We start from the raw sequence: 57,671 nt of genomic DNA, 5'->3' as shown, positions 1-57,671 counted from the left end.
TCAAACGCCTTATCACACAGTAGGTACTTGGCCACTGTATATCTGGGCGATGCTCAGCTTGGTGATTGGTTGGGTAATTAGAAAGCCAAAAAGCTAGATTCGAGATTCGAGATTCGAGATTCGAGATTCGAGATTCGACGAAAAATGATTTGAGGGTTGACTGATTGGGTCAACCCTTTTTCATTGCTGTGGTTTTACGTTGATACGCTATGGTTCAGAAGCTTACGGTTTGAGGGCTTTACGACTAAACCCTTTAGAACCACATTTAATGCATGGAATGATATTGGTTGGGTGGTTATATTCGGTTTGGTGACCACACTCGTCACATACTAAGGTGCCTAAGCCAATAACTTCACCCGCTTGATACAAGCCTTGGTGTTCTAAGTCTTGGAACAGTTCAACCCACTCCACCTTAGTACGATCAGTAATATCCAACAGCCCTTGCCAAATAGAGTCCGCAATCATCAAATAGAATGGACCGCTTTTACTCTCTTCATAGCTTTCGGAAAACTCTTTTAAGTCCGACTTCACGTAGGCAGAGATCAATGAAAGCTCATCTTTAGTCATATCATTAGCTGCTTTCGCAAACTTGCCCGACGTTTCGATTTTATTGTTGAGCTCTTCAGGGCTATGCTTCAGCGTTTCAATCACCTCTTCGACGACTTCTTCATAGAGCGCTTTTTTCTTCGGCATAACAACCTCCTTAAGATAACCAACCTTTTAGTGAGCAAACGGATGCGCTGTAATGCACTCCCGCTTACAAACAAATGCAATTCATACTCTTAAGTATAGTTGCCCTGCGAAATTCAGTGAAAATTACACAATCTACTAGGCTGCAACTGCAAGTATGAAGGGTATAACTATTGTTGTACTCAGCTCCTTTAGGTATTCTATGACGATCTGTAAGATTCTGTTCTAACCGAACTCACAAATTCCAAGATAACCGGATACCATCGATGCAAGAACAATATAACCCGCAAGAGATTGAACAAAAGGTTCAACAACACTGGGATAACAGCGAGACTTTCGTTGTAAGTGAAGACCCAAACAAAGAAAAATTCTACTGTCTTTCTATGTTCCCTTACCCAAGTGGCCGACTGCACATGGGTCACGTGCGTAACTACACCATCGGTGATGTGGTATCTCGTTTCCAACGTCTACAAGGCAAAAACGTAATGCAGCCAATTGGTTGGGATGCATTCGGCCTACCTGCAGAAAACGCAGCTGTTAAAAACAACACAGCGCCTGCACCATGGACTTACGAAAACATTGAGTACATGAAGAACCAACTGAAGCTTCTAGGCTTTGGTTACGACTGGAACCGTGAATTCGCAACCTGTACTCCAGAGTACTACCGTTGGGAACAAGAGTTCTTCACTAAGCTTTACGAAAAAGGCCTGGTTTACAAGAAGACTTCTTCAGTGAACTGGTGTCCAAACGACCAAACAGTACTGGCAAACGAGCAAGTAGAAGACGGTTGTTGCTGGCGTTGTGACACTCCAGTAGAGCAAAAGAAAATTCCACAGTGGTTTATTAAAATCACTGAGTACGCTCAAGAGCTACTAGACGATCTAGACAACCTTGAAGGTTGGCCTGAAATGGTTAAGACCATGCAGCGTAACTGGATCGGCCGCTCTGAAGGTGTTGAGCTATCTTTCGCTGTTAACGGCGAAGAAGCACCATTAGAAGTGTACACAACACGTCCAGATACACTAATGGGTGTTTCTTACGTTGGTATCGCTGCAGGTCACCCTCTTGCAGAGAAAGCATCGAAGAACAACCCAGAGCTTGCTGCATTCGTTGAAGAGTGTCGTAACACTAAAGTTGCTGAAGCTGAACTGGCAACGATGGAAAAGAAAGGTATGGATACTGGCCTAACGGCTATCCACCCTCTTAACGGTCGTGTTGTTCCTGTATACGTAGCAAACTTCGTACTTATGGATTACGGCACGGGTGCGGTAATGGCGGTTCCTGCTCACGATCAACGTGACTACGAGTTCGCAACTAAGTATGGCATCGATATCATCCCAGTAATCAAACCTGAAGATGGTTCTGAACTAGACGTTTCTGAAGCGGCTTACACTGAAAAAGGTGTCCTGTTCGACTCTGGTGAATTCGATGGCCTTGCGTTCCAAGAAGCATTCGATGCAATTGCTGCGAAGCTTGAAGCTGAAGGCAAAGGTAAGAAGACAGTAAACTTCCGTCTACGTGACTGGGGTGTATCTCGTCAGCGTTACTGGGGTGCTCCAATCCCAATGGTAACCACTGAAGACGGTGAAGTTCACCCAGTCCCAGCAGACCAACTGCCCGTAATTCTTCCTGAAGATGTAGTAATGGATGGCGTAACTAGCCCAATCAAGGCAGACAAGTCTTGGGCTGAAACAACATTCAACGGCGAACCAGCTCTACGTGAGACTGACACGTTCGATACATTTATGGAGTCTTCTTGGTACTACGCACGTTACTGTTCTCCACAAGCAGACGACATTCTAGATCCAGAGAAAGCAAATTACTGGCTACCAGTTGACCAATACGTTGGTGGTATCGAGCACGCTTGTATGCACCTGCTTTACTCTCGTTTCTTCCATAAGCTTCTACGTGATGCTGGTTACGTGACGTCTGACGAACCGTTCAAGCAACTACTATGTCAAGGCATGGTTCTGGCTGACGCGTTCTATCACGAAAACGAAAAAGGCACCAAAGAGTGGATTGCACCGACTGACGTAACGGTTGAACGTGACGGTAAAGGTCGCATTGAAAAAGCAGTAGACGATCAAGGCCGTGAAGTTGAACACTCAGGCATGATCAAAATGTCTAAGTCTAAGAACAACGGTATCGACCCACAAGAGATGGTAGACAAGTACGGCGCTGATACAGTACGTCTATTCATGATGTTTGCATCACCTGCAGATATGACGCTTGAGTGGCAAGAGTCTGGCGTTGAAGGTGCTAACCGCTTCCTTAAACGTGTTTGGAAATTGGTTCACGCTCACTCTTCTAAGGGTGCTGCTGAATCTGTTGATGCTTCTGCGCTATCTGGCGACCAGAAAGCACTTCGTCGTGATATCCACAAGACTATCGCCAAAGTAACGGACGATATCGGCCGTCGCCAAACGTTCAACACGGCAATCGCTGCAATCATGGAACTGATGAACAAGCTGGCGAAAGCACCTCAAGAATCAGCACAAGATCGTGCAATTCTTGATGAAGCGTTAAAAGCGGTAGTACGCATGCTTTACCCAATGACCCCACACATCTCTTACGAAATGTGGATTGCACTTGGTGAATCAAACGTAGACTCAGCAACATGGCCAACTTTCGATGAGAAAGCGCTAGTTGAAGACGAGAAAACTATCGTTGTCATGATCAACGGTAAACTACGTGCGAAACTAACCGTTGCTGCTGATGCAACAGAAGAGCAAGTTCGTGAGCTTGGTCTAAACGATGAGAACGCTAAGAAGTTCCTAGATGGCTTAACTATCCGTAAAGTTATCTTCGTACCAGGTAAGCTTCTAAACATCGTTGCTAACTAATTTCGTTAGCACAATGCAATTGCTAAAGAATTAACGAACTTAATTCATCAAAAGCAGTCTGTAGACAGGGTAGCTAATTGCCCTGTCTACTTATTTAAGCGCTTTAGATTTAAGCCTAACAACTCAATCTAGCTAAAGCCTTTAAATAAGTATTCTACCTTCATGAGAGCCATCAAATAATGCGCCTGATTTCACTATCTTCATTGAAAGTTACTATTGTTGTTTTAACCGTCAGCCTGTTAAGTGCGTGTGGTTTCCACCTGCGTGGTGATTACTCCGTACCAGAAGAACTCAACAAGATCTCCGTAACCAGTTACGACCAATACAGTACGTTTACACGTATGATGAAAGGTCAGCTACGTATGAATGATGTAGAAATTGTGCCACCGGCTGAGAATACCCCTAACCTGCACATTATTAGTGAGAGCGTTGGTGAGCGTACCCTTTCTCTATACCAAAACACTCGTGCAGCAGAAAAAGAGCTGACATTCCGCTCTTCTTATCGTGTCACTATCCCTGAAATTGGCTCAAAGACATTCTCTACTAGCGTAACCCGTAGCTATCTAGATAACCCGCTAACAGCACTTGCGAAATCGGTTGAGCGCGACATGATCGAAGACGAAATGCGTAAGCTGGCAACAAGCCAAATTCTTCGCCAAATGGCTCGCCTCAAAGCGACTATTGCCGCTGGAAACATGAACCTAGAAGAACTAGAGCACGTTCAAGTAAAAGAACTTGAAAAGCAATACAACATTAAAAACATCGAAGTTGAAGACGTTGAGATCGTGCCGGCTTCAGAAGAACAGCCAACAGAAAACGAATCGACTAAGTAATAGGTTTATTTGATGCGTATTTTTGCTGACCGCTTATCGGAACAACTAGCTAAACAGCTAAGCAGTGTTTACCTCATTTTTGGTAACGAACCTCTGCTGTTACAAGAAAGCCGAGAAGCAATTCAAAACGCTGCAAAACAGCAAGGTTTCGAAGAGCGTCACCGCTTTGCTATTGATAGCAGCCTCGACTGGAATCAAGTCTACGACTGCACTCAAGCACTGAGCCTATTCTCTAGCCGTCAAGTCATCGAACTTGAATTGCCAGAGTCAGGCGTCAATGCCGCGATAGCAAAAGAGTTACTCGCGATCTCCGAGCATATCCATAGCGATATCTTGTTGATCTTAGTGGGCACTAAATTAACTAAAGCTCAAGAAAGCGCGAAGTGGTTTAAGGCGCTCTCGAATCAGGGGCATTGGGTAAGTTGCTTAACACCAGATGTCAGTCGATTACCTCAGTTTGTCCAAGCACGCTGCCGTAAAATCGGTTTAACGCCAGATCCTGAGGCGATACAAATGCTGGCGCAATGGCACGAGGGTAATCTATTTGCACTAACCCAAAGCCTAGAAAAACTGGCTCTCCAATACCCAGATGGAAAGCTCACATTAGTACGCTTAGAAGAATCGCTGAGTCGACACAACCACTTTACTCCATTCCATTGGAGTGATGCGTTATTAGCAGGCAAAGGAAACCGAGCACAACGAATCCTAAGACAATTGGAAGCCGAGGGTATAGAGCCCGTCATTTTACTGCGTAGTATCCAGCGTGAACTTGCCTTGTTGTTGCAAATGCAGCAACAAATGAAACAGATGCCGATTGGTCAAGTCTTCGACAAACACCGTATCTGGCAATCTAAAAAGCCGCTTTATAACGCCGCGCTAACAAGAGTTTCGATTTCTCAATTACACTCTTTGTTCGCGTTGCTCACTCAAGCTGAATTGATGACAAAAACTCAATATGGGCAGTCGCCTTGGCCACTAATTCATCAGTTAAGCGTAGAGTTTTGTATCCCTTCAGCTTCAATACCATTTCACGCATAAAAGCGTGGTATATTCTAGGGTCAACAGCCCCTAAAAAGCTAAATTCAGATTAAAGGAACACCCCGTGTTACGTGAAGAACTAAAAGATTTTCTTGCAGACAAAGCCGACGACATGAAAGCAGAATCGATTGTGACTATCGATGTAGAAGGCAAATCAAGTGTTACTGATTACATGATTGTTTGTACTGGCACCTCTAAGCGCCATGTTGCCTCTATTGCACAGCATGTTGCTGATGAAGTACGTAAAGCAGGCATGCAACCACTAGGCATGGACGGCCAGCAAGAAGGTGAATGGGTTGTTCTAGATATGGGCACAAGCATGCTTCACGTTATGCAAGAAGAACACCGTGAACTGTACCAACTAGAAAAACTTTGGGGCTAAGCTTTGAAGATCCAGTTAATCGCAGTTGGTACAAAAATGCCAAAGTGGGTTGAAGAAGGCTTTAAAGAATATAAACGCCGCTTCCCTCATGACATGCCATTAGAACTCATTGAAATCACTGCGGGCAAGCGCGGTAAAAATGCGGATATTGCGCGAATCCTTCAAAAAGAAGGCGAAGCAATGTTGGCAGCCGTTCCAAAAGGTAACCGTATTGTCACGCTTGATATCCCAGGTAAAAAATGGGATACCCCACAGCTGGCAGAGCAATTGGAAAGTTGGAAATTGGATGGACGCGACGTTTCTATCCTTATTGGCGGGCCTGAAGGATTAGCACCTGCATGTAAAGCGGCAGCAGACCAAAGTTGGTCTCTGTCTGCGCTTACTCTCCCTCACCCATTAGTACGCGTTATCATGGCTGAAAGCTTGTATCGAGCTTGGAGCATCACTGCTAACCACCCTTATCATCGAGAATAAGCGTTAATGTTACGTAAACGTAGCCAAATCCGTGATTACAAAGCAGAAGCACGACTATTTACTAATCGTGCTTTTGTTGCGTTTGCGGGGATCATAGTCCTGATATCGATGTTGGTTGTTAACCTGTACAACATTCAGGTCAATCAATATCAAGACTATAAAACCCGCTCTAACGATAACCGCATCAAGGTCGTTCCAATCGCCCCTAACCGTGGTTTGATTTACGATCGCAACGGTGTACTTCTTGCCGAAAATCGCCCGGTTTTCAACCTAGAAATCACACCAGAAAAAATCAAAGATATGGATGACACGCTCGTCCGTCTACAAGAATTAATCGAGATCCCGCCAGAGCGTATTGAACGATTTGATCGTGATCGTCGCAATTCACGACGCTTCAAGTCAGTACCTATTCTGAATCAACTTACCGAAGAACAGGTTGCGATCTTCTCTGTAAATCAGCATAAGTTCCCAGGTGTTGAAGTTACAGGTACGCTAAAACGTTTCTACCCTTATGGTGATGTGTTAACTCACGTGATTGGCTACGTGTCGCGCATCAATGACCGTGATATGCAGCGCTTGGTTCGCGAAGAAAAAGACGCCAATTACCAAGCCACTCGCGACATCGGTAAACTTGGTATTGAGCGCTACTACGAAGACATGCTTCACGGTACCGCTGGCTATCAAGAAGTCGAAGTTAACAGCCGTGGACGAGTGATCCGTACTCTAAAATTTGTACCGTCGGTTCCTGGTAAAGATATCGTGCTCAACTTGGATATCAAGCTACAACTATACGTACATAAGTTACTTGATGGCCGCCGCGGTTCAGCTATCGTTCTCGACCCGAAAGACAATGGCGTGTTAGCTATGGTATCTAGCCCAAGTTACGACCCAAATGCATTCGTACATGGTATTTCGTCTAAAGGTTATAACGCCCTACTTCAAGACAAAGACCGCCCTTTGGTTAACCGTGCAACGCTAGGTATTTATCCACCAGCATCGACGATCAAGCCATTCATTGCTGTTGCTGCTCTGCAAGAAGGTGTGATTACACCCAATACAACGCGTAATGACCCAGGTTATTGGAAGATCCCTAATTCAAAAACCAGACCATTCCGTGACTGGTTGCGTTGGGGACACGGGGTCGTTGATATAGAGAAAGCGATTGAAGAGTCAGTGGATACTTTCTTTTACCAAATTGCTTATGATCTGGGCATTGATCGCATATCCAAATGGATGATGATGTTCGGCTTTGGTGATTATACTGGCATCGATATTTATGAAGAAAGCAAAGCCAATATGCCAACTCGTGATTGGAAGATGGCAAGACACCGTGTGCCTTGGTACCAAGGTGACACCATCCCAGTTGGTATTGGACAGGGCTACTGGACTGCAACACCAATGCAGATTGCAAAAGCCACATCAGTTTTGGTCAATGAAGGTGAAGTAACCGCACCTCACCTACTTCGTTCAACCATTGATAACGGTCGTCCATTCGATGAACAAATCATGTCGGACATTGAAACTTACCCACCGCTAACCGGGGTTAAGAAAAAGTATTGGGATATCGCTCAGGAAGGTATGAGGCTGGCTAACCACGGTAAGAAAGGTACGGCAAGACGTTCATTCCAGAAGATGTCTTACCAAACCGCGGGTAAATCGGGTACTGCGCAGGTATTCGGCTTAAAAGAAGATGAAGAGTACAACGCGGATGAAATCGCAGAACACTTACGCGATCACGCCCTCTTTACGGGTTACGCGCCTTTTGAAGATCCTGAAGCCGTCGTAACTATCGTTCTAGAGAACGCAGGTGGCGGCTCTTCTAACGGCGGCCCAGTAGTAAGAAGGATTTTAGACCATATTATCCTTGCAGAAGATTATCAAAGTGAGCCAATTAAATAATGAAACTTGATCCTTCAACTGGACGAAATAGAGCCCTATTCGAAAGGCTGCATATCGACCTGCCGCTATTGCTTGGCATTCTGGTTTTAATGGGCTTTGCCCTACTGATCATGTACAGCGCAAGCGGACAAAGCCTTGCGATGATGGATCGCCAGGCGATGCGTATGGCTCTGTCTTTAGGTGTGATGATCTTCCTAGCGCAAATCTCACCTCGCACTTATGAGACCTTGGCACCACTACTATTTGCAGGTGGTGTCATCTTGCTATTAGGCGTGTTGTTCTTTGGTGAAGCCTCTAAAGGTGCACAGCGTTGGTTAAACTTCGGCTTTGTTCGCTTCCAACCGTCAGAGCTGTTAAAGCTGGCGGTGCCTTTGATGCTGGCACGATTTATCGGTAAGCGCTCACTTCCGCCCACCTTCCAAACATTAGCGATCTCGCTAGTGATGGTGTTTGTACCGACGATTCTAATCGCAAAGCAACCTGACCTAGGTACATCTATCCTTATCGCCGCATCTGGTATCTTCGTGATATTCCTGGCAGGTATCAGTTGGAAAATCATAGCTAGCGCTGCAATCGCGTTAGGGGCATTTATCCCAATCTTATGGTTCTTCTTGATGCGTGAATATCAAAAGGTACGTGTAAGAACCCTCTTTGATCCTGAATCAGATCCATTAGGTGCGGGTTACCACATCATTCAAAGTAAGATTGCGATAGGTTCGGGTGGTATATCTGGAAAAGGTTGGTTGCAAGGCACTCAATCTCAACTGGAGTTCATCCCAGAGCGTCATACCGACTTCATTTTTGCGGTCATTGCCGAAGAATGGGGGATGATTGGTATATTGTTCTTGCTTGCTATCTACCTGTTTATTATTGGACGTGGCTTAGTGCTTGCGAGCCAAGCTCAAACCGCATTCGGTCGAATGATGGGTGGCAGTATTGTACTGAGCTTCTTCGTTTATATTTTTGTAAACATTGGCATGGTAAGTGGCATTCTACCTGTGGTTGGTGTTCCTCTTCCTCTAGTCAGTTATGGCGGTACTTCAATGGTTACCCTTATGGCTGGTTTTGGTATTTTAATGTCGATACATACACACAGAAAAGCATTCTCAAAGGCGACCTAATCGATGTCTATTACAACGTTTCAAAAAAAAGCATCTTTGGTTGAAGAGCTGCCAATCAAAAAAATAGTCTCTATCTTGGGGCTAGCGATTTTAATCAATGGTTGTTCTTCAAAACAGCCAACAGGGCGCTACGATATTGATTCAGATATTGCACCAGATGCACCGATCTCAGTAGAGCACCTCGAGGATGCTCACCCTCAGTATGAACCTTATAGTTTAGGTGGTAACACGGATTACACTTTACGTGGCGAAGACTACAAGATCGTAAAGAAGACCGAAGGGTTTACTGAGAAAGGCAAAGCCTCTTGGTACGGTAAGAAATTTCATGGTCACTTAACGTCTAACGGCGAGATCTACGACATGTATTCGATGTCTGCGGCGCACAAAACATTACCAATTCCAAGCTATGTAAAAGTGACGAATACCGACAATAACAAAACGACGATTGTTCGTATCAATGACCGAGGCCCATTCCATGAAGGCCGAATCATTGACCTTAGTTATGCGGCAGCTTACAAGCTCGATGTGTTAAGAACCGGCACGGCAAATGTTGAGATTGAAGTCATTACTGTAGCTATGCCAACCGACGCAAATAAAAAGGCTGCTTTACCACAATTTATTATTCAAGTCGCGACATCTCCGCATGAAGATAGAACAGAGAAGTTAGCGAAAGATCTAGCCGAAAAGCTAGAAGTAGCAACGTTCTTGCAGCCAAATGATGACAACTACCGTCTGATGATTGGGCCATTTCATGACTATGCTCTGACTCAAGAGAAATTAGAACAAGTTAAACTAATGGGTTACCCGTCAGCTTATATAAAAAAACACACCCTAACTCGCTAATTAATCTAACAGTTACTTCTGGTAATCAGCGCTCTGGTGTGACAGAGTGATTCTGTTAATATATGAATAGTTCACCAAATAATTGCATTCAAAATGATTAAATCTAATAAACTTGTTAAATCGATTTTTGCTACTTCTGTTGCTCTTTCTGCAACGATAGCTACATCGTCATTCGCCGCTCCTATTGTTGTTCCTGATGCACCTCAAATCGCCGCTAAAGGTTTTGTTCTGATGGATTACCATTCAGGCAAAGTACTAGCAGAGAAAGAGATGAATACTCAGCTTTCTCCAGCAAGTTTAACCAAGATGATGACGAGCTACGTGATCGGCCAAGAGCTCGATCGTGGCAACATCAACCTAAACGACGATGTTGTAATCAGTGAAAATGCTTGGGCTAAAAACTTCCCAGATTCATCTAAGATGTTCGTTGAAGTTGGCACTACGGTTAAAGTTGAAGAACTGAACCGCGGTATCATCATTCAATCGGGTAACGATGCATGTGTTGCTATGGCTGAACACATCGCTGGTTCTGAAGATGCATTCGTTGACCTAATGAACGCTTGGGCAAGCTCTATCGGCATGAAAGACACGCACTTTGCTAACGTGCACGGTCTAGACAACCCGAACCTATACTCAACGCCTTACGATATGGCGCTACTTGGTCAGGCGCTGATTCGCGACGTGCCAGACGAGTACCGTATCTACTCAGAGAAGAAATTCACATACAACGGCATCACCCAATACAACCGTAATGGTCTGTTATGGGATAAGAGCATGAACGTTGATGGCATTAAAACAGGCCACACAAGCAACGCAGGTTACAGCCTAGTAAGCTCGGCGACAGAAGGCAAAATGCGCCTGGTTGCTGTAGTTATGGGCACCAAGAATGCGAATGCTCGTAAAACAGAAAGCAAAAAACTGCTTAGCTACGGCTTCCGCTTCTTTGAAACAGTGGCACCACACACAGCCGGTGAAACCTTCGTAGAAGAGAAGATCTGGATGGGTAGCAAGGACACAGTTGCACTGGGTGTCGACGAAGATACTTTCGTAACGCTACCTCGTGGTCAAGCTAAGAACCTGAAGGCAAGCTTCGTTCTTGAGAAAGAACTAGAAGCGCCAATCAGCAAAGGCGATGTGGTTGGTAAACTATTCTACCAAGTAGACGGTGAAGACGTTGCTGAATACCCACTACTAGCACTTGAAGATGTAGACCAAGGCAGCCTATTCAGCCGTCTATGGGACTACCTAGTTCTTCTGTTCAAGGGTTTATTCTAAACAAGCCAAAGGTTTGTTCTAGGTAAAACCTAAGCTTGTTGTATAGCTAACCTAATGAGTAAGTTCATGATTTACTCATTAGCGAACCAAAAGCCGCCATGTGCGGCTTTTGTTGATCTTGAGTTCGGTGATATTTACACGTAATATTCCGCCTTATTACTCGTGTCTGTTGACCGAACACGCTTTTTATCGACATTTCGCCAATTTGCGAGAGTCTAGCCTTTTGGAGCTAATCATGAACATCAATTCTGATGCAAAACTAAAAGACCTCTTAGAGTTCCCTTGTTCATTCACTTACAAAGTAATGGGCCACGCTAAGCCAGAACTGACTGAGCTAGTACTAGAAGTGATCCAGCGTCATGCTCCTGGTGACTACAGCCCAACGCTAAAACCGAGTGCAAAAGGTAACTACCACTCTGTTTCTATCAATATTACTGCGACTTCAATTGAGCAAGTAGAAACTCTTTATAAAGAACTGGGCGAGATCGAAATCGTTCGTATGGTTCTGTAATCTCCGATTACACATGAAAAACAGCGGCTTATTGCCGCTGTTTTTGTTTAAAGCCCCCTATCTAGCTCAAATTCATTCAACTTAATTTTCAATAAATACAAAGAAAGTTGAAAAACCTTGCAGTCCGTCTGTAGTTAGAATCATGTTTCGCGTTTATAATGCGTTCACTTTATTAATCCTTGAGGGAGTGCAGCTTTGCAAAATAAGCTAATCGTAAAAAAATTAGGCCGTCAGGATTACGAACCTGTATGGAAAGCCATGCATAAGTTCACAGACGAACGCACGGAAGAAGACGTAGACCAAGTTTGGTTGGTTGAACACAACCCTGTCTTCACTCAAGGACAAGCAGGTAAAGCCGAGCATGTATTAAATGCCGGTGATATCCCTGTGATACAAAGCGATCGCGGTGGCCAAGTGACTTATCACGGCCCAGGCCAATTAGTCGCTTACTTTCTGATTAACATCCGTCGCAAGAAATTCGGAGTGCGTGATTTGGTTACTCATATCGAGAGCCTCGTAATCAATACTCTGAAAGCTTACAATATAGATTCAGCTGCCCGACCTGACGCTCCTGGTGTTTATGTCGATGGCAAGAAAATCTGTTCACTTGGATTACGTATTCGACGTGGCTGCTCGTTCCACGGGTTAGCACTCAACGTCGATATGGATCTTTCTCCATTCCTACGTATTAACCCATGTGGTTACCAAGGTATGGAAATGGCGCAAGTAAGCCAACTCGGCGGACCAAGTGAACTAGAAAACGTTGAGCAACAGTTAATACAAGAGCTCGTAGAGCTACTCGGCTATGACCAAGTAGACATTCAAGCCACCAGTAACATTACAGCAGAAGCATAAAATCATGAGCAAACCAATCCAAATGGAAAAAGGCGTTAAATATCGTGACGCTGACAAAATGGCATTAATTCCCGTAAAGAATATGCCTGCTGAACAGAAAGAAGTTCTACGTAAGCCTGAATGGATGAAGATTAAACTTCCTTCAGACAGCCATCGTATTCAAGAAATCAAATCAGCAATGCGCAAAAACAACCTGCACTCAGTTTGTGAAGAAGCGTCTTGTCCTAACCTAGCCGAGTGTTTCAACCACGGTACGGCAACGTTTATGATTCTTGGCGCTATCTGTACTCGTCGCTGCCCGTTCTGTGATGTTGCCCATGGTCGTCCTGTTGCTCCTGAAGCTGAAGAGCCGAAGAAACTGGCTAAAACAATTCAAGACATGAAACTGAAGTACGTTGTAATCACTTCAGTTGACCGTGATGACTTGCGTGACGGCGGTGCTCAGCACTTTGCTGACTGTAACCGTGAGATTCGCGAACTAAACCCAAATATTCGTATCGAAACACTGGTTCCAGACTTCCGCGGTCGTATGGACGTTGCACTTGATCTAATGAAAGACAACCCGCCAGATGTTTTCAACCACAACCTAGAGACAGCGCCACGTCTATACCGTAAAGCGCGTCCAGGTGCGAACTACAAGTGGTCTCTTGATCTACTGAAGAAATTCAAAGAGCAGCACCCTGATATCCCAACAAAATCAGGCGTGATGATGGGTCTTGGTGAGACAAAAGAAGAGATCGTTCAAGTACTGAAAGACCTTCGTGAACATGGTGTGACTATGCTGACACTAGGCCAATACCTAGCACCAAGTCGTCACCACTTACCAGTAGAACGCTACGTGCCGCCTTCTGAGTTCGATGAGCTGAAAGAGATTGCTCTAGAGCTAGGCTTCACTCACGCAGCGTGTGGTCCGTTTGTACGTTCTTCTTACCATGCAGACTTACAAGCTCAAGGTATGGAAATTAAGTAATCACGATTGCTTAACGAACAATGCAAAGGCGCTGAATATTATGTTCAGCGCTTTTTTCTATCTTGTTCGCGCCGCTAAAGCTTTATATTTCGTGCCACTAAGCTTTATATAAAAACAACAAAGCCACTCCTTATGAGTGGCTTTGTGCTTAATATTTCAAGTTCTTCTGAGGGTTTGGATTCAAAAAGTCCTGATAAGGATCAGCATTAACCGAAAGAAGCCCAGATAACCGTTGCGACCAAGATTGGGCACACAAACTTCACATACATTGGCCAAACCTTACCAAACCAACCAAGCTGAAAATCAGGACAACCTTGTTCAAGCTCTTTCACTTTTGAAGCTCGGCTCCATACCCAACCACCAAACACACAGAACATCAGTGCAGCGACTGGTTGAAGGTACTGAGTTGCAATCATCGCTACCATTCCAAACATCGCAGCAAAGTTGTAAACAATTACCACACTAAACAGCGCGATAGCACCACCAATTACCCAGCTTGTTGGCGTTCGTCTGGTATTGAAACGCTCACTCACTAGCGCAACCGGGCCTTCAAGCATCGAAATCGACGAAGTCAGTGCAGCAATCGTTAGTAGTAAGAAGAACACAATCGCAAAGATCTGACCAAGCACACCTAAACTATCAAACATCAACGGCAGAACCGTGAATACTAGAGTGTCAGAGCTTAATAGTGAGCCGTCTTCAGCGTAGATTTGAACGCCTTTTTGCATCGCAACAAACATTGCTGGCATCACCACTAAGCCAGCAATAAAAGCGACAGCAGTATCCACCAGAGTCACGTTCATCGCCATTTTTGGCAGGTTCTCTTTCTTGCTTAGGTAAGAGCCATAAACCAACATCGAGCAACCACCAATGGTGAGTGAGAAGAAGCCCTGTCCCATTGCCGCCAGAATCAGTTTTCTATCCCACACTTTCTCAAAGTCCGGAACTAGGTAATGTTTTAGGCCTTCCATCGCGCCAGATTGCGTCATGATGTAAACAAACAATAAGCCAAATAAAACAAACAGCGCAGGCATCAAACGAGTCGACCACTTCTCAATGCCTTGCTTAACACCGCCCTGCACAATCAAGATAGTCAGTACATAGAACGCGACGGTACCAAATACGTTGCGCTCAACACTGAAGCCTTTAAACCAATCAGCAATCGCTTCTAGGCCGATAAGATCAGCGACGGCACCAATTAGGAAACAGATCAACCAGCCACCAACAATACTGTAAAACGCCAACACAGCGCTTGGTACACTCAGTCCAATCCAACCGACAAACTCACCGACTTTCTTACCCAAAGGATTTGTCGTCAAAGATCGCATGCTATCAACTGGGTTTGCTTGGCCGTGACGGCCGATAGCCATCTCTACCACCAGCATAGGGAAAGCAACCACGAAGATCATGATCAAATAGACTAAAAGGAAAGCGCCACCACCATTGCTGGCAACTTGAGTCGGGAAACCCCAAATATTACCCAAGCCAACCGCTGCACCAGCCGCTGCTAAAATAAAGCCTAAACGAGAGCTAAAGTGCTCTCTTGAAGAGGAAGATTGTTGGTCCATATCGCCCGCATTAAAAATCAGTGAACTAGTTGAGAAGTACAGTAATAAAAAGCAATGATAGGCACAACCAATAAATGAACAATTCTCTGTTTTTTACAATCAATGCGCTATTTGGAACCACAAAATTAACAAAAAACCAGTCTTATCGTTCAATTGCAAGCAACAAAGCGAAGCAGTAGGCTTAAGAAGGAAATGGATTGAATTGAGATAAATACTCGCCGTGTAGTTCCATTTATACAAACAAAAAGAGCACCAACCGGTGCTCTTGCTATTCATCACTAGACTCGAATTAAATTGTGAATACTTGGTAATCTTTTAAGTTCGGAATGATTTCATGCAACTCTTGTTCTTGTTCCGCCATCTCATCCAGAGAATCACAGAACTCATTCGCTTCTTCTTGTACTTGTTGAGAGTGTTCTTTCATTCGCTCTTCAACTTTCAGCTTTAATTCAGCCATGCTGTCAGCCAATTCAGTCAGGTTTAGGCCACCGTCTTGTTTCATTTTTTCTGACATCGCATTAAAAGCGCTAGAGATAAATTCTTGGTTAAATATTTCTTTCGCCTTCTCAAAATCTTCAGACCAGCCATTGGCCATCGAATCAAAGCTTTCTGCAGGTAACACTAATTCGCCATCTTTGTAATAACGCGCTTCCAGTTCTGAAAAGTAGGTTTTCATTGATTCTTTTACATTATCAAATGACTCAGGTGAATCCAGGCTAGCCGCGATATCATCAATCACGTCATTGGCTAACGCTAAGCTATCGTTCGCCATTTGTTTCGCTCGAGGTAAGTACTCACTCATGTTTTCGCGGTATTTCTCAATCGCCGCTTGTTGGTCGGCATCAAGCTCAACCTTCTCACCATGGATATAGAGGTCGTTGTTATCATCAAAAACGGCCGTATCACCATTCACTTGATGGATTTCGACTTTTTGGTCATCGATTCGTAGCTCATTTTTCAAATCAACTCGACACTGAGCAGCAAACGTTGGCAGGCTCACAACAGCGATAACTGCTGTTAGTGATGCAATTAATACATTGTTTTTCATAACATCCTCTCATCAATCTGACAGATTACTATACCCTTGGATTATGCCTATTTGTCAGAGAAACGTTTTATATCTATTAGTCAGTTAGTTAGTCGATAGAGATAACTTCATAGCAAAACTGCTTATCAGCGACTTTAAACTCAATCTCATCACCAACTTCTTTACCCATTAGAGCCTGACCAAAAGGTGCATTTGCCGTCACGATGGCTATCTCATTCTCATTCCACGTGACAGAAAGTCCGCCGACTCTCGGCCCCATAAAGAAGTGTTTATATTGATCACGCTCGTCTATGACCACAACATAACTGCTCACTGCAATCTTCTCACTATCACGCAGCACTAAGTTGCGATAACACTGAATGTCGTCCTCACACTCTTGCACCCTCACCGCTTGACCATGGGCGAGATACGAAGCTTCTAGTGCCAATGTATCGTACTTATGCTCAGGCACTGTCTCTTCATCTGTCGCAGCGTCAATCGCGCGTTGAGTAGCAGATTGTGCGATACGTAATCGGGATTCGAGTTGCTCTATGATTATTTGGCGAAGCTCAGACTTATTCATACTATTGGGGTGCTTTTCTATAGGAGCTACAGAATAGAATTAGGTACAATCAGGTGCAAGACATTTGATTCATCAAGCGACGCTATCATGAATAGGCGCCCGCTTTAGCATCAATACGACACTTAATAACTCAGGTAGAACATAAATGATTGAGCAGAAGCTAAAACAAGTATTCGGATTCGACTCACTGCGTAATGGGCAAAAGCAAGTCATTGATAACGTTCTATCTGGTCACTCGACTGCCGCGATATTCCCGACAGGCTCAGGTAAATCGCTGTGCTATCAATTACCAGCATTAGAGTTACCGCACTTAACCTTGGTGATATCGCCACTGTTAGCTTTAATGAAAGACCAACTCGCTTTCCTGCACAGTAAAGGCATTAGTGCAGCTGCAATCGAATCAAGCCAAGACAGACAAACCACACAACAGGTTATGCAGTCGGTACGTAACGGTGACACCAAGATCCTCATGATCTCCGTTGAGCGCTTGAAGAACGAACGCTTTCGCCAGTTTATCTCCCAAGTACCAATCTCACTGCTTGTGGTCGATGAAGCGCACTGTATTTCAGAATGGGGACACAACTTCAGACCAGATTACCTGAAGCTTCCTCAATACCAAAAGCAGCTCAATATTCCTCAGGTTCTGCTACTGACAGCCACTGCGACCACATCGGTTATCCAAGATATGAAGTCAAAGTTTGAAATTGATGAGGAGCGCGTTGTGGTTACGGGCTTCTATCGTCAAAACCTCGATCTGTCGATTCAACCTTGTGAACAAACCAGCAAGTTAGAAACCTTGTGCAATGTGGTTAACCAAGCTTCTCTCGCTCCTACTATTGTTTATGTCACCCTTCAACAAACAGCAGAGATGGTGGCTCAGCAACTTCGTAACGCTGGCGTTAATGCAGTGGCTTACCATGCGGGTCTTAAGCCTGAAAACCGAGATGCAATTCAACATCAATTCATGAATGATGAAGTGAGTTGTATCGTGGCAACCATTGCATTTGGTATGGGCGTGGATAAGTCCAATATTCGCCGAGTTATTCACTTTGACTTACCAAAATCGATAGAGAACTACTCACAAGAGATCGGCAGGGCTGGTCGAGACGGGCAAGCGTCTGAATGTATTTTACTGGCTAACAAGCATGGTTTGAGCACACTCGAGAACTTCGTTTTTGGTGATACGCCAGACAACATATCGATCCAAGCGGTATTAAAAGAGATCTACGAAAATCAAAACATTGGCGCTTCTGGCTCGAATCAATGGGAGATCATGCTTAACCAACTATCACGTGAATCCAACATTCGTCAGTTACCGCTAAAAACTCTGCTGGTGTATCTCGAAATTGAAGGCGTGATCGAGCCTAAGTACAGTTACTTCGCAGACTACAAATTTAAGTTCATTCGCCCGAAACAACAAATCACCGAACAGTTCCAAAGTGAACGTCGTCAATTTGTCGAAGCTATTTTCCAATGCTCTCCTCAAGCAAGAGTGTGGTGCCAAGTCGACTTCGATGCGCTTTGGACTCACTTCCAAGCCGATCGCCAGCGTGTGATTGCGGCTATCGACTACTTCAATGAACAAGGTTGGATTGAACTAGAAAGCAAGCAGATCACCGATGTCTACGCGATCCACAATACTTCTGAAGATATGATGCAACTGTCAGAGCGTCTAACTGAGTTGTTTAAAGCAAAAGAAAACAGCGAGATAAACCGCCTTAACCAAATGCTGAATTTCTTTGAGGCGGATACTTGCCTAAGCTCACGCCTTGCAAGTTATTTTGCCGATGATAAGGCACCAACAGACTGCGGTCATTGCTCTGTATGTCGAGGAGAAGTGGCAATCTTACCAACCGTTGATGTTGACCCTGTCGATGATGAGACGGTGATGACATGGATACATGAGTTCATTTCCAACAGCCAACAACTGATTACCGACGAGGCAATTACTCGCTTCTTATGTGGAATCGCCACCCCGCTTTCAACCAAACTCAAGGCCAGTAAAATGGTCGGTTACGGTAAGCTAGAGCAGCAACCGTTCAGTGATACCTTAGCGCGAGTTAAACTGCTTCCTAGGTAACCCAACTTCCTTGTTTAGAAAAAACCGACTAGGTTATCAAACCTAGTCGGTATTCAAACACCAACATTTCCAGTAACACCTCTAAGCCTAAATTCTCAGCGCCTTTCCCTAAAAGAAACTCAACTGACGCATTTGGTCTTTGGGTTGCAGCATTACGCTTAAACCAAGTAGACGTATCTCTCGCCCTTGTTGTCTTTTCAGTATTTCACTTAGCAGTTCTTTGAAGTGTTCACGATCTAAAGAGGCGTGGATGTGTTCAATCGTGGTTTGTTGAAAGTCGGCGAACTTGAGCTTAATGCCCTGCTTGATGATAGCTTTACTTGGGCTGGCTTTTTCTAAGCGAGTTTCGAGTTCAGGAAATAGCTTGTCTTCGATTACCTGCCAACATTCTGCGTAGGTTGAAATGTTTTGGGTGAAGGTGCGCTCTACCCCTACTGATTTTCGCTCGCGCTCCATGATAACTTCTCGATCATCAATGCCATGACTGCGCTTCCAAAGTGATGCACCTTGACGGCCAAACTTGAGTAGCAGGTCTCGATAGTCAGACTCTTTAATATCCTTACAAGTAAAGAAACCCGCTTGATGCAGCTTTTCAATACTCACCTTGCCAACACCGGGAATCTTTTCAAGTGGCAGCTCATCAATCACAGCTTGCACGTCTTGTGGAGGGATAACAAACTGACCATTGGGCTTATTCAGATCCGAGGCCACTTTCGCCAAGAATTTAATCGGCGCAATTCCTGCAGAAGCGGTCAGGTTAAGCTCATTCCAGATATCACGGCGAATCGACTCGGCAATGAGTGTTGCTGAACCATGACACTGCTTAGAATCAGTAACATCTAGGAAAGCTTCATCCAAGGAAAGAGGTTCAATGATTGATGTGTATCGAGAGAAGATTTCGCGGATCTTTTTAGATATCTCGACATAGACCGACATTCTTCCCGGCACAACTAACAGATTAGGACAAAGCTGTAGGGCTTTTCCTGTCGGCATTGCAGAGCGAACACCAAACTTGCGGGCTTCGTAATTACAGGTGCTCAAAACACCGCGTTGCTTTTCATGCCCACCAACAGCTAACGGGCGATTTCGGTAAGCAGGGTTATCACGCATTTCTACAGCCGCGTAAAAACAATCCATATCAACATGAATTATTTTTCTTACTTTCTCTTCACCCGCGCTACACATCTAGGAATTACCCGACCTTACAACTGTATCTATAAACAGTATAATCCAATTATTATCAGATTTAAAACGATCTCGAGTCCAGCTAAAGAGGTTTCTCTTCAATAGCCATAAGCTCTTCTGATACTATTGTTAACGAGTATTTAGTCTATAAGTAGGGATCGCTTGTGAGTGAAAAAATACTAGTAGTGGAAGATAGCCGAGCATTTCGCAACTACCTGTACCAACAGCTGAAAAATAGCGGCTATGAGGTAGCAGTTGCTGAATCGATTGCAGAAGCAAAAAACATCTTGGAACAAGAGACGGATTTCTTGTGTGCCGTATTAGATTACTGCTTACCTGACGGGCAAGACGGTGAGATCATTGATCTCGTCTTAGGCTATCAACAGAAAATAATTGTCCTGACCGGGATGTTCGACAATCAACTACGAGAGCAAGTCCTAGCCAAAGGCGTGATCGATTACATACTTAAAGACAGTATGTCATCAGTAAGCTACCTACTCCCTCTAGTTCAAAGAATTTCGAATAATCGCCACCACAAAGCACTGGTAGTCGATGATTCGGCAGTCGTTCGCCGTTACATAGTTCAACTTCTAGAACACCAATATATCCAAACTATTCAAGCTGAAGATGGCGAACAAGCATTAAAGCTTCTTCATAACGACCCCGATATTACATTCGTTGTTACAGACCATGATATGCCTAAGAAAGACGGTATAGCGATGATCCGTGAGATTCGACGCGATCACGACAGAAACCAGTTGGCCATTCTAGGATTATCCGGGAGTGATGACCGCACCATGACAGCGCGATTCCTTAAAGCGGGGGCTAACGATTTCCTTTACAAGCCTTTTAACCAAGAAGAGTTTTTCTGCCGTATCCACCAGCTGCTTGATATGAAAGAAGCGGCTAATGAGCTATTTCGACATGCCAACGAGGATGCTCTTACTGGCTTATGGAATCGTCGCTACCTGTTCAATCATCCTTGTAAAGGCTGCGATCAACGAAACATCGCGATGATGGACATCGACTTCTTTAAGAAAGTGAATGATACCTTTGGCCACGATGGTGGTGATGCCGTGCTGATCGATGTAGGGAAAATCATCAAAGATCATTTCAAAGACGATGTCGCTGTGCGCTTCGGCGGCGAAGAGTTTTGTATTCAGTCGTGCGGCGCGTTTGAGAGCTTCGTTGACAACTTAGAGTCCATGAGAGAAGCCATTGAAAGCCATGTAGTTGAGCATGACTCTCAAAAAATCAAGGTCAGTATCAGTATCGGCGTAACCGATTTAGACGCGAAGCTAGATGAGCAGATCAAAGCCGCTGATGAGCTTCTTTATACGGCAAAAGAGCAAGGTAGAAACCAACTAGTGTTTGCGCGTAACAGCATGCAAATCGAACAATAGTCATTCGCTTCTGTTTCCATTTTTGGTATACCAAGATAAATGACTAAGCCTCAAAACCAAAAAAGCTCAAGACGATAATCTTGAGCTTTTCAATTTGAGGGCATAGATAACTCTAACCCTTATGAATGTCACCAATTAAGCGATACGGTCTTTACTCCAAGCCGCTTCTTTTTGTTGACGCTCAGCCAACTTCTCTTCACGGTAAGCTTCACGTGCTTCACGCTTCTTACGCGCGTCACAAGGCTCAGGGCAGTTACATACTTTATCAATACCAACAGCACCCAAACCGCCACAGCTACCTTTCACAACTTTCTTTTGGATAATGTAGCCAATTGACATCGCTGCGATTACTGCAAGAAAAACACCAAATGTAATCAGAAATGTATTCATAATTATCTCGCTTACCTTATTTACCTAAGTATGGCTTAAATGCTTCAGAAGCAATTTCTTTAAAGCCATCTGCTGTTTTTACCACCATGAACACTGGGATGTTATGTTGGTTTGCGACTTCCATTCCTTTTTCCTCACCTAAGACCATAAGGCCAGTAGATAAGCCGTCTGCAGTCATTGAAGACGGGTTTAAAACAGTCACAGAAACCACTTTATGATGAAGAGGCTTTCCTGTTTCTGGGTTGATGATGTGTGAGTAACGAACACCATCACGCTCAAAATAGTTGCGGTAGTCACCAGACGTTGCGATCGCCATATCACCGGGCTCGATGATCTCTTGGATGTTGCGCTCGTCAATACTTGGCTTTTCGATGGCAATACGCCAGCCTACACTTTCTCTGTTTAGGCCTTTCAAACGGATTTCACCGCCTACTTCTACCATGTAGTTGTGAATACCAATTGAATCAAGGTAATCAGCAACAACATCAACACCCCAGCCTTTTGCAATGGTTGACAGGTCGACATACAAATTAGGCAAGTCTTTAGTGAGCTTGTTGCCTTCAACGCTCAAGTGGTGAATACCAACTTTAGCTTTACGAGCAGCAAGCTCTTCATCTGATGGAACGACTTCCGGACGCGCTTCAGGACCAAAACCCCAAAGATTAACTAATGGACCAACCGTAACGTCCAACGCTCCTTCAGTAAGACCGTTCAAACGAATCGCTTCTTTCACAACGATAGCGGTTTGTTCAGAGACTTCGAATGCGTCCGCACCTTTATGTTGGTTGAAACGGCTCAGCTCTGAATCTTCACGGTAAGTCGACATTTGATCATTCACTTCTTCAAGTAGACGATCGATCTCAGTATGAACTTCATTAGACTCAGGAAATTCATCACCATTGATGTATTTAATGTTGTAACTGGTACCCATTGTTGGGCCACTTAAATGCACTTGCTCTCTTGCCTGCTCACAGCCCGCAAGAAAAATCAAAGAAGTTAATGCAACAAGCCAAATTCTCACTTGCTTACTCCTGTCTAATGTTGAGGATTTATATAAGGAAAAATAAGAGTAAAAAATAGGTATTTTGAATGCCTTACTCTTTCTTATATAAGCCAGTATGTTGTCAAAAATAGTCTTAGAAAAACAAATGGCTGACTCGTGAGAGTCAGCCATAATATCAATCACTTAAATGGATTAACCACCGAAGTCATCTAGTAGGATGTTTTCATCTTCTACACCAAGATCTTTCAGCATGCCGATAACAGCCGCGTTCATCATTGGTGGACCACACATGTAGTACTCACAGTCTTCAGGAGCTTCGTGATCCTTCAGGTAGTTTTCGTACAATACGTTGTGGATGAAACCTGTGTAACCGTCCCAGTTGTCCTCTGGTTGAGGATCAGACAGAGCACAGTGCCACACGAAGTTCTCGTTTGCAGCCGCTAGGCCATCGAAATCTTCAATGTAGAACATCTCACGCTTAGAACGTGCACCGTACCAGTAAGACATCTTACGAGTAGAGTTAAGACGCTTAAGTTGGTCGAAGATATGTGAACGCATTGGCGCCATACCTGCACCACCACCGATGAATACCATTTCATTGTCTGTGTCTTTAGCAAAGAACTCACCAAATGGACCAGAAATAGTACATTTGTCGCCTTCTTTAAGAGACCAGATGTATGAAGACATCACACCAGGAGCTACGTCAGGGTTGTTTGGCGGCGGAGTTGCGATACGCACGTTAAGCTTGATGATGCCTTTCTCTTCTGGGTATGAAGCCATAGAGTAAGCACGGATTGAATGCTCTTTAACGATAGACTCGTAACGGAACAAGTTGAACTTATCCCAGTCACCACGGTATTCCTCAGGAATATCGTAATCTGCGTATTTCACGTGATGTGGTTCAGCTTCAATCTGAATGTAACCACCCGCGCGGAACGGAACTTCTTCACCTTCAGGGATCGCTAGAGCAAGTTCTTTGATGAAAGTAGCTTCGTTGTTATTCGAGATAACAGTACATTCCCACTTTTTAACACCAAAGATATCTTCGTCTAGTTCAATCTCCATGTCAGTTTTCATAGCAACTTGACATGCAAGACGTTCGCCTTCGCGAGCTTCACCTTTTGTGATGTGATCAAGTTCAGTCGGAAGGATGTCGCCACCACCAGACTTAACTTTTACACGACACTGACCACAAGAGCCACCGCCACCACAAGCAGAAGATACGAAGATACCAGCGCCAGCTAGGGCACCAAGTAGCTTGCTACCAGGTTGAGTAACGATCGCCTTTTCAGGGTCGCCGTTTACAGCAATAGTGATGTCACCTGATGGTACTAGCTTAGACTTAGCGAAAAGAATCACTAGTACTAGAGCCAATACAATAATGGTAAACATCGCTACGCCAAGAATAATGCTTTGCATTTGTTATTCCTTATTACTGGGTGCTTACCCTACAGTTGAACACCAGAGAAAGACATAAAGCCTAACGCCATCAGACCAACAGTAATGAACGTGATACCAAGGCCACGAAGACCTGGAGGTACGTCAGAGTACTTCATCTTCTCACGGATACCCGCAAGAGCAACGATAGCTAACATCCAACCCACACCAGAACCGAAGCCGTAAACAACAGATTCAGCAAAGTTGTAGTCACGAGTTACCATGAAAGATACACCACCAAATATTGCACAGTTAACTGTGATCAGTGGAAGGAAGATACCTAGTGCGTTGTACAAAGGTGGGAAGAAACGGTCTAGAACCATCTCTAGGATTTGTACAAGTGCCGCGATAACACCGATGAATGCGATGAAGTTAAGGAAACTTAAATCGACACCTTCAACAAGCGCGTTTTCTTTCAGGATGTGTGTGTAAACAAGGTTGTTTACAGGAACAGCGATTGTAAGTACTACAACTACCGCAACACCAAGACCAAAAGAAGTTTTAACTTTCTTAGATACCGCTAGGAATGTACACATACCTAGGAAGAAAGAAAGCGCCATGTTTTCGATGAAAATCGATTTAACTAGCAGACTAATATAATGTTCCATGACTACCTTACCCCTTCGCTTCTACTTGTTCTGGTTTGAACACACGAATTGCCCAAATCAAGAAACCAATTAGGAAGAATGCAGAAGGTGCTAGAAGCATCAAGCCGTTTGGCTGATACCAACCACCGTTGCTCACTAGAGGTAGTACTTCCATACCAAATAGTTTGCCAGAGCCTAGAAGCTCACGGAAGAAACCAACAGTGATAAGAACGAAACCGTAACCAAGACCGTTACCAAGACCATCGATTAGAGATGGGATTGGCGCAGACTTCATTGCGAATGCTTCAGCACGACCCATTACAATACAGTTAGTAATGATTAGGCCTACGAATACAGATAGCTGCTTAGAGATATCGTATAGGTATGCTTTAAGCACTTGGTCTACCACGATTACTAATGATGCGATAATTGCCATCTGAACGATGATACGCACACTGTTAGGAATGTGGTTACGGATCAAAGAAACGAAGAAGTTAGACAGAGCAGTAACGAACATTACCGCGATAGTCATAACAAATGCTGTTTCTAGCTTAGTGGTTACCGCAAGAGCAGAACACACACCAAGAACCTGTAGCGCGATTGGGTTGTTGTCCAACACCGGCGCTAAGATGCTCTTTTTAATTTCTTTTGCACTAGACATTAGTTCAGACCTCCGTCACGAACTTTTGCTAGGAACGGACCAAAGCCCATATCACCTAACCAGAAGTCAAATGTATGTTGAACACCAACGCTAGTCAGTGTTGCACCAGAAAGGCCATCTACACCGTGCTCAGAACCTTGAGGAGCGCCACCTTTAACAACCTGAATAGCAGGTTTGTGGTTTTCGTCGAATAATTTCTTACCAACGAATTGAGCGCGCCAAGATGGGTTCTCAACTTCACCACCAAGTCCAGGAGTTTCACCTTGCTCGTAGTAAGTGATACCAGAAACTGTGTTGCCATCAGTTTCTACCGCAACGAATGCGTACATCATTGACCATAGACCGTTACCGTGAACAGGGATGATAACTTTAGAAGTTTCAGCGCCATCTTTCACAAGGTATACAGTACCCGTGTTAGCACGACGAAGGATCTTAGCGATGTCATCTTCAGCTGAAAGCTTGATTGACTGAGCTGGATCTTTTGCCGCTTTACGTTGGTCGTATGCAGCAGCGTCGCCGTCAACGAAATCGCCAGTAGCGAAATCAACTAGACGAGGTTCAATGTTCTCTGCGTACAGTTCAGGGATATTACCCGCAAGTTCAATGCCCGCAACTTCAAGGATCTTAGTTTGCTGATCCAAAACCGCGTTAGCTTGTTGCTTAGGTTTAAGAACAACTGCAGCTGTTGAAACGATGATTGAGCACACTAGGCTCAATGCGATAACAACAAACAGCGTCTTTTTAATGCTATCGTTATTACTTGCCATAGCGCGCTAGTCTCCGCTTAATGTTCTTCTCGATTACAACGTGGTCAAACAGAGGAGCAAATAGGTTTGCGAATAGAATCGCAAGCATCATGCCTTCTGGGTATGCAGGGTTAACTACACGAATCATTACACACATTGCGCCGATTAGGATGCCGTACCACCACTTACCTTTGTTGGTAAATGAAGCTGATACTGGGTCAGTCGCCATGAAGAACATACCGAATGCGAAGCCACCTAGAACTAGGTGCCAGTGCCAAGGCATGCTGAACATTGCATTAGTATCAGAACCGATCACGTTAAACAGCGTAGACACAGCAATCATACCGATCATCACACCAGCAATGATGCGCCATGAAGCGATACGCATGTAAACGATCATCGCAGCACCAATCATAAGTGCTAGAGTCGATACTTCACCGATAGAACCTGGGATGTTACCAATGAATGCGTCCATCCAAGTGATTGCTTCACCAGATGTTACGTTCATTAGTGCGCTACCGCCGCCTTGAGCCCATTGGCTAAGAGCAGTTGCACCAGAGAAACCGTCTGCAGCAGTCCAAACTACGTCACCTGAAATCTGTGCAGGGTATGCAAAGAATAGGAACGCACGACCAGCAAGTGCAGGATTCAGGAAGTTACGACCCGTACCACCGAAGATCTCTTTAGCGACTACAACACCGAAGGTAATACCTAGTGCTGCTTGCCATAGAGGAAGTGTTGGCGGAACGATAAGTGCGAATAAGATAGAAGTAACAAAGAAACCTTCGTTTACTTCGTGCTTACGCACCATACAGAACAGAACTTCCCAGAAACCACCAACGATGAATACCGTTGCGTAGATAGGTAGGAAGTAAGTCGCACCAAGTAGCATCTTACTGCCAACACCTGCATCGGCTCCTAAGGAGGCTCCAAGCATTTCGGTTAGCCAGTAGTGCCAGTTACCACTGATAACAGATGCTAGTTCAGCGCCTGCGTACATATGGTTAAGTGCTGCGATAGCTTGGCCACCCGCGTTGTACATACCCCAGAACATTGCTGGGAATACCGCGAACCAAACCATGATCATGATACGTTTTAAATCAACGCTATCACGAACGTGCGAGCTTTTCTTTGTAATAAGACCTGGCGTGTAGAACACTGTCGCTGCTGCTTCGTAAAGCGCAAACCACTTCTCGTGTTTACCACCTGGCTCAAAATGATGCTCGATGTCTTCAAGAAACTTTTTAAGGCCCATGAAAATTACCCTTCCTTCTCAATCGTATCTAGGCATTCACGAAGTAGTTGACCGTACTCGTACTTACCTGGACATACAAAGGTACACAATGCTACATCTTCTTCGTCTAGCTCTAGCGCACCAAGTGCTTGAGCACTATCAATGTCGCCTGCACATAGATCACGAAGCAGCAATGTAGGTTCCATATCTAGAGGCATTACGCGCTCGTAGTTACCAATTGGAACCATTGAGCGGTCACTACCGTTTGTCGTCGTTGTCATGTTGAACAACTGACCTTTAAACAGGTGACCAAGGAATGAACGAGTAACAGAGAACTTGTTCTTACCAGGCATAGCCCAGCCGAATAGCTCTTTATCACGACCTTCACGTAGAACAGAAACTTGCTGATGGTAACGACCAAGGAAAGCATGTGGACCTGTTGCTTCAGTACCCGTAAGTACAGAACCAGAAATCACACGAACTTCGCCTGGCATTAACTCGCTGTCTGTCAACTCTTCAAGGCTAGCACCAATTTGAGTACGAACTAGACGTGGGTTGTTCACCACTGGACCAGCCAGAGAAACAACACGCTCAGAGTAAATCTCACCAGTAAGGAAAAGCTTACCGAATGCGATAACATCTTGGTAGTTAATGCTCCACGCTACATTTTGTGCATTTACCGGATATAGGTAATGCATATGCGTGCCTGCAAGACCTGCAGGGTGTGGGCCATCAAAAACATGTTCTTCAACGTTAGACTGAGCTGAACGAGGTAAGCTAGTACCTTTTTTACAAACGTACACTTTACCGTTAGTCAGAGTTGAAAGAAGATCTAAACCAGCAACGAAAGCATCAGACTGCTCGTTAATGATTAATTCTGGCTCAGCTGCTAGCGGATTAGTATCCATAGCAGTAACGAAAATAGCCTGAGTTTCAGAATCAACTGCTGGAACCTTGCTGAACGGACGAGTTCGCAAAGCGGTCCATGCGCCAGACTCAACTAACTGAGCTTTAACCGTTTCACGGTCAAGACCTACTAGTTGGTTAGCTTCATAGCTATTGAACGTGATTTGCTCATTGCCTGCTACTTCAATCACTACTGATTGAAGAACACGCTTAGCACCACGGTTCACTTCAATAACTTTACCGCTTGCTGGAGAAGTAAATACAACACCTGGGTTCTTTTTATCTGCAAAAAGAACTTGGCCTTTCTTCACTTCATCACCAACGCGAGCATGCATCGTAGGACGCATACCAACGTACTCTTCGCCAAGCAAGGCGACTTTAGTGATGGACTTACCATCATTAATCACCTGGGATGGAGTTCCTGCGATAGGAAGATCCAAACCCTTCTTTATTGTAATCATACGCACTTGCACTACTTTATCGGGAAAAAGATTCTTTTAATTGCGTAAATTCGGGACGTTTTAAAATCGCCCTTAGACACGACATTACAGTGTCCGGTTTTGGTAAATTTGAGATACCAAAATCGCAACATTACATTAATAAACTCATCACAAGGATTATGTGAGATTTATCAGGTGCCGTATTCTAGCATTTTTTGACAACTTGATGCCATGACCAATAACTTGAATACGGCCTTTATTTGGTGAGATTTGAAGCATATGGACTCTCAAATATGTATAAATTTGACGAGCCGCACAGATAAAATGGCTTTTGAAACGTGTTTTAAACAAGAGATTAATACTCTGTCACAAACTATTATTTTAAGAGTTATGTTGAAACACTGTTAATAAAAACATTACTCATTGTAGGTATTTTCAGCCGTTCGATTTACCATCAGTTTGAGTGATATAACAACGAAAAACAGATGAATTTGACGACAAAAAAGTCGGCATAGCCACCTCTTCTATATCCGTAAGCTTTCTTACTTACCGCCACCCATGCACATCGGGCTATCTGGCACGTTATCGAGCTGCTTCATCCATTCATCTTTTGTATAAGTGTGAATGGACAATGCGTGAATATTGTTCGCTAACTCTTCTGAAAGTGCTTTATTTACCGCTCGATGACGAGCAATAAGGCGCAATCCTTCAAACACATCACTGACAACAATCACTTTAAAATGACTCTCAGAACCGGCCGGAACATTGTGCATATAGCTCTCATTGACCACGTTTAAATGACTTGGTGAAAACTCATTGTGCAATTTTGCTTCGATAACTTCTTGGATCATTGTGATTCCTTAATAACGTATTGGCATTATCCGTGGGGGTGAGTATAAACCCTAACAGGTCGAGTGTCTGAGTATTTCATAGCGAATGGCATAGGTTTGGTTGAGTTTTTTCTATCTTGTTCAGCCTGCATTTGAGACAATATCTTTGTTATTTCTTACATAAGTATCTCAAGCAATGAAAACCGAACTTACCCTTCACGACAGAACTTTGACCTTACATCGTTTCCCGAAACGTTCAAATGAAACCCTTCAAGCTTGGGATGCGGGCGACGAATACCTGATCAGTCATGTCGAAGAGATGAACCTTGAACCTGGCAAACATATCCTGATCATGAACGACAGCTTCGGTGCCCTATCGACTTGGTTCTCGAAAGATCATGATGTCACTATGATGAGCGACTCATTTATCTCTCACCGCGGCGCCCTGAAAAACTTGCAGCGCAATCAAAGTAACCGAGTGAACTTTTTGAACACGATGGATGATATCCCACACGGTATCGATCTTGTGATCATGCAGCTGCCAAAAACAAATCGTCACCTAATCTGGCAACTGAGCCAGCTACGCCAAGCGTTGCCTGAAGGCTGCCAAGTGATCGGCGTCAACAAGGTAAAAGAGATTCACACCTCTACGCTTAACCTGTTCGAAAAATACCTAGGCGAAACCAAAACATCACTAGCGAAGAAAAAACACCGCTTAGTCTTCTCATCTCCTAACTGCCAGCCAATTCAAACGGTAGAGCCTTTTGTTGAATGGGATGTAGACGGTGAAGATATCCGATTGAAAAATTTACCAAATGTTTACTCAGGGGAAGCACTCGATCAGGGCGCTCGCTATATGCTAGAGCACATCCCACAAGATCCTGAGCTGCGTCATATAATCGATCTTGGCTGTGGCAACGGTGTATTGAGTGTAAAAGCAGGGCAATTGAACCCACAAGCTCGCATCACCTGTGTGGATGAAAGCTTTATGGCGGTGGAATCGGCGCGCCAAAACGTCAAAGATAACCTTGGTGAAGAAGGCAACTTCCAGTTCATCGCCAACAACTGTTTAGATGGCTTCAAGAAAAACAGCACCTACTTAGTGATGTGTAATCCTCCATTCCATCAGCAACAAGCGATTACGGATCACATTGCGTGGCAAATGTTCTGTGATGCAAAGCATGTTCTAAGCAATGGAGGCAAATTAATTGTTATTGGCAACCGACACCTCGGATACGATGTCAAACTAGCAAGACTATTTGGTGAAGCTAACGTTGAAACGCTTGAACTAAACCAAAAATTTGAGATATTACAAGCAACAAGAGAGCCTGCGAATTTTAATAAATAAGCAGAAACGACTTCACAAGAATTTAAGATACCGAGCTTCTGGTGTGAACTTAGAAAGGATAAAGGAATGAAAAAACTGATTTTGGCTGCTTCTATTATGGCTTTGACAGCATGTTCAGCCCCTCAGCAAGAACAGATCAATGTAATGCCAGAAGCTTCACTAAGCTCAAGCAACCTTGTACAAGGCAAAACATACACACTAACCAGTAAAGATGTTCGTGCCGCTCAATATGTTGCATTGGTTGATAGTGGCCGTTCAAACATTCAGCCAATTCACGCTAAGCAAAACATGCGCATTTCTCTAGAAAACGCTGTGGCTCAACAGTTAGAGTCTCAAGGTTTTCGTGCAAGCGTAAACAGTGAAAACTCAATTGTTTTAGAAATTCAAGAAGCACTTGTTACCGTAGAACACACCATTATGGAAAACAAAATGGACGGTAAAGTAACGCTTGAAGTTACCGCTGAAACGCCTGAAGGCAAACTAGTTAAAACATTCAACGGTACTGCAACACGCACTGGTGCATTGAGCGCATCAAACGACGACATCTCTATGGTTCTTAATGATGTGATCAACTTGGTTCTTACTGAGATCGCTAACGACCAAGAGCTACAAACTTACATGAAGGAACGTTTCTAATGGGTCGTATTTTATCTTCTATCGCATTAATGCTAGTGAGTGTGAGCGTTTGGGCTGGTCCTAAAGTAAACGTGGAAACAACATTAGGCGACTTCACTATTGAGCTTAACCAAGAACAAGCACCGGTTAGCGCGGAGAACTTCCTAAAATACGTTGCTGACGGCAGCTACGAAGGCACTATCTTCCACCGTGTTATTCCTGGCTTTATGGCGCAAGGTGGCGGCTTCGATCAAGAGATGAATCAACAAGCAACTTACGCTCCTATCAAGAATGAGGGCAGCAATGGCTTGAAGAACGATACAGCAACAATCGCTATGGCTCGTACTAATGCGCCAGATTCTGCAACTCGTCAGTTCTTCATTAACTTCTCTGATAATGATTTCTTGAACGCAAAAGGTGGCAACCCAGGCTACGCTGTATTCGGTAAAGTAACTGAAGGTTTTGATGTTGTTCAAAAGATGGCAACGATTCCAACCAAGCGAATGGGCCGCATGTCAGACATCCCAGTCGACCCAATCGTCATCACTAAAGTGACCCTTCTTAAGTAATCCAATCTAACGCCCTTATTTCTTAAGGGCGTTTTTCTATACAAGGACGCCCTATGTCATCAGGCACTCCCTCTCTTTCTTGGATGCAGACTTTCCGCAGCTACCTTGATAAACGCCTACTTTGGGTATTTATGCTCGGTTGTTCGAGCGGCTTCCCATGGGTTCTTATTGGATCCAACATGTCTGGTTGGCTAAAAGATGCAGGTTTAACGCGTGCTGCCATCGGCTACTTTGGTAGTGTGTTTGCCGTGTATGCGATTAACTTTCTATGGGCACCATTGGTAGACCGAGTAAAACTGCCGGTGCTTCACGCAATACTCGGCCAGCGACGCAGTTGGATCTTTTTCTGCCAAACCATTGTTTTAATCGGTACCTTATTCATCGCAGGCGTCAATCCCGCAGAGAACTTGGCGTTTACTTCAATGTTGGCGCTCGCTATTGCCATTGCCTCAGCCACGCAAGACATCGCGATTGATGCATTTCGTATTGATACCTTCCCAAAATCCGAAGCATCAAAACTGCCGCAAGCTTCTGCAATGGCCGTAATTGGTTGGTGGACGGGGTATTCTCTACCAGGCTACCTTGCCTTTATTAACGCAGACTCAATCGGTTGGAATGGTGTGTATTACGGAATGGCAGGCGTCGTTGTCGTACTAATGCTGTTTACGCTTTTTGTCGGAGAGCCAAACACACAACGCGAAGCCCTGCAAGAACAAGCTCAGCAACGCCACAATAAGGTTATCGGTTCGAAAGTCGTGGCTTGGTTCAGTGTTACCGTGTTAGAACCGTTTTATGACTTCTTCAAACGAAACGGAGTTCAAGTTGCCATCACCCTACTGCTGTTCGTATTCCTATTTAAGATAGGTGAAGCCTTCTTAGGTCGTATGTCGATCACCTTCTATAAAGAGATAGGTTTTAGTAACGAACAGATCGGCCACTATTCGAAGTTAATTGGTTGGGGCGCAACCATATTCTTCACTTTGGTAGGCAGTGTCTTCAATGTGAAATTCGGTATTGTACGCGGACTGATGATTGGCGGTGTTGCAATGGCAGCCAGTAATCTAATGTTTGCGTGGATCGCTCAGACTGGCCCAAGTGAGACCTTGTTCTTGGCAACCATCATTGTCGATAACTTCACGACCGCCTTTTCAACAGTAGCTTTTGTCTCTTTCTTAACGCTATTAACCGGGCAGGCCTTCTCTGCAACCCAATATGCATTACTCGCATCCTTGGGCAATTTCGGTCGAACAACGCTGGCTTCATTCAGTGGTGAGTTGGTTGATTACCTCAATGACTGGTCAACCTTCTTTATACTGACTGCACTCATGGTGATACCAAGTTTGATCATGCTCTACTCATTACGCCACTTTTTCACGGATTTATTAGAAAAAGCCAAAAACAATCAAGAATAGAATCAAAGAAAAAAATGAGAAGAGGGTAGCATTGAGCTACCCTCTTTTACGTTCTATCTTCAGATCTAGTCTGTTGTTTCACTGACAATTAGGTTAAAACCCGTTCCCATCGAATCATCAATCGCCACGACTTGATACACCACACCATTAGCCAAAGTAGCAGGCGCTGAATCAATCGCCACAACCGACGGCTGACCCGCTACCGTTATCGTCACAAAGTAAGACCCCGCTGCAACATAAATGCCATTCGCATAATCTTTGAATTTCACGTCACTTAACGCCGGGGTGCTACCAGAGATACCTACGTTTTCTGTTAAGTAGATGTCCACCGATGCGGCAATTGGGTTAGCAGCAGCGTGGGTAATATTTAATACCGCACTGGTCGCCACCGGGCGACGGTTTTCAGGAACAACCAAAGGTTCCAAGTTGAGCGGACTTACTGTCCCTACCGCATAGATGCTGTAATCCATACCGGCAAATACCGCGACACCATCCGCATCAATTAATGCATTAGTTGTGGTGCCGTCAGCAAAGATGTCAATGTCATAACTTCCTGCAGCTAAATCGATAAATCCACGGATTTCCTTGAACATCAAATCAGCAAGAGGTGCAAATGCAGCTCCGTTCACAAATGGATCTACGTCCGGGGCGCCATCAACAAGATGACCGACTCTTACTTCTGCTGTTTCTGCCATGTCATAGATTAACGATGATCCACTACCGTCCATCACCATCAATTTTACTGGAGAAGCGCTATTGGAGTCAGCTCTTGGCACAGCCGCAATCGTTAGCTCGCTGCCGCCAGACAGAGTGATTTCTCCAGAGTCAAAAGCAATAGCACTGCCGCTCACGGTTTCTAATCTCACACGATATTGTCCTGCAGGGATATTGAGTACGTCAGTAAAATCTTTATAAGCTAAAGTCCCTAACGGTGCGCCCAATGGATCACTCGGCCCTGTCACATATAGGTTTACATCGCCAACTCCTGTTGCCGCGTGTACTACTTGCACATCTAGACTTGAACTTGTTGCCGTTCCTGCAGCAGGGCGAGTAACAACCAAAGCCTCTACAGGATTGTTGGATCCATCGGCGTCGCCTACAACCATCACGGTGTAATCTAAGTCACCGCTTAAATCGAATTGGCTTTGAGGGATAACAGTGGCCACTTCGTCACCTGGGAGTTGGACATCGACTTGAAGAGTTGTCTGTCCTTGACCTACGGAGGCGTATCCGGATGCTTGAGCATAATCGACATCGCTCCAACGAGCCTGACTATTGACTAGAACGTTAGCTAAAGGAGCATCTGGCGATGCATGTACAGCTTGTAGTTGAGTTGTTGATTCATCGTCGTCATCACACCCAACAATAAATAGGGCTGAAATTGCTACAGCGAGTATAGGTGAATATTTCATTGGTCTTCTCTCCAAAAAAGTTAGACCAGTTCGTCACACAAATGATTAGTCCAATAACTAATCTTTAAAAAGTATTTCAAAATCTAGTGCAGTGAACTGTCTTTAATTCTCCGTGATTCAAAAAGTAGCTAGGTTCAAATCCCTAGGCAGTCATCACATGAGTTGTCCATCAATTGATTCCAACTCCATTACGCTGTTGGTCAAAAATAGATCAAAGACAAGATTAAGAGGTGGTTTGAATGAGTCATTTTTTAAGAGAAAACGCTTAGAAAGGAATACTGTTGATTTTGATATGCATGTCACTCTAATTAGTAGAATCGTTTGCTTAGCGCAGTATTTCACCTATTTATCCACAAAATAATCGAATTTCACAAAATCAATAGAATTAGAGGTGCATCAAGATGCATTGCCACCTTAAAGTTCCATCATTTAGATCATTAGTGTGATCAACCTCACCTTAATAATTGTAGTTTTCACTCTGTCTCACTTTTATTTGAGAACAAAATCGCTATTATGCTCGGCATTCGGACATCATAAACACGCACGGATTAGCGGGTTACTTATTTCAAACATAGAGAGTTCCATTATGCGTAAATCACTTTTAACTCTTGGCCTACTTGCAGCAGTATCTGCTCCAGTAATGGCAGCTGATTATTCTGACGGCGACATCCATAAGAACGATTACAAATGGATGCAATTTAACCTTATGGGTGCATTCAATGAGAAAGGCGTTACTGAGTCTACTCATGATTACCTAGAAATGGAATTTGGTGGTCGCTCTGGAATCTTCGATCTTTACGGTTACGTTGACGTATTCAACCTAACTTCTGATCCAGGTAGTGATAAGAATGGCCAAGAAAAAATCTTCATGAAGTTCGCTCCTCGTATGTCTCTTGACGGGCTAACAGGTAAAGATCTTTCTTTCGGTCCAGTTCAAGAGCTTTACGTATCTACGCTTATGGAATGGGGTGGTAACTCTGGCGTTAACACTCAAAAAGTTGGTCTTGGTTCTGACGTAATGGTTCCATGGTTTGGTAAAGTTGGCCTAAACCTTTACGGTACATACGACTCAAACAACAAAGACTGGAACGGTTTCCAAGTTTCGACTAACTGGTTCAAACCATTCTACTTCTTCGAGAACGGTTCATTCATCTCGTACCAAGGTTACATCGATTACCAATTTGGTATGCAAGATGAGTACTCTCAAGTAAGCAACGGCGGCGCGATGTTTAACGGTCTTTACTGGCACTCAGATCGCTTTGCAGTTGGTTACGGCTTGAAACTATACAGCGATGTATACGGCTTTAAAGATGGCGCAAACCTTCCATGGGATGCATCTACACAAGCTGAATCATCTGGCGTAGGCCACTACGTAGCAGTAACTTACAAGTTCTAATCGAACTTCTAAGAAAGTTTCCAAAATGGCACCCTCGGGTGCCATTTTTTATTGCTTTCATTTAATGCCTCGCTATCCTTGCAGCATCACTTTCTTATCTCGGTATTGCTGTGAACATCACTATTGTTGGACCTGGAGCTATCGGCTCTTTATGGGCGATAAAACTACTTCAAGCTGGTCATAATGTCTCTTTGTGGAGTCGCTCCCCTGAAACCTCAATTAACCTAACACTTGATGAGCAAACTTCACTTTCCTTCAGCAATAACAATATCGACAAGCTATCAACGAGTGATTTGGTTATCTTCACAGTCAAAGCTTGGCAAGTAGAAGAAGCCACCACTCCGTTACTTCAATATGTCGACTCTGACACCATTCTCATGTTCATGCATAACGGAATGGGCGCGGTCGACAACATTGCCACTCAAATTAATGCTCACCCGATAGTATTGGCGACCACGACCCAAGCAGCCTTTAAACCCGATCGTAACAATGTATCTCACACAGGAATAGGACAAACCCAGCTAGGTGCTTTTAACCAAACGGGTCAACAGTGCACGTTTTTGGTTGATGTATTGGATGATGCTCTCCCCGCTGTGAGTTGGAACCCACAAATAGAAACCGCGCTTTGGGCTAAACTCGCCATCAATTGTGCTATCAATCCACTTACTGGGTTGGAACAAATCAAGAATGGTGAACTTGCAGACCAAAGGTTTGAGGGTATTTTAAGTCCTCTCGTTGAAGAGCTCACACAAGTTATGCAGGCCGAAGAGATCGCTTGTTCATTCGACGGATTAGAAGCAAGTGTCAAGCAGGTCATCCAAGCCACGGCGCAGAACAACTCATCCATGAAACAAGATATGTTTTACCAACGCAAAACAGAGATCGACTTCATCACTGGACACCTAATAAAAACAGCGCTTAAGCATCAGATAGAAGTTCCCGTTAACCAAAAGCTGTTCGATCAGGTCAAAGAGCAAGAAAATAGCTGGAATCATCAAGATTAGTCAGCAACGGTCAACAAGTCGCGATAAAATAACAATACCGCTAAGCATAACGCTGGCACCAATTTCCAAGATTTTAGGTAAGAATAGATGCTTGATATCAATCACATCCGAGAGCAGTTTCCTGCGCTATCACAAACCATCAATCAACAACCATTGATTTACTTAGACAGCGCGGCAACGACACAAAAACCTCAGGTAGTTATTGATGCCATTAGCCAATATTACTCCAAACAAAATGCCAATGTTCACCGTGGTAGCCATAGCTTAACAGCGAACGCGACCAGTCAGTTTGAAGCTGCCAGAGATAAGGTCGCTCAGTTTATCGGTGCAAGCTCTTCAAAAGAGATCATCTGGACTCGCGGTGCAACCGAAGCGCTCAATTTAATTGCTCAAACTTACGCAAGAAGTATTCTTCAGCCTGGCGATGAGATCTTAGTGAGTGAAATGGAGCATCACGCTAACATAGTTCCTTGGCAAATTGTGGCAGAACAAACCGGGGCTAAAGTCGTTAAAGTACCAATGACATCGGATTGCGAATTTGACCTAGTCGCGTTTGATACGCTTTTAAATGAACGAACCAAGATTGTTGCATTAGCTCAGATAACCAACGTAACGGGTTCTCGTCAGCCGATTGAAGCCGTCATCGAGAAAGCGCATAAGATGAATGCAATTGTGGTAGTCGATGGCGCACAAGGTATCGTTCATGAATCGGTTGATGTTGCTGCTTTAGGCGCTGATTTCTACGTTTTCTCAGGCCATAAACTCTATGCCCCTGCGGGCATCGGTGTGCTTTACGGCAAGCTTGAATTGTTAGAAGCGATGCCACCTTGGCATGGTGGTGGCAAAATGGTCGAGCGCGTCTCTTTCTCTGGCACTACTTTTTCAGAACTGCCTGGCAAATTCGAAGCGGGCACGCCAAATGTGGCAGGAGCCATAGCACTAAGCACCGCAATAGAATGGTTAAGTGGTTTTGTACAACAAGATGTCGAAAATCATATCCACCAACTACAACACGAGACCTACCTTGCGCTCAGTAAACTGGATGACATTCAGGTTTTGGGGTATCAGCCCAACGCAAGCGTGATTACTTTTGTGATGGATGGTGTTCACCACCAAGATATAGCGACTCTATTGGATCAGCAAGGGATCGCGGTACGTGCAGGGCATCATTGTGCTCACCCATTAATGGATGCACTTAATGTGAAAGGAACGGTTCGAATCTCATTTGGTATTTACAACAACATGGATGATGTTGAAAAGCTCGTAGCGGCGATAGAAAAAGCCGTTGATATGCTTTAGGGGATGGCGAGACTCAATTAGCAGTCATCATTCCAGAGCTAAGGAACGAAGTATCTGGAACCTCAAATAGCAAACCATCCAAACGAGATTCCCTATTACGCTCCTTCGTCGCTTTAGGGAATGACGAAGCACAGTTAGAAATCGTCATTCCAGAACTGAGGAACGAAGTATTTGGAATCTCTAATAGCAATACTATCCAAACGAGATTCCCTATTACGCTCCTTCGTCGCTTTAGGGAATGACGAAACACAGTTAGAATTCGTCATTCCAGAACTGAGGAACGAAGTATCTGGAATCTCTAATAGCAATACTATCCAAACGAGATTCCCTATTACGCTCCTTCGTCGCTTTAGGGAATAACGAAACACAGTTAGAATTCGTCATTCCAGAACTGAGGAACGAAGTATCTGGAATCTCTTTAAAGCGCTACGATGAAAAGGTGTGAGATAATTACGAGCTAGCGAGGTTCTTAATTTGCTCAACAATCGCTTTTAACCCGTTCCCTCGAGAAGGGCTTAGATGGGTAATTAAACCGATTTGTTCAAAGTAACCATCAATATCGAACGCTTGAACCTGCTCTGATGTTTTTCCATCATACGCAGCAATCACTAATGCAATCAGACCGCGTACGATACGCGCATCAGAATCAGCACAAAAGTGCCAAACACCATCGATATTCTGAGAAACCAACCACACTTGGCTTTCACAACCAGAGACAATTACCTGCTCACTTTTCAGTTCATCAGGCATCGTTGGCAGTTTCTTACCCCATTGAATCACTTGGCGATAACGGTCTTCCCAGCCGCTGAATGTCTGCATCTTCGCGACAATATCATCACTGGTAATTTCAGTGCCGAATGGAGAGCTTGGGAATGTGGTCATTTTAATATCCAGTCGATTATTAATTGAGTAGAAGACGTTACTTAGTGTGCTTTTGAATCAGCTTTTCAACGATACGCGAAACAGCCACAAAACCAAACGTCGCGGTTACAACCGTTGCCGCACCAAAACCCGTCGCACAATCCATACGTTTTGGACCTTCTGCTGTCGCTTTCGCAGCACATACGCTGCCGTCAGCTTGAGGGTATTTCAGCTGTTCAGTTGAGAACACACAATCGATACCAAACTTACGCGCTGGATTCTTAGGGAAATTATGATGACGACGAAGGGTATCTTTTAGCTTCTTCGCGAGCGGATCTTGAATCGTCTTAGTCAGATCAGCCACTTTGATTTGAGTGGGATCGATTTGACCACCCGCACCACCCGTGGTGATCACCTTAATTTTGTTGCTACGACAATATGCCAACAGTGAAGCCTTAGCTTTCATGCTGTCAATCGCATCTAACACAAAGTCGAACTCTTTCGATAGGTATTCAGCCTGATTATCAGGGCCGATGAAGTCGTCAATCAGGTTAACTTTACACTCAGGATTAATCAGCTTAACGCGCTCTGCCATCACTTCGATTTTGCTTTTACCAACGGTACCCGACATTGCGTGGATCTGACGGTTAATGTTAGTTACACACACGTCATCCATATCGATCAAAGTCAGCTCACCTAAACCAGTACGAGCAAGTGCTTCAACCGCCCATGAACCTACACCGCCAATACCGATCACGCACACGTGTGCTGCTCTAAGTATATCGACTTCACTATTGCCATATAGGCGACGAGTGCCACCAAATCGTTGGTCATAGTTTTCTGAAGCTGGAGTGGTCAATTCACGCATTGTTGCCGCCAATTTATTTCTGAGAAAAAGAAAAGAGTGCGTTTTATACGCACTCTTGAATAAAAAGTCTAGGGGATTAGCGATTCGCTTTCAATGCCCTATTTTATTGTCGCTTACTCAACCTTTTCAGGAGGCAAAGCCCAAGGCGCTTCGGTTGCGCTGCCATCTAAGCCGAGCTTCCACACACGACCAAAATGCTTGTAATGACCCGCTTCGGTACCCGCTCGTGGGCCCATACCGTGGTAAAGGTCCAAATGGTTTTGCTTAACCGCGCCGCCCGTATCCAAAACAAGTAACAGTCTTAGTTGGTGAGCACCGCTCCAAGTACCATCAGCATTCAATAATGGAACCTCAGCAAGAATCGGCGTCCCCATAGGCAAGATAGAGCGATCGCCCGCAACCGCCGCCATAGGTAATAGAGGAATGCCCGCGCTACCCATCACAGATAGGTCGTCTCTCGCTTCAAAAAACACGAAAGATGGGTTTTGCTCAAGCAGCTCTTTGACCACTTCAGGATCGTTTGCCAATACCCACTCTTTGATTGCTTTTAGCGACATTTTTTCGCGTGGAACTAAGCCTCGTTCAATCAGAACACGGCCAATGCTCACATAAGCTTTATTGTTCTTACCCGCGTATGCGAAATACTGCAGCGTGTCATCATCACCGAAATGTACAAATCCACTGCCCTGCACTTCCATCATAAATGGGTCGATACGGTTTGCTGAATAACCTAACTCAAGGCCTTGACCTTCTAATGCGCCGTTGTAAATCTCTTCGCGTGTTGGACACTCTTTACCACACTCAGGAAGCCCGTAAACAGGGTAACGGTATTCTTCATTCGCTTCGTGCCGCAGCTCCATCACAGGAGAAAAGTAGCCCGTGAACAAAACATTGCCTTGTTTATCACCACCGCCTAGTTGAGCAGTTTGAACGCCAAAATTAGCGAGTTCGCTTGGATCTCCACTCAGCATCGCCCACTCATTGAGTTGTTGATAAAGCGGCTCATAGATCTTAGCCATCGAAGGGGATTTAGAAACCACCATCTCAGCTTGCTCTGCAAATGCGGTGTAGTCTCTTGGTTTATTGGATTCAACCTGATCGACCTTATTCAAGGTGCGGGGAAATTCGTCATCAAGGTGTTGTTGAGCAAGATCAGTGGGTTGAGCACAGCCAAATAGCAAAGAGGCAGCGACTAGGGGAAGCCATTTTTTAATCACAAGAGTCATCCTAAAAATTCTATGCATCGAGGATGACAAAAACAGTCAGATAACACAATCGTAGATTGTAAGAGTTTACAATAAGATAACCTATCGGACGGAGTTATCGATATGGCCTTTAAGGCGGAAGATGGGATTGTAGTGACTGTCAGAATCGAGCACCATTTCTGTATTGTCAGAATTGGTCATGCGGAAGCGATAGGTTTTATCACCCGCCTTATATTCAAAGTAGTTACCGTCAAAGTCAAAGCTCGTCGAAACAACAGACCCACGAACTGATACACCATTAGCATTCAGAACAAATTCATCCGTCGCATAATGTGCAACATCCTGCTCTATCCAAGTACCGTATATCAGATTGTCGGGCGTCGCCGCATCTTGCACTCGGGAAAGCACATCGCCGAACAAAGAAACCACCGCAAACGAACCCACCAAGGCTAGAACCATTAAACAGCGTTCAATGATCTTACGCTTCAACTTAGATTGATTACGCTGATCAGCTTCGCTGTAGAGACCTTTGGTTATCTCATCGATTTTGTTCTTTGTCGCTGGGGCTTGTTGCATTCGGTGACTACTCATAAGGATGCTATGCGCATTCTACACTGAGACAGTTTATATATTGAAGCCTAGATAAGAATAGTTTGCGCTTTATTCCAAAAAGGTGTTGTTTACATTTGAATTTAAATGCTAAATTATCGAATAAATAAACAAATGGACTTGTTCTGTGAAATTAAGAAGTACAGCGCTAGTAAAAGGTTTCAGACAATCAACCCCTTACGTAAATGCTCACCGTGGCAAAACCATGGTCATTATGCTGGGAGGCGAAGCCGTTGCCGACAGGAACTTTGGTAATATTATTAGTGATATAGCCTTGCTCCACAGCCTTGGGGTAAAGATTGTTCTCGTTCACGGGGCAAGACCGCAGATCAACCAATTGCTCACCAAGCAAGATTGCCATACGCCTTATCACAAGAATATCAGGGTCACTGATGAATATTCTTTGGGCGTCGCTATGCAGGCTGCTGGTCAACTACAACTTGCCATCACTGCTCGACTTTCGATGAGTTTGAATAACACCCCGATGGCAGGTACTCAACTCAATGTGATGAGCGGCAATTTCATTACCGCTCAGCCGCTAGGCGTCGATGACGGTACGGATTATTGCCATAGCGGGCGTATTCGTCGAATCGATATCGAAGGGATCAATCGCACGCTTGACCAAGGTTCTATCGTACTGCTTGGCCCTATTGCTAGCTCCGTGACTGGCGAAAGCTTTAACCTGCTTTCTGAAGAGGTCGCAACCCAAGTTGCTATTCGTTTAAAGGCCGACAAGCTGATTGGTTTTTGCTCCGAACAAGGGGTAACAGATGAACGCGGTAATGTGCTCGCCGAGCTCTTCCCTAAAGACGCCAAGCAAATTCTAGAACGCTTAACGGAATCTCAAAACCCTGCCGAAGACATGAGCACAGGAACACTGCGCTTCTTGAAAGGAGCGATCTCCGCTTGTCGAGCTGGTGTGCCTCGTTGTCATCTAATCAGCTACAAAGTGGATGGCGCATTAATCCAAGAGTTGTTCTCTTTTGACGGTATTGGAACCCAAGTGGTCATGGCGAGTGCCGAGCAAGTAAGACAAGCTCAGATTGACGATATTGGTGGCATCTTTGACCTTATTCGTCCTTTGGAAGAACAAGGCATTCTCGTTCGTCGCTCAAGAGAACAATTGGAACAAGAGATTCACCGTTTTACGATCATCGAAAAAGACGGGCTGATTATTGGTTGCGCTGCACTATATGCGTATCCGGAAGATCACATGGCAGAGATGGCGTGTGTGGCGATTCACCCTGACTATCGCGATGGAAACCGTGGGCAATTGCTGCTGGATTACATGCGCCACCAATCAAAATCTCGTGATATCGACCAGATCTTTGTTCTTACTACGCACAGTCTTCACTGGTTCCGTGAGCAGGGTTTTTACGAGATAGCAGTTGATGAATTACCAATGGAAAAACAAGGGTTATACAACTATCAGAGAAACTCAAAGATCTTAGCGCTCAACGTATAAACAATTTTTTGGAGCACAATCTCACTTTGACAGAAAAATAATTGCAAATGTAATCGTTTTCTATATGAGATTTATTAACTATGCACTTTCACTCACACGTATAATTGTATAGAATTTAGACGCTTTAATAATCTTAACAAATGTTTTTATTGGAATTGCCATCTCGATAGTCATATCGAACTCATTGAGGTGGTCACTGCACGGATTGCTATACCCGTTGACGGTCAGCACGCTAACATTAGCTCTGCTCGTTAATATAAACAGCAAAAAGAGCAACATTGATATGAGAACCATTGTTTGTAACTCGCTGCAAAGTTTTTGGGATATGGCTGATAACCAATTCTTAGAAGGGCTAGACGTACACTGCGTGTTCCCTGTTAGCGAGAATCTAAAAGAGTTTATTTTGAATTGCCAAGCAAAATACAAGATAAACCACATATCGTTTACTCGAGCGTTTTTAAGCAAAGAATCTTAATAACGTTCAAAGCAACCAGGGATGGTTGCTTTGTGTTTATCTAGCTCAAAGTGCAAGCCCTTCTCTAGCGTCCATTATCGACTAATTCGTTAAACGACTGCCTAAACCACTCACTCGCTCTGTTTTCACCTTAATCCCACGCTTCAACACGTTGGTATCGCTGAACATCATCAGTCGTTTCTTCGCACGTGTAATACCGGTATAGATAAGCTCCCGCGTTAAAATAGGGCTGAAATCTGGCGGCAAGATCATTAAGGTCAGATCAAACTCACTACCTTGAGATTTGTGTATTGTCATTGCATAAGCCGTTTCATGATCGGGTACTCGGCTTGGCAGCACAGCTTTCACACTGCCATCTGGCAACTCAAAATAGACCTTCAAACGAGGGGTTAAGTCAGGTTGACTAGAATCCGCCTCAAGCATACAGATACCAATATCACCATTATACAAACCCAAGCCATGATCATTTCGAGTCACCATGACAGGTCGCCCGTGATACCACAGCTCATCATTATGAGGGCTCACCAAACGCCTTGCGGCCAGTGCTCTTTCAATTCTATGGTTGAGACCTTTAACACCAAAGTCCCCTTCACGAATGGAACACAGCAATCGACACTGACTAAACAAATCGAGTACCGATTTTGCGCGTGCTTCTTGAGTTTCTAACTCTTCCAATGGCACATTCATTCTATTGAGGTACGCACCATACTCGTTAACCAAGGTACGCAGCATCAAGTTATAGCTGCCACTCGACAGAGGGTGGTTTTCGATATCGCCAAATCCTTTAGCAAACACTTGATCTACTTGATTCGCAGAGCCGTTGTTGATTGCTTTTGCCAACTGCCCGATACCGGAGCGCGCATCGAAACGATAACTCTTCTGCAGCATACACAAGCTATCTGCAATCGCAGGCGGATTCACAGCTCCAGCTTTGTCTTGTCTTGGTTTAGCGATCGCATAAAAGCCTGTCATCTCTGCAATCAAATTGCCTTGCGCGCTGCTGTACCCTGCAGAGTTGAATGAACAGATATCACCGAGCACAGCACCCGCCTCTACTGAAGCGAGTTGGTCTTTATCACCCAATAAGATGAGCCTTGCGTGCTCAGGAAGTGCATCCACCAGCTTATACATCATCGACAGATCAACCATAGAAGCTTCATCCACCACCAAGATATCTAGGTGGAGTGGGTTGCGTCGGTTGTGCCTAAATTCCGCTCGATTAGGAATCGCGCCAAGCAATCTGTGTAAAGTGCTCGATTCTGTTGGTATGTTGTCCTTTACTTCAGGTGCTAATGGCAGCTGTTCAATTGCTTTACCGATCGATTCGGTTAAACGCGCCGCGGCTTTACCTGTCGGTGCCACCAGTTTAATCGTTGGCGTTTTACCTTGGCTGAGCGATTGCTCGACCATAGCCGACAATAACTTGGTTACCGTAGTCGTTTTACCGGTACCCGGACCACCAGAAATAACCGCAAAGCGACGACTCAGCGCCACCGCGGCCGCTACTTTTTGCCAGTTCAAACAGACAGATAACGGCACTAGACTATCCAGCACATCTAAATCGGTCACTTGTTTGGCTTGAACAATCGCTTGATCGATAGAACCCCAATCCAAAGCCTGTTCATCGGCGATATCTAGATGGTCACACACTAACTGCTGACGTAATACTTGAGAGGTTTGTTGGTTTGCTTCAGCCTTGGCTAAGGCATTAAACAGGAAGTGATAACTGCGTGCAAAAAGCTGATTGAGCGTTTCAGTCAGTGCTTTTTTCTGCTCAGTATTGAACTCTACTGGCTTACTTAAACGGTTTAGAGTCTCAGCCAACACAACTTCGTAATTCCAATAACGCTGTAAATAGACACGTTGCCCATCGAACATCAGCGGCTTAACGCAATCATTGGTTGTGCCAACTAGGTTAGATGATTGCAGAACCGTCGCCCAATCAATACCTAACAATTTCTGGTTCAGTTGCAATGCCGTCTCACCATACAAACCAAGTAACTGAGCAAGATCTGCCATTAGTTCAGGGGCTGCCGTATGCTGCTGTATAAGCTGAGTACAAATGTGCCCCTTGCCTAATTCATGGCTCACTACCCCAGCCAGAAAGCCGATCTCTTGAGGGTGACTCGTCGCTTGCTGCGTAATAAAACGGGCAAACTGATAATCCAATTGACGAATTGAGCCCTTATCCGCAAGGAACTTGAGTACATCCATGAGCTGTTCAGGGATAAGTGAAACTGGCTTTACAGAGTTCGCAGTTTCCATGCCGGTATTAGTGGTCGTTGTTGTCATTATAGAAGCCCCATCTGTCCAGTTTCATTGTCATTCAATTGTGCTGAACGTCTGTCTATCACTTTACCGTCAATCAATTGATCCATTTCATCGAGCAAAGCCAATGTAGGTTTAGTCGAGAAAATACCTTGTTGAGATTGGCCGTCCATTCCTCTTAAAAACAAGTAATAAATCCCACCAAAATGTTGTTCATAACTGTAATCTGCAACGCGACTGCGTAAGAAGCGATGCAATGCCAACGCATAGATTTGATATTGCAGATCGTAACGGTGGTCGGCCATCGCCGATTTCAATGCCTCACCATGGTAGACGGAAATGTCATCACCTAGGTGGTTCGACTTCCAGTCGAGCACATAGTATTTACCTTGATGCTCAAACACCAAATCGATGAAGCCTTTCAGCATGCCTTGTACAGTTTGAAAACCTAGGTCACCCGCTTTTGCCGACAAGGGATCATGATACTGAATGGTTTGATTGAGCTCAGATGCAGCCAACACTTCGATCGGCAATAAGAATTCCATCTCGACTAATCGTTGCGTTGAGTCTTTCCCGCTTAGTTTTAAGTTCTTACCATCCAATGCGGTGTTCAGCACCGTATCGACCAGTTGTTGAAGCACGGGCAGCCACTCGAGTTCGTATTGTTCTGACTCTAATAAGTGAGTGATTACTTGCGTGTTGTGTTCGCTGGTCGCAGGCTCGGTAAATTCAATATCCTCAAACAAGGTGTGCAAGAAGGTCCCCGGACGAGCGCCTCGAGGGAACGTGAATATAGAACGTTCAGGTTCAATCAATTCCGACTCATCTTGTTCATCCGCCGAGTCAATATCGAAGCCAGACACCTCAATTGTCGCATCATGGCTCGCACCGTGACTGCCTTGCTTTACAAGCCCCGAGTAACTGGTGATACGCCAAGCTCGGTCAATTGAAGCTTTAAGTTCATTGGCCTGTAAGTCGTCACTCACTTGCTCTGTTTGTACAAAAACGTGCTCGTGAGCAGTCGGAGTTTCAGACAGTAGTACGCTTGAATTCTTACCCTCAATTGCAGATAGAGCTTGATGCAACTCGGCGATGCCTTGCTCTTGTCCGTTTTGAACCAAATAGCCCATAGCACTCAAGTGAACGCCAGTTGGCTCTTTGGTTGAACGCCCTTTACGTAGCGGTGCCATACCAATAAAACAGCCATAGACCGCTCGAGTCAGCGCTACGTAAATCAAACGTAGATCTTCTGCCAATCGCTCTTTATCGGCTTGTGCTAAGGCACTGTTGCTGCCAGTAATATCAAGCACGGTAGTATCTGAATCATGATCGTAGAACTTGCCTTCGCTCGCTTCACGGTAGCTCGCGACAAACGGCAAAAATACGAGGTCATATTCCAAGCCTTTCGACTTATGAATGGTAACGATTTGAACCAAGTTTCTTTCTGATTCAAGGCGTTGAATGTCGTCGTCACTGCCACCTAAACCATTTTGTGCATCTGATATCGCTTCTGCCAGCCAACGCAACAAGCCATAGTCACTGTCGAGTTCTTGTCTTGCTTGTTGCAACAATTCGCCAATGTGCATTAAATCAGTGAGTGAGCGCTCACCATTTTCTTCTTCCAGTAAGCGTTCCGCGAGATGTCGTTTACTGATCACGCTGCGAAGCATTGGCAACACGCCGCGCTGAAGCCACAACTTACGATATTCTCTAAACTCGTTAACGACGTTTTCCCACACCACTTCATCATTGTTGAGTTCATCTAATGATGCCGCATCCAAAGCAAACAATTCCGACGCCAAACTGGCGCGTAATGCACGATCGTTTTCAGGTGTCAACACCGCTTGTAGCAGGCGTTGAATATCTTGCGCGACCAAGCTGGTAAACACACTGTCTCGGTTGGATAAATACACACTCGCAATGCCTTGCTCCGATAGCGCGTTCTTGATCAGGCGACCTTCACTACCGGTTCGAACCAAAACAGCAATATCACCCGCATTCACGGCATGTTGTTTTTTGCCGTTATCAAAATAGGCTTGTTGATTTTGAGAAGCGGTAAGAATGGTTTGAATTTGACTCGCGGTCGCCTCAGCCATTGCTTTGTGATATTCGCCTTTTGGTAATGGCTTATCTTCAGCATCTTGCAACCAAAAGGTCAGTGCGTGCTGAGTTTCTCCGTTCATTACCCATTGACGTTTATCAGCCGATGGACTGGCAGCGACGGGCAGAAATGGAATGTCTTGGTCGTAGATAAACGGGCTATCTGAATTCATAAACACTTGGTTTACCGCACTGACCATGTCAGCACTCGAACGCCAGTTAGTGCCTAACGTATAGTGAGCACTAACTTGGTTTCTTGCCTTAATGTAAGTAAAGATATCCGCGCCACGGAAACCGTAGATAGCCTGTTTCGGGTCACCGATCATAAACAGACCGCATTGCGGGCTATCAAGGTAGATTCGGCTAAAAATACTGTATTGAAGCGGATCGGTATCTTGGAATTCATCGATCATCGCCACCGGGTAAAGCGTGCGAATTCTTTCCACCAGCAAGGATTGCTCATCCACATCAATCGACGCCGACAACTGAGTCAGCAAGTCATCAAATGATAGCCACTGCTTCTGTTGTTTCGCCTTGGCTAACATAGTTCGACAATGGGTAATCGCATGCGCCAGCAACGGAGCTTTTAGATCTGCTGGAGAATTTAAGAAGTCCTCAATCGCCTCAAACACCGCGTGCTGAGGCGCGGTGCCCTTTGATGTTTTTTCAATTAGAGTGGCTTGTGAGAACTTCTCTAATTTATCTGGAAACTGGTAATCATGAGTGTCGCTTTGTGCCCATGCAGTCACCGCTTCTAACCAAGTCGGCAAAGACTTCTTGGTGTAGCTGCGCTTGTTCACATCCGAGCCAGAGATCAAAGCCAAAAAGTCCGCTTCAGATTCACACCACAGCGCTTTAAGTTGCTTCACTTTACCTAGGTTTTGGTTGTGCAGACTTTGCAGGTCGCCCGACATCGCATCTACCGTTAATTTCAGCGGAGATCCTGTCAGATAACGATTTACGTCTGCTAATAGCGAAGCGGGAGAACCCCAGATATTTCGCACTTCGCCCGCGAGTTGAATGGGCTGCGGGTAGAACTGTTTACGCCAATAGTCGGCAACCACTTGTGCTTTTAGGTGACTTTCATCGGTCACAAATTCATTATCAAAGCGGCTTCCTGATTCAAAGGCATTTTGGGTCAACATTCGCTGACAGAAACCGTGAATGGTGTATACCGCGGCCTCGTCCATTTGTCTTTCAGCATTAAGCAGAGTTTTAGCCGCGCCAGCATGATCATCAATGGCTTGTAACAAAGGAGCAATCACAGGGTCGTCACTTTGCCCACGTGCAAACGCAATGCGTGCATCATGGATTCGCGCGCGGATACGATCTCGCAGCTCAGCCGTTGCCGCTTCAGTAAAGGTCACCACCAGAATTTGGTCTACGGTTAGTGGCTCATTGTGTCGTGTGGCTTCAGTCAGATCGCCTTGTGGCGCAGCTGTACCGTGCCCCAGCAGTAAGCGTAAGTACAAGCCAGCAATGGTAAATGTCTTACCCGTACCCGCCGATGCTTCAATTAAACGCGCGCTATGAAGTGGAAACGTCATGGTATCGAGTGTTTTTGGAGCGATTACCTGAACACTGCTTGTGGTCGTCATGCCTTACTGCCTTTTGATAGATGAGTCTGTTAAAAATGTGACTATTGCTATAAATGTGACCTAGCGTGGAAAACGTCATTCAATTTACGTCCTACGCTAATTTGTTAATAGTTAGTGCGATCTCTCTCACGGATCAATTCGGATCGCCTCGCTACTATGCGCCCACGAGTTCAGAAGCGCGTACGAGTTTTGTACTTTACGACGTTACTTTGAACCACAGAATAATGGTCCCTCTGACCTGTGGCCGTACAGCGAACGCCCTACACTAATAATGATTTACTGGCGGCCACTTTATTTCCTGTACCTTGCTTACCTTCACCTTGATTCCCTTCAACTGGAAAGTAAGCATCCCAAATGCTGACCAGCGACTCTCTTTTGTCTTTCATTAATTCAGCGAACTCGTTATTGATCTTGTCGATCACAGCCACCTACTCCTGATCTTCCAGATCGGCTGCAGCCAACCTTGCCGCCTGCAGCACAAGCGTCGAGTACATGCGTGACTCAGCAGCTAGTTCATCATCCCACTTAGGCCAAATTCGTGAGATGTAGGTATCTCTGCCCTCGCCCGTAAAGGCGAAGCTATCATTAAAGGTATCGGCCATTTTCTTGAGTGACTTCTCTTCATCATCGACCCACTTACCACGACTAAAACCCGCTTCAACACCTGCTAATGCGGTTTTCGGAAAATAAGGCAATGGCGCTGTCATGCCTTGGTAAAACAGTCGCACTAACTCAGCTAATATACTCTTCGCTTGCTGTGCATCGCCGATAGGCTGTAGCGTTTGGTGAACCACGCCCTCTTTTCTGTCATAGCCAATAATATGGGTCGTTTTTCCGTGTCCCATAACAGCGCAGGATAGATGATCGATCCACGCTGCCAAGTAATCTTGAGAGCGTATTTTTCCGCTACGGAAACGCACTAGACCCGATTGATAGTTTTGAGTTAACCACCCCATCAAGCGAACAGGCTTACCTTCGCCCAACACATCAAATTCGATATTAACTTCGAGATCTTGTTGCGGCGAACCACTCACAAATCGAATCTCTTTGGCTAAGTCTTCCGCTTGAACACGGTTGGTTTCAAACTCGATATCACCAAAGGCGCCGACCGGTAATCGACCCTGTGCTTTTTGCTCTGAAACAAACAAACGAACCGCTTCGTCTGCGCCTTCAGGGTGGTCCAGCAACACTTGCAGTAAAGCATCCTTAAGTTGGAAACTCTCTAAACCATTGAGTACGAATGGCTCATCGTCTTCCATTACAGGAAGTGGCGGTTCAAACACGACTTTGAGACGGCGATTAAAGAAGTATTGCACCGGTAAGCGCCAGAAACGCTGCAACTCAACCAAGTCGAGTTCTAACGGATACGTTGCACCCAACAAATAGTCGTCCAATGCACGATTGAATTCACCACTGCGTTCACCTGAACGGTTAGCCGCAGGTAACCACTCTTTGGCATAACTCAATACATGGCTCGCATCACCTTGAGTAAATGCCGCAGGGCTGAACGGTGTCATGGTGTGCTCAAAGCTGATCGCTTGAGTCAGGTTGATACCAGAATCGTCACTTGGTAGTGCTTGGTCTTCACTTAGGCAGTAATTCTGTTGGCAGTACTCTATCAATTCAGAAACCAACACCGACGGCACTCGCTCGGTATTATCTTGAATCGAACGGCCGACATAGCTGATGTATAAACACTCTTGTGCTGACAGCATTGCTTCTAAGAATAGATAACGGTCATCATCACGACGAGAACGATCGCCAGGTCGTGTACGTCCGTTCATTAAGTCAAAACCTTCTGGCGGCATTGAGCGAGGGTAAACACCATCATTCATGCCTAACAAACAGACGGTTTTGAACGGAATAGAACGCATCGGCATCAGGGTACAAAAGTTAACTTGCCCCGCTAAGAAACGCTGACTAATACGCGCACCCGACAGTTTATTATTCAAGTACTGATAGATAATGCTTGGCGATAACTCTTGTTCGTATAAGGCATCATCAAGCTGTTCACTCAGTTGTGAAAGTGCATCGCGAATCGATTTGAGCACCACCTCGCCTTCCAGCTCAACCGCAAAGAAATCATCAATCATTTGCAGCAAGGTTTCACGCCACATATCGATAGATTGTGTTTCAGTTAAGCGTTGACGATAATGGGCAATACGATCGATAAAGTGCGCTAATTTACCCGCAAGTTCGGCGTTAATACCCTGAACTTCATTGTAAGCGGCAATCGGAGAGTGTTCGGTTTCAAACAAGCCCGCAGAGTCCGACATCGCATAGCCCAATAACATGCGCTGAATACCAAATAGCCAGGTATTTTGCTCGGTTGCAGGCAGATCAAACTCGGTTGCCGTAGAAGAATCGACACCCCAACGGATGCCCGCTTCTTCAACCCATTGCTTGGCTTGCTCGAATTGAAACTCATCAATACCAAAGCGTGCCATCATCGCAGGAATTTCTAATAGCTCTAGTAACTCAGACGCGAGACAACGCGTATTCGGTAGCGCGACCAGCTGCATGAAGGCGGTCAGAATTGGGCTTTCTTGGTCGGCGGTTCTATCAGAGATCGAGTAAGGGATATAACGCTCACCCGGGGCATTACCAAATACTGCCTGAATCGCTGGGCTATAAGCATTAATGTCAGACACCATCACGATGATATCGCGCGGTTTCAGGGTCGGGTCAGCATCAAACATTGCCAACAGCTGATCATGAAGGACTTCAACCTCACGCATTGGGCTGTGACACGCATGTACAGTCAGAGAACGATCGCCAAGCTCAACCACCTGTTTATGGTGACTGGAATCTAAGATGTGGTCGTCTTGATGTTCTTCTAACTGGAGAATATCGGCTTGTAGTTGATGAAGCAGGCTATCTCTCTCAACATCAATAAAAAATTCGTGCTCTTCGCTGTCTGATTGAGATAGCAAGAACAGGTTATCCCTGCCTAATTTACCCATAGACGCCAGTAAGCTATTACCCACGGCTTGGCTGGTATGCAGTTCGTCTTCAATATTGGCTTCAATGCCATCTTTCAATGGTGAGGCTTCGCCTTCAAGCTGAGGTAAACCATCAACCAGAGCGAACTGCTTGCGGCGCTGTGCTTCGACTCTCGCCAAGTATTTACGGTCACGAATATCGCCCCAGTAATGCTGACAAGGGTTGGTAAACATCAAGTGCACATCAATCTGCTCACCTAGAGCTTTCAACGCGTCCATATAACGAGGAGGCAACGAAGAAATACCAAACACAAATAAGCGTTTAGGTAGGTGCTGCAGTTGACCTTGTTGATTGGCTAGCGCTTCAATAAAGTCGTGATACAAGTTGCCACGGTGGTATTTAGATTGGCCTTGGGACAGAGTTTGATCATAGAGCGCTTGCCACAAAATCGGTTGCCAAGGGTGCTCTTGCTGTCCCTCATCATCGATAAGTTCTGCAACGGGCTCACCTGCTTCCCACATAGCCATCCATTCAGGTCGATACACTAAGTAGCCATCGAAGATATCGGCAATTTTTTCTGCCAATTGATACAACTTAGAGTCATCTTCGTCGTTTTCAAGATAGCGCTGTAGGGGTAAGAAATCAGGGTGGTCAAGTTTCGCGGGTAACAAACTCATCAGCTTCCACGTCATCGCTTCTTTATTAAAAGCACTGCGTTTTGGTACATCAGGAAGCTCTTGGGTAAACATATCCCAAATGAAGGTTGCAGGAAGTGGGAAATCGATATTTGCTGCTACGCCAAACTCTTTGGCGAGTTCCATCTTAAGCCATTGAGACATACCTGGGCTCTGAACCAAGATCTGCTCTTTTTCGAAGGGATTGGCTAAAGGGTCACTTTTGATTAAGTGAACGAGAAGGATTTTTAAAGTATCAACTTTATTGGAATGGTAAACAGTAAACAAAGTGCACTCACGCTAATCTTGCCACAATATAAAGCCAGATTAGCATAAGTGCTGAGTTTGGATGAGGAATATAAGCTTATGAAATACCGAAAGCTTAAGCTTCGTTTATCTTTTGAACTATTGCCTCTTACAATCTACCCGCTACCGCGCCTAAAACACGATGAGGTTTGTAGTTCATGTAGTAACGAACAGCGACATAACCCACAACCAACGTAGCCACAATCAATTCAAGATACGCTAGGCCAAACACTTGATTGATGTAATGCGCTTCAATACCTTGTGCTTGCATCCACGCAGCCAGTTTAAACAAGGCTGTTGCACCAATCACGATTGGGAAGGTAAACGCTGCATAGCCAGGGCTGAATGGCAGACGAAGTAGTTTGAAAAACGCCATGTAGATAATGAACGTCATCAACACTGCAATACCAAATAACAAACCAATGATCACTGGTGAAGGATCTGCTGAAACCGTTAGGTATCCTGCTAGAGATAGACTTGCAGGTGCAGCCATAATCGCAATGGTAGGTTTCGCTGCGTCAGGCACTTCATGAGAGAAGATCAAACGGTAGATCATCACAGGTAACATTACCGCATAAATCAACAGACCAAAGACCAAAACAGCGTTTGCCACAGGCTCTAGAGTCGGGTTACCAGAGAAGGAAACATCCGCAACAATAATACCGATTGGTGGCACAAACCAGCTTGGCACCATGTGGTGGATCTCAAACTGTTTTGCTCTGTGGTATAGGAAGCTCACCAAGAACACCACGTGCAATGCCACAGATGCCAACCAAACACTTTCGCTGAGGAAGGTCGAAATTGGTGCCAAAGAAGCAGAAACAACCATACAACCCATCGCAAACGTTGGTACAACACTTCCCACGACTGGGTGAGCAAGATCTGCACGCAATAAATGTCCGTGAATCAAAAACTTCACAGCCAAAACAAGAAGCAAACATCCAGCAATCGCTGCGCTTACCCATTGAACCAAACCCGGTGTATGTAAGATATCTTGTGATACTAATACACCATCCCAGCACCAGCCTAAGCTTGCGATTGCTAGTGCTAACCCTGCCATGGGTGTTGGAGCTCCTGTTAATCTATATTTAATACGTTGAATCATGTCAGCCTCTCTTAAACTTAATTCACAAAACTTGTGAACTCATCAGCTTGTTGAAGCCATAATACGCTTGCACTTCGTTAAACAATATCCAATTATATATAACAAGTGTTCAAAAATAATGAACAAAACCCATTTTCACCAGCAGAGTTAAACTAGGAATCTGATGGCTAATATTTCAATAAAACAGCTCAAAGTGTTCGTCACTATCACTCAGCACTCGACATTGACTGCTGCCTCTGAGGCTCTGTTTCTGTCTAAGGCCGCTGTCAGCATGGCACTAGGCGAAATGGAGAAACAACTCGGCCACTCTCTATTTGACCGGGTCAACAACCGATTAATTCTCAACCAGGAGGGACATAAGTTACTTCCATTGGCGGATGAGATATTACACCGTGCTGCTGGTATTGATGTCTTGTTCCGTGATGATCAACCTTTAAGTGGCAATCTAAAGGTCGGCGCGAGTGACACGATTGGTAATCAGGTCGCACCGTTTATTTTGTCAGGCTTTCGCGAACGAACTCAACATCAGGATCAAAGCTTGTTCATTTCAAACAGTGCACTGATCTGTCAAAAGTTGGTGGATTATGAACTTGATATCGCGCTAATTGAAGGAAAAACATTACACCCTGAACTCATTTCGAGTCAGTTTAGCAGCGATGAAATGTGTATTATTGTTAGTAATCAACATCCTCTCGTTTCAAAAGAAAAAGTAACTTTAAGCGATTTAGAAGACAGCCATTGGATTTTACGTGAATCAGGTTCAGGGACTCGTGAGTTTTTCCTTCGTACCGTTGCGCCTCGCATCGAACATTGGTATGAATCCTTTGAACTCAACACCACTGAAGCGATCATCAATTCAGTATCAGCCAATCTTGGATTCGCGTGTTTATCACGACTGGCGGCACAACGAGCGATTGATTCAGGCCGAGTAAAAGCGCTTGATGTGCCACTCGACATGAAACGACGTTTCTGGATGCTAGTACACAAAGACAAATACCAGAGCCCGCTGCTGAAATCTTTCATGAGTTATTGTGAAGACTGGGCTACACATCAAGATTGAGGCCGCATAGTTAGGGCTCCAACTGGACTTTTAGCATCAGAAACTGTATAAAAAGCCAGTAAAATTTATCAAACTTAGAGGATTAACCATGGCTGTTATCGTCAAGTACGTGGTGGAACGCAACGGAGAAGAGAAAATGACTTTTACCTCTAAAGCCGAAGCCGACGCATACGACAAAATGCTGGATATGGCTGATGAGCTTTTTGAACTTTTAGGCAAAAGCGATTTAGTTGAAGATGAAGGCAAGCAAGAAGAACTTGCAATGTACCTAGCCAAGAACAAAGAAGAAGTTCTTTACGCATTAGGTGCTAAGCGTAAACCAGCTCCGAAAAAAGCTAAGAAGCTTGAAGCTGTTGAAGACGCAGAAGAAGATGCAGCGTAACTAGCTGATCGCTTTCTAAAAAACGTCAATGACGCCTCTAATCAGAGTTCGTTATTGGCGTTTTTTTATACTTATCGAAATATAATGAAGCTTGTTTATAGTCGAAATTGCTCTAAACATTCGCTTGCATGAAAGTGTGATAAAGATCTAATCTATAGCCATCAGGTGATGGGGTTCCACCTAAGCTTTTGCTTCAACCGCCCGTTCTTTCCGAACAGTGCTAATGACTCCTACAGAATCGAAAACAGGTAATACTGTTGGATGTATCGCTATTCCTCCATTTTGAAATGGACTTAGTCTATTAGGACCAAGCTCCATGACGCCTTTGGATTATCGATACTCAAGATCTGTAGTGAATTAGCCGCAACTCTTCCAACACGTCCTGTTTTCTCAACGCCCTAGGTCTTCAATGACTCTAACTGTGAGAAAACATTATGCACTACTCTTCAGAAATTCAATCAATGTGCCCTATTCAAAGGGGTGATCTACACACTTCAGCACCAATTCCAGTTGAAGGCGCTATGGTTAGTCCAAAAGATGTCATCGCTATTTCTGGCTTAAGCCATGGCGTCGGCACTTGTGCACCACAACAAGGTGCTGCAAAACTGACTCTTAACGTAAAAAACGGCATCATCGAAGAAGCACTAATCGAAACGATTGGTTGTTCAGGCATGACTCAATCAGCCGCGATGGCCGCTGAAATCCTCACCGGAAAAACTATCCTAGAAGCACTTAATACAGACTTAGTATGTGACGCTATTAACGTAGCCATGCGTGAAATCTTCCTGCAGTTTGTTTACGGTCGAACTCAATCAGCTTTCTCTGAAGGTGGTCTAGAAATTGGCGCTGCATTAGAAGACTTAGGTCAAACACAGCGCAGCCA

At 44.7% G+C, this 57,671-nt stretch carries 51 protein-coding genes and 1 riboswitch (2 of these 52 cut by a window edge); of the genes, 27 read left to right on the top strand and 24 right to left on the bottom strand.

Translation table 11 applies throughout. The annotated features are described in order from the left end of the window. Window positions 1-97, top strand: the end of a protein-coding gene (gene lnt / locus MSG36_RS19905; protein WP_248369416.1) for an apolipoprotein N-acyltransferase. It extends 1,421 nt beyond the left edge of the window; the window shows 97 of its 1,518 coding nt (coding positions 1,422-1,518); the start codon falls outside the window, past its left edge; it ends in the stop codon at window positions 95-97. A gap of 125 nt (window positions 98-222) precedes the next feature. On the opposite strand, the gene MSG36_RS19900 is transcribed toward lnt, so the two are convergent. After that, complete coding sequence (locus MSG36_RS19900; RefSeq protein ID WP_017062329.1) at window positions 223-693, bottom strand: zinc ribbon-containing protein; 471 nt, start codon at window positions 691-693, stop codon at window positions 223-225. A gap of 263 nt (window positions 694-956) precedes the next feature. On the opposite strand from MSG36_RS19900, the gene leuS reads away from it, so the two are divergent. The 12 genes from leuS to lipA all read left to right on the top strand — a co-directional run bounded on the left by leuS (window position 957) and on the right by lipA (window position 13,734). Further along, a complete protein-coding gene (gene leuS / locus MSG36_RS19895) occupies window positions 957-3,533 on the top strand; it encodes a leucine--tRNA ligase (RefSeq protein WP_048614215.1) in 2,577 nt (858 codons plus the stop codon). 179 nt (window positions 3,534-3,712) lie between these two features. Then, window positions 3,713-4,366, top strand: coding sequence for an LPS assembly lipoprotein LptE (gene lptE / locus MSG36_RS19890; protein WP_248369414.1), 654 nt, complete (start codon window positions 3,713-3,715; stop codon window positions 4,364-4,366). A gap of 12 nt (window positions 4,367-4,378) precedes the next feature. Beyond that, window positions 4,379-5,404, top strand: a complete 1,026-nt coding sequence (gene holA, locus MSG36_RS19885) for a DNA polymerase III subunit delta (protein WP_248369412.1) — start codon at window positions 4,379-4,381, stop codon at window positions 5,402-5,404. Window positions 5,405-5,468: 64 nt separating this feature from the next. Next, the gene (rsfS, locus tag MSG36_RS19880; RefSeq protein ID WP_004735247.1) at window positions 5,469-5,786 is read left to right on the top strand and encodes a ribosome silencing factor; all 318 of its coding nucleotides are present in this window, start codon (window positions 5,469-5,471) and stop codon (window positions 5,784-5,786) included. 3 nt (window positions 5,787-5,789) lie between these two features. Next, window positions 5,790-6,260: a 23S rRNA (pseudouridine(1915)-N(3))-methyltransferase RlmH gene (rlmH, locus tag MSG36_RS19875; RefSeq protein ID WP_004735246.1), complete on the top strand. Its 471-nt coding sequence runs from the start codon at window positions 5,790-5,792 to the stop codon at window positions 6,258-6,260. 6 nt (window positions 6,261-6,266) lie between these two features. Next, window positions 6,267-8,159, top strand: a complete 1,893-nt coding sequence (gene mrdA / locus MSG36_RS19870) for a penicillin-binding protein 2 (protein WP_248369410.1) — start codon at window positions 6,267-6,269, stop codon at window positions 8,157-8,159. Continuing rightward, a complete protein-coding gene (gene rodA, locus MSG36_RS19865) occupies window positions 8,159-9,280 on the top strand; it encodes a rod shape-determining protein RodA (protein ID WP_048607962.1) in 1,122 nt (373 codons plus the stop codon). The genes mrdA and rodA overlap by 1 nt, the downstream gene beginning before the upstream one ends. 3 nt (window positions 9,281-9,283) lie before the next feature. Beyond that, window positions 9,284-10,123, top strand: coding sequence for a septal ring lytic transglycosylase RlpA family protein (locus MSG36_RS19860; protein ID WP_048615264.1), 840 nt, complete (start codon window positions 9,284-9,286; stop codon window positions 10,121-10,123). Between the two features lie 93 nt (window positions 10,124-10,216). Further along, window positions 10,217-11,398, top strand: coding sequence for a serine hydrolase (locus tag MSG36_RS19855; protein WP_017068508.1), 1,182 nt, complete (start codon window positions 10,217-10,219; stop codon window positions 11,396-11,398). Window positions 11,399-11,630: 232 nt separating this feature from the next. Beyond that, window positions 11,631-11,909 carry a DUF493 family protein YbeD gene (gene ybeD, locus MSG36_RS19850; RefSeq protein ID WP_026084358.1) on the top strand — a complete coding sequence of 93 codons (279 nt, stop codon included), beginning with the start codon at window positions 11,631-11,633 and terminating at the stop codon, window positions 11,907-11,909. A 195-nt stretch (window positions 11,910-12,104) separates the two neighbouring features. After that, window positions 12,105-12,764 carry a lipoyl(octanoyl) transferase LipB gene (gene lipB, locus MSG36_RS19845; protein WP_248369408.1) on the top strand — a complete coding sequence of 220 codons (660 nt, stop codon included), beginning with the start codon at window positions 12,105-12,107 and terminating at the stop codon, window positions 12,762-12,764. A gap of 4 nt (window positions 12,765-12,768) precedes the next feature. Then, window positions 12,769-13,734, top strand: coding sequence for a lipoyl synthase (gene lipA, locus MSG36_RS19840; RefSeq protein WP_017064177.1), 966 nt, complete (start codon window positions 12,769-12,771; stop codon window positions 13,732-13,734). A gap of 206 nt (window positions 13,735-13,940) precedes the next feature. On the opposite strand, the gene MSG36_RS19835 is transcribed toward lipA, so the two are convergent. The 3 genes from MSG36_RS19835 to MSG36_RS19825 all read right to left on the bottom strand — a co-directional run bounded on the left by MSG36_RS19835 (window position 13,941) and on the right by MSG36_RS19825 (window position 16,912). Continuing rightward, window positions 13,941-15,302: a sodium-dependent transporter gene (locus MSG36_RS19835; RefSeq protein ID WP_048614238.1), complete on the bottom strand. Its 1,362-nt coding sequence runs from the start codon at window positions 15,300-15,302 to the stop codon at window positions 13,941-13,943. 289 nt (window positions 15,303-15,591) lie between these two features. Then, window positions 15,592-16,350 (bottom strand): YggN family protein, encoded by a 759-nt coding sequence (locus MSG36_RS19830; RefSeq protein ID WP_248369406.1) that lies wholly within the window; start codon window positions 16,348-16,350, stop codon window positions 15,592-15,594. Window positions 16,351-16,438: 88 nt separating this feature from the next. Further along, complete coding sequence (locus MSG36_RS19825) at window positions 16,439-16,912, bottom strand: GreA/GreB family elongation factor (RefSeq protein WP_248369404.1); 474 nt, start codon at window positions 16,910-16,912, stop codon at window positions 16,439-16,441. Window positions 16,913-17,057: 145 nt separating this feature from the next. On the opposite strand from MSG36_RS19825, the gene MSG36_RS19820 reads away from it, so the two are divergent. Next, window positions 17,058-18,992: a RecQ family ATP-dependent DNA helicase gene (locus MSG36_RS19820; RefSeq protein ID WP_248369402.1), complete on the top strand. Its 1,935-nt coding sequence runs from the start codon at window positions 17,058-17,060 to the stop codon at window positions 18,990-18,992. A 108-nt stretch (window positions 18,993-19,100) separates the two neighbouring features. On the opposite strand, the gene dinB is transcribed toward MSG36_RS19820, so the two are convergent. Next, window positions 19,101-20,177 (bottom strand): DNA polymerase IV, encoded by a 1,077-nt coding sequence (dinB, locus tag MSG36_RS19815; RefSeq protein WP_248369400.1) that lies wholly within the window; start codon window positions 20,175-20,177, stop codon window positions 19,101-19,103. A 164-nt stretch (window positions 20,178-20,341) separates the two neighbouring features. On the opposite strand from dinB, the gene MSG36_RS19810 reads away from it, so the two are divergent. Then, a complete protein-coding gene (locus MSG36_RS19810) occupies window positions 20,342-21,580 on the top strand; it encodes a response regulator (RefSeq protein ID WP_050633052.1) in 1,239 nt (412 codons plus the stop codon). A gap of 135 nt (window positions 21,581-21,715) precedes the next feature. On the opposite strand, the gene nqrM is transcribed toward MSG36_RS19810, so the two are convergent. The 9 genes from nqrM to bolA form a co-directional block, all read right to left on the bottom strand. Next, entirely contained in the window at window positions 21,716-21,970 is a 255-nt protein-coding gene (nqrM, locus tag MSG36_RS19805) for a (Na+)-NQR maturation NqrM (RefSeq protein ID WP_009848378.1), read from the bottom strand. Between the two features lie 16 nt (window positions 21,971-21,986). Beyond that, a complete protein-coding gene (locus MSG36_RS19800) occupies window positions 21,987-22,991 on the bottom strand; it encodes an FAD:protein FMN transferase (protein ID WP_048607978.1) in 1,005 nt (334 codons plus the stop codon). Between the two features lie 174 nt (window positions 22,992-23,165). Beyond that, window positions 23,166-24,392 (bottom strand): NADH:ubiquinone reductase (Na(+)-transporting) subunit F, encoded by a 1,227-nt coding sequence (gene nqrF, locus MSG36_RS19795; RefSeq protein ID WP_017631923.1) that lies wholly within the window; start codon window positions 24,390-24,392, stop codon window positions 23,166-23,168. Window positions 24,393-24,421: 29 nt separating this feature from the next. Beyond that, on the bottom strand, window positions 24,422-25,018 hold the full coding sequence (gene nqrE, locus MSG36_RS19790; protein ID WP_009848375.1) for an NADH:ubiquinone reductase (Na(+)-transporting) subunit E: 597 nt from the start codon (window positions 25,016-25,018) through the stop codon (window positions 24,422-24,424). A gap of 7 nt (window positions 25,019-25,025) precedes the next feature. Then, entirely contained in the window at window positions 25,026-25,658 is a 633-nt protein-coding gene (locus MSG36_RS19785) for an NADH:ubiquinone reductase (Na(+)-transporting) subunit D (protein ID WP_008223083.1), read from the bottom strand. Continuing rightward, the gene (locus MSG36_RS19780; RefSeq protein ID WP_017059911.1) at window positions 25,658-26,425 is read right to left on the bottom strand and encodes a Na(+)-translocating NADH-quinone reductase subunit C; all 768 of its coding nucleotides are present in this window, start codon (window positions 26,423-26,425) and stop codon (window positions 25,658-25,660) included. The genes MSG36_RS19785 and MSG36_RS19780 overlap by 1 nt, the downstream gene beginning before the upstream one ends. Continuing rightward, complete coding sequence (locus tag MSG36_RS19775) at window positions 26,415-27,659, bottom strand: NADH:ubiquinone reductase (Na(+)-transporting) subunit B (RefSeq protein WP_017067139.1); 1,245 nt, start codon at window positions 27,657-27,659, stop codon at window positions 26,415-26,417. Before MSG36_RS19775 ends, MSG36_RS19780 begins: the two co-directional genes overlap by 11 nt. 5 nt (window positions 27,660-27,664) lie before the next feature. Further along, window positions 27,665-29,005 (bottom strand): Na(+)-translocating NADH-quinone reductase subunit A, encoded by a 1,341-nt coding sequence (locus tag MSG36_RS19770; RefSeq protein WP_019823845.1) that lies wholly within the window; start codon window positions 29,003-29,005, stop codon window positions 27,665-27,667. A 521-nt stretch (window positions 29,006-29,526) separates the two neighbouring features. Beyond that, window positions 29,527-29,835 (bottom strand): transcriptional regulator BolA, encoded by a 309-nt coding sequence (gene bolA, locus MSG36_RS19765; protein WP_050619908.1) that lies wholly within the window; start codon window positions 29,833-29,835, stop codon window positions 29,527-29,529. 175 nt (window positions 29,836-30,010) lie between these two features. On the opposite strand from bolA, the gene MSG36_RS19760 reads away from it, so the two are divergent. From MSG36_RS19760 to MSG36_RS19745, 4 genes are all read left to right on the top strand, one after another. Continuing rightward, on the top strand, window positions 30,011-31,162 hold the full coding sequence (locus MSG36_RS19760) for a methyltransferase (RefSeq protein WP_048607983.1): 1,152 nt from the start codon (window positions 30,011-30,013) through the stop codon (window positions 31,160-31,162). A gap of 66 nt (window positions 31,163-31,228) precedes the next feature. After that, window positions 31,229-31,798, top strand: coding sequence for a YajG family lipoprotein (locus MSG36_RS19755; protein ID WP_017059907.1), 570 nt, complete (start codon window positions 31,229-31,231; stop codon window positions 31,796-31,798). Continuing rightward, window positions 31,798-32,346 (top strand): peptidylprolyl isomerase, encoded by a 549-nt coding sequence (locus tag MSG36_RS19750; RefSeq protein ID WP_019823852.1) that lies wholly within the window; start codon window positions 31,798-31,800, stop codon window positions 32,344-32,346. Before MSG36_RS19755 ends, MSG36_RS19750 begins: the two co-directional genes overlap by 1 nt. 53 nt (window positions 32,347-32,399) lie before the next feature. Further along, on the top strand, window positions 32,400-33,758 hold the full coding sequence (locus MSG36_RS19745; RefSeq protein ID WP_248369398.1) for an MFS transporter: 1,359 nt from the start codon (window positions 32,400-32,402) through the stop codon (window positions 33,756-33,758). Window positions 33,759-33,823: 65 nt separating this feature from the next. On the opposite strand, the gene MSG36_RS19740 is transcribed toward MSG36_RS19745, so the two are convergent. After that, window positions 33,824-35,170: a DUF4397 domain-containing protein gene (locus tag MSG36_RS19740; protein WP_061040423.1), complete on the bottom strand. Its 1,347-nt coding sequence runs from the start codon at window positions 35,168-35,170 to the stop codon at window positions 33,824-33,826. A gap of 586 nt (window positions 35,171-35,756) precedes the next feature. Here MSG36_RS19740 and MSG36_RS19735 point away from each other — a divergent pair. From MSG36_RS19735 to csdA, 3 genes are all read left to right on the top strand, one after another. Then, the gene (locus MSG36_RS19735; RefSeq protein ID WP_048607992.1) at window positions 35,757-36,566 is read left to right on the top strand and encodes an outer membrane protein OmpK; all 810 of its coding nucleotides are present in this window, start codon (window positions 35,757-35,759) and stop codon (window positions 36,564-36,566) included. Between the two features lie 110 nt (window positions 36,567-36,676). Continuing rightward, a complete protein-coding gene (gene panE, locus MSG36_RS19730) occupies window positions 36,677-37,570 on the top strand; it encodes a 2-dehydropantoate 2-reductase (RefSeq protein ID WP_248369395.1) in 894 nt (297 codons plus the stop codon). 87 nt (window positions 37,571-37,657) lie between these two features. Next, window positions 37,658-38,869, top strand: coding sequence for a cysteine desulfurase CsdA (gene csdA / locus MSG36_RS19725; RefSeq protein WP_086971009.1), 1,212 nt, complete (start codon window positions 37,658-37,660; stop codon window positions 38,867-38,869). A 450-nt stretch (window positions 38,870-39,319) separates the two neighbouring features. On the opposite strand, the gene csdE is transcribed toward csdA, so the two are convergent. The 4 genes from csdE to MSG36_RS19705 form a co-directional block, all read right to left on the bottom strand. Further along, window positions 39,320-39,751 (bottom strand): cysteine desulfurase sulfur acceptor subunit CsdE, encoded by a 432-nt coding sequence (csdE, locus tag MSG36_RS19720; protein ID WP_050619902.1) that lies wholly within the window; start codon window positions 39,749-39,751, stop codon window positions 39,320-39,322. A 37-nt stretch (window positions 39,752-39,788) separates the two neighbouring features. Beyond that, window positions 39,789-40,598 carry a tRNA cyclic N6-threonylcarbamoyladenosine(37) synthase TcdA gene (gene tcdA, locus MSG36_RS19715; protein ID WP_050052889.1) on the bottom strand — a complete coding sequence of 270 codons (810 nt, stop codon included), beginning with the start codon at window positions 40,596-40,598 and terminating at the stop codon, window positions 39,789-39,791. Between the two features lie 113 nt (window positions 40,599-40,711). Continuing rightward, complete coding sequence (gene mltA, locus MSG36_RS19710) at window positions 40,712-41,824, bottom strand: murein transglycosylase A (RefSeq protein WP_017059898.1); 1,113 nt, start codon at window positions 41,822-41,824, stop codon at window positions 40,712-40,714. An 81-nt stretch (window positions 41,825-41,905) separates the two neighbouring features. Further along, window positions 41,906-42,379 (bottom strand): DUF2850 domain-containing protein, encoded by a 474-nt coding sequence (locus MSG36_RS19705; protein ID WP_048615251.1) that lies wholly within the window; start codon window positions 42,377-42,379, stop codon window positions 41,906-41,908. A 160-nt stretch (window positions 42,380-42,539) separates the two neighbouring features. On the opposite strand from MSG36_RS19705, the gene argA reads away from it, so the two are divergent. Both argA and MSG36_RS19695 read left to right on the top strand, forming a co-directional pair. Next, window positions 42,540-43,877: an amino-acid N-acetyltransferase gene (gene argA, locus MSG36_RS19700; RefSeq protein ID WP_048614295.1), complete on the top strand. Its 1,338-nt coding sequence runs from the start codon at window positions 42,540-42,542 to the stop codon at window positions 43,875-43,877. 283 nt (window positions 43,878-44,160) lie between these two features. Beyond that, a complete protein-coding gene (locus MSG36_RS19695) occupies window positions 44,161-44,352 on the top strand; it encodes a hypothetical protein (protein ID WP_004735192.1) in 192 nt (63 codons plus the stop codon). 81 nt (window positions 44,353-44,433) lie between these two features. On the opposite strand, the gene recD is transcribed toward MSG36_RS19695, so the two are convergent. From recD to MSG36_RS19670, 5 genes are all read right to left on the bottom strand, one after another. Beyond that, entirely contained in the window at window positions 44,434-46,644 is a 2,211-nt protein-coding gene (recD, locus tag MSG36_RS19690; protein ID WP_248369392.1) for an exodeoxyribonuclease V subunit alpha, read from the bottom strand. Then, window positions 46,644-50,318 carry an exodeoxyribonuclease V subunit beta gene (gene recB, locus MSG36_RS19685; RefSeq protein WP_248369388.1) on the bottom strand — a complete coding sequence of 1,225 codons (3,675 nt, stop codon included), beginning with the start codon at window positions 50,316-50,318 and terminating at the stop codon, window positions 46,644-46,646. The genes recD and recB overlap by 1 nt, the downstream gene beginning before the upstream one ends. Window positions 50,319-50,578: 260 nt before the next feature. After that, window positions 50,579-50,740, bottom strand: a complete 162-nt coding sequence (locus tag MSG36_RS19680; RefSeq protein WP_248369424.1) for a hypothetical protein — start codon at window positions 50,738-50,740, stop codon at window positions 50,579-50,581. Between the two features lie 6 nt (window positions 50,741-50,746). Continuing rightward, complete coding sequence (recC, locus tag MSG36_RS19675) at window positions 50,747-54,223, bottom strand: exodeoxyribonuclease V subunit gamma (RefSeq protein ID WP_248369385.1); 3,477 nt, start codon at window positions 54,221-54,223, stop codon at window positions 50,747-50,749. 127 nt (window positions 54,224-54,350) lie between these two features. Beyond that, a complete protein-coding gene (locus tag MSG36_RS19670) occupies window positions 54,351-55,301 on the bottom strand; it encodes a TDT family transporter (RefSeq protein WP_248369383.1) in 951 nt (316 codons plus the stop codon). A 208-nt stretch (window positions 55,302-55,509) separates the two neighbouring features. On the opposite strand from MSG36_RS19670, the gene MSG36_RS19665 reads away from it, so the two are divergent. From MSG36_RS19665 to MSG36_RS19655, 3 genes are all read left to right on the top strand, one after another. Beyond that, window positions 55,510-56,406 carry a LysR family transcriptional regulator gene (locus tag MSG36_RS19665; RefSeq protein ID WP_248369381.1) on the top strand — a complete coding sequence of 299 codons (897 nt, stop codon included), beginning with the start codon at window positions 55,510-55,512 and terminating at the stop codon, window positions 56,404-56,406. A gap of 88 nt (window positions 56,407-56,494) precedes the next feature. After that, window positions 56,495-56,788: a YebG family protein gene (locus MSG36_RS19660; RefSeq protein WP_008223840.1), complete on the top strand. Its 294-nt coding sequence runs from the start codon at window positions 56,495-56,497 to the stop codon at window positions 56,786-56,788. A 155-nt stretch (window positions 56,789-56,943) separates the two neighbouring features. Next, a riboswitch (Fluoride riboswitch) is annotated at window positions 56,944-57,028 on the top strand. 194 nt (window positions 57,029-57,222) lie between these two features. Continuing rightward, window positions 57,223-57,671: the 5' portion of an iron-sulfur cluster assembly scaffold protein gene (locus MSG36_RS19655; protein ID WP_248369378.1), read on the top strand. The gene runs 244 nt beyond the window's last position; 449 of the gene's 693 nt are visible here — the first part of the coding sequence; the start codon lies at window positions 57,223-57,225; its stop codon lies beyond the right edge, outside the window.

It is taken from the genome of Vibrio sp. 1CM8B, from assembly GCF_023161685.1.
GTDB classification, from domain to species: domain Bacteria; phylum Pseudomonadota; class Gammaproteobacteria; order Enterobacterales; family Vibrionaceae; genus Vibrio; species Vibrio coralliirubri.
This window is presented reverse-complemented; position numbering and strand designations above follow the sequence as displayed.

Bases quoted from the DNA above. Each gene is read 5' to 3' on its own strand.
- MSG36_RS19900 (WP_017062329.1), bottom strand. From the start codon at position 693: ATGCCGAAGAAAAAAGCGCTCTATGAAGAAGTCGTCGAAGAGGTGATT.
- leuS (WP_048614215.1), top strand. From the start codon at position 957: ATGCAAGAACAATATAACCCGCAAGAGATTGAACAAAAGGTTCAACAA.
- lptE (WP_248369414.1), top strand. From the start codon at position 3,713: ATGCGCCTGATTTCACTATCTTCATTGAAAGTTACTATTGTTGTTTTA.
- holA (WP_248369412.1), top strand. From the start codon at position 4,379: ATGCGTATTTTTGCTGACCGCTTATCGGAACAACTAGCTAAACAGCTA.
- mrdA (WP_248369410.1), top strand. From the start codon at position 6,267: ATGTTACGTAAACGTAGCCAAATCCGTGATTACAAAGCAGAAGCACGA.
- rodA (WP_048607962.1), top strand. From the start codon at position 8,159: ATGAAACTTGATCCTTCAACTGGACGAAATAGAGCCCTATTCGAAAGG.
- MSG36_RS19860 (WP_048615264.1), top strand. From the start codon at position 9,284: ATGTCTATTACAACGTTTCAAAAAAAAGCATCTTTGGTTGAAGAGCTG.
- MSG36_RS19855 (WP_017068508.1), top strand. From the start codon at position 10,217: ATGATTAAATCTAATAAACTTGTTAAATCGATTTTTGCTACTTCTGTT.
- lipA (WP_017064177.1), top strand. From the start codon at position 12,769: ATGAGCAAACCAATCCAAATGGAAAAAGGCGTTAAATATCGTGACGCT.
- MSG36_RS19835 (WP_048614238.1), bottom strand. From the start codon at position 15,302: ATGGACCAACAATCTTCCTCTTCAAGAGAGCACTTTAGCTCTCGTTTA.
- MSG36_RS19830 (WP_248369406.1), bottom strand. From the start codon at position 16,350: ATGAAAAACAATGTATTAATTGCATCACTAACAGCAGTTATCGCTGTT.
- MSG36_RS19825 (WP_248369404.1), bottom strand. From the start codon at position 16,912: ATGAATAAGTCTGAGCTTCGCCAAATAATCATAGAGCAACTCGAATCC.
- MSG36_RS19820 (WP_248369402.1), top strand. From the start codon at position 17,058: ATGATTGAGCAGAAGCTAAAACAAGTATTCGGATTCGACTCACTGCGT.
- dinB (WP_248369400.1), bottom strand. From the start codon at position 20,177: ATGTGTAGCGCGGGTGAAGAGAAAGTAAGAAAAATAATTCATGTTGAT.
- nqrM (WP_009848378.1), bottom strand. From the start codon at position 21,970: ATGAATACATTTCTGATTACATTTGGTGTTTTTCTTGCAGTAATCGCA.
- nqrF (WP_017631923.1), bottom strand. From the start codon at position 24,392: ATGCAAAGCATTATTCTTGGCGTAGCGATGTTTACCATTATTGTATTG.
- nqrE (WP_009848375.1), bottom strand. From the start codon at position 25,018: ATGGAACATTATATTAGTCTGCTAGTTAAATCGATTTTCATCGAAAAC.
- MSG36_RS19785 (WP_008223083.1), bottom strand. From the start codon at position 25,658: ATGTCTAGTGCAAAAGAAATTAAAAAGAGCATCTTAGCGCCGGTGTTG.
- MSG36_RS19780 (WP_017059911.1), bottom strand. From the start codon at position 26,425: ATGGCAAGTAATAACGATAGCATTAAAAAGACGCTGTTTGTTGTTATC.
- MSG36_RS19775 (WP_017067139.1), bottom strand. From the start codon at position 27,659: ATGGGCCTTAAAAAGTTTCTTGAAGACATCGAGCATCATTTTGAGCCA.
- MSG36_RS19770 (WP_019823845.1), bottom strand. From the start codon at position 29,005: ATGATTACAATAAAGAAGGGTTTGGATCTTCCTATCGCAGGAACTCCA.
- bolA (WP_050619908.1), bottom strand. From the start codon at position 29,835: ATGATCCAAGAAGTTATCGAAGCAAAATTGCACAATGAGTTTTCACCA.
- MSG36_RS19760 (WP_048607983.1), top strand. From the start codon at position 30,011: ATGAAAACCGAACTTACCCTTCACGACAGAACTTTGACCTTACATCGT.
- MSG36_RS19755 (WP_017059907.1), top strand. From the start codon at position 31,229: ATGAAAAAACTGATTTTGGCTGCTTCTATTATGGCTTTGACAGCATGT.
- MSG36_RS19750 (WP_019823852.1), top strand. From the start codon at position 31,798: ATGGGTCGTATTTTATCTTCTATCGCATTAATGCTAGTGAGTGTGAGC.
- MSG36_RS19745 (WP_248369398.1), top strand. From the start codon at position 32,400: ATGTCATCAGGCACTCCCTCTCTTTCTTGGATGCAGACTTTCCGCAGC.
- MSG36_RS19740 (WP_061040423.1), bottom strand. From the start codon at position 35,170: ATGAAATATTCACCTATACTCGCTGTAGCAATTTCAGCCCTATTTATT.
- MSG36_RS19735 (WP_048607992.1), top strand. From the start codon at position 35,757: ATGCGTAAATCACTTTTAACTCTTGGCCTACTTGCAGCAGTATCTGCT.
- csdA (WP_086971009.1), top strand. From the start codon at position 37,658: ATGCTTGATATCAATCACATCCGAGAGCAGTTTCCTGCGCTATCACAA.
- csdE (WP_050619902.1), bottom strand. From the start codon at position 39,751: ATGACCACATTCCCAAGCTCTCCATTCGGCACTGAAATTACCAGTGAT.
- tcdA (WP_050052889.1), bottom strand. From the start codon at position 40,598: ATGCGTGAATTGACCACTCCAGCTTCAGAAAACTATGACCAACGATTT.
- mltA (WP_017059898.1), bottom strand. From the start codon at position 41,824: ATGACTCTTGTGATTAAAAAATGGCTTCCCCTAGTCGCTGCCTCTTTG.
- MSG36_RS19705 (WP_048615251.1), bottom strand. From the start codon at position 42,379: ATGCAACAAGCCCCAGCGACAAAGAACAAAATCGATGAGATAACCAAA.
- MSG36_RS19695 (WP_004735192.1), top strand. From the start codon at position 44,161: ATGAGAACCATTGTTTGTAACTCGCTGCAAAGTTTTTGGGATATGGCT.
- recD (WP_248369392.1), bottom strand. From the start codon at position 46,644: ATGACAACAACGACCACTAATACCGGCATGGAAACTGCGAACTCTGTA.
- recB (WP_248369388.1), bottom strand. From the start codon at position 50,318: ATGACGACCACAAGCAGTGTTCAGGTAATCGCTCCAAAAACACTCGAT.
- MSG36_RS19670 (WP_248369383.1), bottom strand. From the start codon at position 55,301: ATGGCAGGGTTAGCACTAGCAATCGCAAGCTTAGGCTGGTGCTGGGAT.
- MSG36_RS19665 (WP_248369381.1), top strand. From the start codon at position 55,510: ATGGCTAATATTTCAATAAAACAGCTCAAAGTGTTCGTCACTATCACT.
- MSG36_RS19660 (WP_008223840.1), top strand. From the start codon at position 56,495: ATGGCTGTTATCGTCAAGTACGTGGTGGAACGCAACGGAGAAGAGAAA.